Below are 42,034 nucleotides of genomic sequence, written 5' to 3' on the forward strand. Positions count from 1 at the left end.
TTTAATCTGTTGGTAAGAAAATATCAGCACAGATTAGCGAACTTAATTTCAAGGTACGTCTCTAATCATGGCGACGTGGCAGATGTAGCACAAGAAGCCTTTATTAAAGCTTATCGTGCGCTGCCAGGCTTTCGCGGAGACAGTGCGTTTTACACCTGGTTGTATCGTATTGCTGTAAACAGTGCAAAAAACTATCTGGTGGCCAACGGCCGCAAACCGCCGTCAACAGACGTTGATGCGGAAGAAGCTGACTCTTACGAGGGCAGTGATGCGTTAAAAGTGCAGGATTCGCCGGAAAAGCTGTTGCTGACCGAGGAAATCCGCCATGTAGTGTTCGAAACTATTGAAAAATTGCCGGAAGAATTGCGCATTGCCATTACTTTGCGTGAGATGGATGGTCTGAGTTACGAAGAAATTGCCGAAGTGATGGGCTGTCCTATAGGCACAGTCCGTAGCCGGATCTTCCGGGCACGCGAAGCAATTGACATCCAGCTGAAGCCATTAATCAGCTGACCTATGAACAAAGACAGGATTATGTATGTCGTCTGAAAAACAAGATTGGCTATCTGCCGCCAGTGATAACCAAGGCATCAGTGCGCAACAGCTCGACTCTTTGTTACAAGATCCCGACCTGCAACAGCAGTGGCTGCGTTATCAGATGATAGGCAATGTGATCCGCAACGAATTACCAGCTCAGGTTGATCTTCAGTTTGCTGATAACTTTGCGTTATTACTTGAGAATGAAGAAATTCACCAGTTGCAGCCGGAGCCTGAGTTGCAGCTGGCTGCTGTGGCTGCGACGTCCCGTTTTGGCAAATTTAAATCAGCTGCCAATATGCCTTGGATAAAAACCATGTTGCAGGGAGCTATTGCTGCCAGTGTAGCCATAGTGGCTGTAGTGGGCGTGCAACAAAGCCAGCAATCGCCTGATGAAGCTTTAACTTCACCTTTGCCGGTGTTGCAAACCAGACCTATCGGCGGTGTAGCCACTCCTGTCAGTTTAAGTCAGAGTTCAGTGGATTCGCGTTTTGCCGCTCAGCAGCAACAATTACAGCTGGAGCAACAACGCCGGTTGCAGGAGCTCATGCAGGCTCGGCAACAGCAAATCCGTTTACTTGAACAAACTGCACAGCAGCAACAAAAAAATCAGCAAAACCAGCCTGTTGTTGAGCAGCCTCCACGCGGACAATAAAAATGCCTGTGTTGTTGTGGTTAAGCTGTCTGTTGCTGAGTTTGTCAGCAGCAGCCAGCAATGATGGCTGGCTGCAGTTTGAGCGCAGCCAGCAAGCGGTTAAAAAATTCAACTTTGACGTCACCTTTGTGCAGATGCGCAGCAATCAGCTGAATACTTTCCGCTGGTTACATGGGGTGCATCAGGCCTCAGGCAGCCTGCCTGTGCAAACCGAACTTGAGCAGCTCATTCCACAAGACCTTGCCGGCACTGACACCTTCAGACGCAATGACAGGGTGTATTATTCGTCCCCAGGTAATTCGTTGCTGGTCACTGTCAATCAGTCGATTAAAGAGTTGCCAGCAATATTGTTCCAGTCACCAAGCGACATTATGAAATTGTATGACGCAGTGCTCGGCAGCAGCACTTCGTTGTCAGGCCGCACCGCCCAATTGCTCAGACTAACCGCTTTTAACAACGGCCGCTTTAGTTACTGGCTGTGGTTGGATGGCGAAACCGGCTTTCCTCTTCGGGTAGATACTGTTGATCAAAACAATGAAGTGCTGGAACGCTGGATGGTAGTACATATGCAGCTTAAACCCAGCCTGCCACAAGAATTAATGGGTTTACTCAGCGCTGATTTACCGACCGACCCCTTGCAGTTACCGCAGAGTGAATCCCGGCAGCAAGTTGATTTTCAGCTGGGCTGGTTGCCTGACGGTTACCAGCTGGTGTTACAGCAACAGACACCAATGGCACCCAATAATACGGTGCTGGCTTCCTGGTTATTAACCGATGGTTTGCATCAGGTTTCGGTCTTTGTGCAGCCATCGGCCGGTTTACCCGCCCAGGCTTTTCGTGATGGAGCTACCACTTTATTGGTGCTGCCCAAGCAGAATATTGACGTCACTGTTATAGGCCCGCTTGATGTGGCCGTTGCGAACAAACTGGCAGATTCCGTTCATTAAGCGGTGCAGCTATAATGCCCGATTTATCGTTACAGGCACAGCAGCATGGTTGAAGAGATAGCCACAGTAGTTCAGACAGAGGCACAGGGTGTCTGGTTAGAAACCAGGGTGCAAAGCAGTTGTCAGGCCTGCAGTGCCAACGATAGCTGCACCAGTGGTGTGGTGGCCAAACATCTGACCAACCGCCAGTACCGTTTTTTTCTGCCTTATCCTTCTTCGCAGTATGCTGAATTATTGCCTGGCCAACAGGTGCGCATTGGCATTCATGAAGGCGTACTACTGAAATCTGCCCTTGTGGTGTATCTGTTACCGTTGTTGTTATTTATTGCCGCAGTGCTTTTGATGTACTGGGCAGAGGCAAGCGAAGGCTGGCAATTGTTTGCTGGTATTGTGGCCGCTTTGCCCGGTTATTATTTGGCACGTCGTTTTGGTTTACAGCAAGGTGGTGCTGAACAACAGGTTGAGTTATTGGCCGTGTTGCCGACGCTGGCAGTGCAGCAGCAATAATACTGCACTTATCATCAGAGCTGCAGCGAAAACCCCCACTGGCGTGAAAGCCTAAGAACACATAGCAACCTCGCAGCAAATCAAGTACAATTCGCGGCAATTTTAATCTGTGGTCTGTCAGCACCTGATGTTTTAACGTCGGTGTCTAGCGGCCAATCAGCTCAGCTTTATATTGGAAAAAATGGCAAAAATATCTCATATCCGCAATTTCTCCGTCATTGCTCACATTGACCATGGCAAATCAACCTTGTCTGACCGGCTGATCCAATTTTGTGGTGGTTTGTCTGATCGGGAAATGCAGGAACAAGTGCTGGATTCGATGGATCTGGAGCGTGAACGTGGTATCACCATCAAAGCGCAAAGTGTAACGCTGAACTACAAAGCCAAAGACGGTGAAACTTATCAGCTGAACTTTATCGACACCCCGGGTCACGTTGACTTTACCTATGAAGTCAGCCGCTCATTGGCCGCCTGTGAAGGTGCCTTATTGGTCGTGGACGCCGGCCAGGGTGTAGAAGCACAAACTGTTGCCAACTGTTATACAGCGCTGGAAATGAACCTGGAAGTATTGCCGGTTCTGAACAAAATTGACCTGCCACAGGCTGAACCTGAGCGTGTTGCTGAAGAAATTGAAGACATCATTGGTATCGAAGCCGTGGGTGCTGTGCAGTGTTCTGCCAAAACCGGTTTAGGTATTGAAGATGTGCTGGAAACAATCGTCAAGGGTATCCCTTGCCCTGAAGGTGATGTGGACGCGCCAACCCAGGCACTGATCATCGACTCCTGGTTCGACCCCTACCAGGGCGTTGTGTCACTGGTACGCGTTAAACACGGTAAAATTCAGGCCAAAGACAAAATTAAAATTATGTCGAGCGGCGCCGTCTACGAAGTGGACAAAGTGGGTATTTTTACGCCAAAAGCAAAAAATACCGGCATTTTAAGCACTGGCGAAGTAGGTTTTGTCATTGCCGGTATTAAGGAAATTAAAGGCGCACCTGTTGGCGATACCTTAACATTGGCAAAAAATTCAGCCACTGAACCTTTACCAGGCTTTAAACGCATTAAACCTCAGGTGTATGCCGGTGTATATCCGGTGTCGTCAGACGACTATGAAGATTTCCGTGATGCGCTGGAAAAACTCAGCTTAAACGACTCATCTTTGTTTTATGAACCAGAAAGCTCCAGCGCTTTAGGTTTTGGTTTCCGTATTGGTTTCCTGGGTATGTTACATATGGAAATCATTCAGGAACGGTTAGAGCGTGAATACGATCTGGACCTCATCACCACGGCACCAACAGTAGTGTATGAAGTTGTGACCAAAGCTGGTGAAACCGTGATGGTTGATAACCCAAGCGACTTACCGCCAGTTGGGAATATTGACGAAATCCGCGAGCCTATTGTTGAAGCCCATATTCTGGTACCACAGGAATACTTAGGTAACGTGATTAACCTTTGTATTGAAAAACGTGGTGTACAAATCAATATGACGTACCACGGTCGTCAGGTGGCAGTGGTATATGAACTGCCAATGGCGGAAGTAGTCATGGACTTCTTCGACCGGTTAAAATCAACCAGCCGTGGTTATGCCTCTTTGGATTACGCTTTTAAACGTTTCCAAACCTCGGACATGTCACGGGTGGATATTCTGATCAACGGTGAAAGAGTGGATGCGCTGGCTATTATCAGCCACCGTGATTTTGCGCAGAGCCGTGGCCGCGATCTGGCCGAAAAACTCAAAGAGCTGATCCCTCGTCAGATGTTTGATATCGCCATTCAGGCCGCTATTGGCAGTCATATTATTGCCCGTACTACGGTGAAACAATTACGTAAAAACGTATTGGCCAAGTGTTATGGCGGTGATGTCAGCCGGAAGAAAAAGCTGTTACAAAAACAAAAGGAAGGTAAAAAGCGCATGAAGCAAGTGGGCAATGTTGAAGTGCCACAAGAAGCGTTTTTAGCCATTCTGAAAGTAGGCAAATAGCCTGCATTTCCGTGATTGCGGCGCTGTTTTACCAGCGCCGCAGTTGTTACAGCTGGTAACAATATATAGTGCAACAGCAGCAGCAACTGCACATAGTTCAGCGGTAAGCTGAGATATCAGAGACAGCAACGAGGATTGGATTTTTCATGGCAGGTTATTTTGCAATATTTTTAGTGGCATTAACGGTCGGCAGCGGTTTAATTTGGTTGTTTGATGCTTTAGTGCTGGCGCCTAAACGCAAAATGAAACTGGCGCAGGCGGAAGCCGCAGCCGGCACCGCCTTGTCTGAAGAAGTGAAACAACAAATTGCGCCTCAGTCTTATATCGCGGAAACAGCGCAGTCGATTTTCCCGTTAATTGCCGTGATCACCATTTTCCGGTCTTTTTTATACGAACCTTTCCAGATTCCATCCGGCTCTATGATGCCAACCCTGCTGGTTGGTGATTTTATTCTGGTGGAAAAATATTCTTACGATGTCAAAGACCCGATTTGGCGCACTACCTTAATTCAAACCGGTAAACCTGAACATGGTGATGTGGCGGTGTTTAAATATCCGGAGCAGCCGAATGTGGATTACATCAAACGTATTATTGGTTTACCTGGCGATCGTATTGTTTATAAAAACAAACAGTTATATATCCAGAAAGCCTGTGATAAAAACCTGAATCAGCCATGCCCTGTGCTGGAACCCATGCATCAGGAATTGCAGTCGGAAGGTGAATTTTTCTTAGGCCCTTATCCACTGAAACGTTTTACTGAACAAGGCCCAACCAAACAATATGACATTCTGCAAAATGCCATGCTGCCTGAGCCTATTCATAACTATTACCGCCAGCCTGGTACTGAAACTACAGAATTTGTGGTGCCAGCCGGCCATTATTTTGCCATGGGCGATAACCGCGATAACAGCCGCGACAGCCGGTTCTGGGGTTTTGTACCAGAGCAGAATCTGGTGGGCAAAGCGGTGTTTAAGTGGATGAGTTTTGAATTTAATGAGGATCCGAACAGTGCCATTCCAGGCTGGGTGCCAGTTGGCATTCGCTTTGAACGTTTAGGCCGGATTGAATAAGGGTAGGCATGCAAGTTTCTTTAGCGCCATTACAACGACGTCTGGGTTATCAGTTTGTGCAGCCTGAGCTGCTGGAACAGGCGCTGACCCACCGCAGCTGTAAAGGCAAACATAACGAACGGCTGGAGTTTTTAGGGGATGCCATTTTAAGTTTTGTCATCGCCGAAGCGCTGTATCAGAATTTCCCGAAAACACGGGAAGGTGATTTAACCCGGATGCGGGCATCCCTGGTCAAAGGGGTCACCCTGGCTGAGATTGCCAAAGAGCTGCAGCTGTCTGAATTTTTACGCTTGGGGCCAGGTGAGTTAAAAAGTGGTGGTTTTCGCCGTGAGTCTATTCTGGCTGATGCGGTAGAAGCCATTTTAGGTGCCATTTATTTAGATGGTGGCGCCCAGCCCTGCAAAGAACGGATCCTGGCCTGGTTTGGTTCGCGCCTGACGGTCATTGAACCCGGCGTGCAAAAAGATTCCAAAACCAAACTGCAGGAATATCTGCAGGGCCGCAAAATGGCGTTACCCCAATACGAAGTGATTGAAGTAATGGGAGAAGCCCATGATCAAACCTTCACCGTAAAATGTACAGTGGCTGGCATGCAGCCTATTATTGCCAGTGGCAGCTCACGCCGTAAGGCCGAGCAGGACTGCGCGAACCTGGTGTTGGAACAGCTTACCCATGACAAATAATATTCCTGAAACCGCCGGCGAAACTTTTGCCGGTTTAGTGGCTATTGTTGGCCGGCCTAATGTGGGTAAATCCACTTTGCTCAATCAGCTGATTGGCCAGAAAGTCAGTATCACGTCAAAAAAACCACAAACCACCCGCCACCGTATTGTTGGCATCGACACTGTGGGTCAATACCAGACGGTCTATGTGGATACGCCAGGCCTGCACAGTGAAGAAAAACGTGCGATTAACCGACTGATGAACAAAGCAGCTGCCAGTTCAATTCTGGACGTGGAGCTGGTGATCTTTGTGGTGGAGGGCACCCGCTGGCTGGAAGACGATCAGATGGTGTTAAACCGGTTGATTGCCGCCAACAAACCGGTGATCCTGGTGGTGAACAAAGTGGATCTGTACAAAGACAAAGAAGAGTTATTGCCACATTTACAATGGCTTGGCACTCAGCTGTCTTTTGTGGAAATAGTGCCGCTTTCGGCAGAAAAAGGCACCAATGTGGCCGCGCTGCGTGACATAGTGCATAAACACCTGCCACCTTGTGAGTTTTTCTTCCCGGAAGATTACATCACTGACCGCTCACAACGTTTTATGGCATCCGAAATTGTGCGTGAAAAGCTGATGCGCTTTTTGGGTGACGAGCTGCCGTATTCGGTCACGGTAGAAATTGAGCGTTTTAAGTGGGAAGAAAAACACTACCACATTGCTGCGCTGATTCTGGTGGAGCGTGACACGCAAAAACGCATGGTGATAGGTAAAGCCGGTGAACGGATCAAAACTATCGCCTCTGAAGCCCGCAAAGATATGGAAGACCTGTTTGAACAACCGGTATTTCTGCAAATGTGGGTCAAGGTCAAATCTGGCTGGGCCGATGACGAGCGGGCACTGCGCAGCTTGGGTTATGGCGAAGATTAATGACCACAGGCTTTAGTCCCGCTTATCTGCTGCACAGCAGAGCCTTTCGCGACGACAAGCTGTTATTGGATTTATTGTTACCTGAACAAGGGCGTTTGCGTGCAGTGGCACGCCGGCCCGGCAAAAAACAAGGCGGGCGCAGCAATTGGCCCGCTTTTGCATTATTGGCCGTCCAACTTACCGGCCGCGGTGAATTAAAAACAGTGCGGGCACTGGAAGAACAGCAACCGGCGCTGCAATTTCAGGGTAACTTTTTATTTAGTGCTATGTATATCAACGAGCTGCTGTGCCGCATTTGGCCGCAGGATGTGGCAAGTGAGCATCTATTTGCCCTGTATCAGCAAAGTTTGCTGGATTTAGCCGCTGCCCAGCCGCATCCGGGGTTATTGCAGCCGGTGCTGCGCCGGTTTGAATTCATGCTGCTCAGCGAACTGGGTGTGCCGGTGGATTTGACCTTTGATGCGCAGCAACAACCGCTGGCTGTTGATGGCCTGTATCAGTGGCAGGTTGAAGCCGGGTTAGTGCGCACAGGTTTTATCGATGCCAACGGCAGGCAGCATGGTGTGGGCTGGCCGGGGGAGGCTTTAATGGCAATAGCCCGCGGCCAATGGCATGACGAATCACTGCGTGTTGCCAAACAACTGTGCCGTTATTTATTACAACCGCTACTTGGCAATCAACCGCTTGCCAGTCGGGCCCTGTTTAACCGATAGTTTTAAAAGTGAGATGCAGTAGCTGAAACCTGCTGCAACCCGGAGACTTATGATGCAACCCATTTATTTAGGCGTAAATATCGACCATGTTGCCACTGTGCGTCAGGCCCGCGGCAGCCAGTATCCTGAACCTGTACATGCGGCTTTATTGGCCGAGCAGGCCGGTGCCGACGGTATCACAGTGCATTTACGTGAAGATCGCCGCCATATTCAGGACAGGGACGTGTTTTTATTAAAAGACACTATTCAGACCCGACTGAATTTTGAAATGGGTGTCACTGACGAAATGCTGGCGATTGCCCGCAAACTCAAACCACATTTTTGCTGTTTGGTGCCGGAAAAACGCCAGGAACTGACCACAGAAGGTGGCCTCGATGTGGCAGGGCATTTTAGCCATATTGAAAGTGCAGTAAAAACTCTGACTGACGACGGCATTCTGGTGTCGTTATTTATTGACGCTGATTTCACACAAATTGCTGCTGCTGCCAAAGCAGGTGCACCTTATATTGAAATTCACACCGGTGCTTATGCCGACGCCACTTGCCCTAAACAGCAGTTGGCTGAGCTTGAGCGGATCCGCTCTGCCGCAGAATATGCCGCATCGCTTGGCATAGTGGTGAACGCCGGCCATGGTTTACATTTTCACAATGTGCAGGCCATTGCTGCCATTCCGCAGATGTATGAGCTGAATATTGGTCATGCGCTGATCGCCCGGGCTATTTTTACCGGTTTAGGCCCGGCCGTTGCTGAAATGAAAAGGTTAATGGTGGAGGCGCGCCGCTAATGGCCATCCTCGGGCTTGGCACTGACATTGTGGAAATTTGCCGTATTGAGCAAAGTTTACAGCGCTCCCCACGGCTGGTTGAGCGGGTGCTGACCGAGGCCGAAAGGGCGATTTATCAGCAGCATAAACAGCCGGTGCGTTATTTTGCCAAAAGGTTTGCCGCCAAAGAGGCGGCGGCCAAAGCATTGGGTACAGGCATAGGGCGGGGGATTTCCTTTCAGCATTTTGCTATCAGCAATGACGAATTTGGCCGGCCGCAGTTGCAGTTAACAGATGCAGCCTTAGTGCTAGCAGAAAAACTCGGGGTGAAACACTGCTGGTTGTCGATCAGCGACGAGCAGGCTTTTGCCTGTGCCACTGTCATTTTTGAATCCTGATATTGTTGTCTGACAAAGCCCGGTTTTGACAGACAACAAGGTGATTAAAAAAGCCCTGTGCATTCAAGCTGCACAGGGCTTTTTTATCTATAGGATGACCGGTGATCTGGATGTTGCCATTGTTATGGCTGGGTCAGTGCCCATTCGGTCAGTAACTGCACGCCAAAACCTGTGGCGCCTGTGACCTGCACCCCTTTGTCGCTGCTGGCAAGGGCATTACCGGCAATGTCGATATGCGCCCAGGGGGTTTGACCAACAAACTGTTGCAGGAACCAGGCCGCTGTTGAAGCACCTGTGGTTTTGCCGGTGTTGCGTAAATCGGCCAGTTCACTTTTCATTTCGCTGGCAAACTGCGGCCCAAGCGGTAAACGCCACAGCGGCTCATTCACTTTGGCGCCTGCCGCTGTCAGTTGTTGCACCAGTTGTTCATCTTCTGAAAAAAGTCCGGCGTAATAACTACCCAGAGCCCCCACTTTAGAACCGGTCAGGGTGGCGATATCGACCATAGCCCTTGGTTTAAACTGCTGATTGGCATACCAGAGCGCGTCAGCCATCACTAACCTGCCTTCGGCGTCTGTGCTGGTAATTTGCACTGTTAAGCCGGCGCCTGTTTTAATAATGTCGCCCGGTAACATGGCTTTATCCGAAATCATATTTTCGGCCATCGCCATCACAGCAACCACGTTTACCGGTGCTTTTTGCAAAGCCAGGGTTTTAATGGTGCCAAGGGCGGCAGCAGCGCCCGCCATATCGCTGGTCATCCGTACTATCGACTCGCCATCGGTTTTTAAATGATAACCGCCGGTGTCAAAAGTAATACCTTTGCCGATAATAGCGAGCGGCGCTTTGTTGCTGTTTTGCCACTGGGCAATCACCAGCCTTGGTGGTCTGTTGCTGCCTTTGCCCACGGCATAAAGGGCACCTAAACCGGCTTTTTGCAGCGCTTTTTCATCCAGGACCTGCACCTTTACTCCCAGTTTTTCCAGCTGCAGTGCGGCGTCGGCAAAAGTTTGTGGCGTTAAAGCTTCGGCCGGCTCATTGGTCAGATCCCGTGCCAGAAACACACCGCTGTTAAGCGCCTGTGCTTTGTCGAGTGCAACCTTGCTCTGTGTTGGATGTTCGGCCAGCAGATGCACCTGACTCAGTGCTGTTTTGCTGTTTTTGCTTTTGTATTTATCAAAACGGTAAGAGCGCAGCTCCAGTCCCTGGGCAAAAGTGGCGACTTTCGTGGCATCGACGCTGCTGTGGGTCAGGGCGCTGGTGTCGATGCTAACGGCGGTGCTGTCGTTTTTGGCAAGCACAGCAGCGGCGTCGGCGCCAAGTGTAAGAATGTCACTGTGGCTGAGTTTGCTGCTGTCGCCAAGGCCAAGTAATACCAGGCGCTGTGTGGGCGCATTGCCAAGACGCAGCTCCAGCTGAGTGCCTTTTTTGCCGGTAAATTTTTCGCTGCTAAGCCAGGCTTTGGCCAGAGCATCCTGCAGCTGTGGGTGTTCGTTCTGGCTAAGGCTTTGTTCGGACACTAACAGCAACTGGCTTTGCACTTCTGCTGCTGTGTTGTCACTGAAGTTAAATTGCAGCGACGCCAGGGCGGAAGAAGACAATAAAGCGCAGCCAACGGCAAGCGCACTGGCAGATAAGCGGGTGAATTTCATAAATTTACCTGTACTCAGTTCATGGATAAATAGGGTTGTTGATTGATAAGTTTGCTGATCAGTGATGCTTTGATGTGGTGAATAATGCAGATCCGCTGCGGGTATTGCCGCATATTTTCGGCAAATGGCGGCTGAGGGCTGATAAAGTGCGCTGCTTTACCAGACCCAGCCTGCAGCTTCGGTAAGCAAAGATTGTAATCTGTCCTGCAGTTCAAATAACTCCGGCTCCAGTTGTTCCATGGTTTTGCCGTGTTTCAGTTCAGTTTCAATCAACTCGGTCAGCTGTTTGATATGCGGCACCCCGGTGTAACAGCTGGCACCGTGCAGTTTATGCACCAGCTGAATAAAAGGTTCCACCTGTTTGCTGCGCATCAGGCTTTCCATTTCGGTCAGAGTGGCAGGCAGGCTGGCGAGAAAAATCTGCAGCAGCTCTTTGGCGAGATCCACTTTACCGGCGGCGCAGCGCAGTGCCAGTTCCCAGTCCAGATGCCGGCTATAAGGCAATTCCTGCACCAACTGCTGTGGATCCCGTTCCGGCGCCGGGCCGGTATGAGCACAACATTCTTTCAGCGCAAAATGCAGCATCTGCTCATCCAGAGGTTTGGTTAAAAACTCGCTAAAACCAAGCAACATCAGGCGTTCACGTTCGCCTTCCAGTGCATGGGCTGTCACGGCAATAATAGGGGTGGCTTCGTTAATTGAGCTTTGCTGAATACGCTGGCAGGCGGTAATACCATCCATCACCGGCATATTAATATCCATAAAAATCACGTCGTAATGAAATTGTGAGGCTTTTTGCAGCGCTTCAGCACCGTTGGTGGCGGAGTCGATACTTTCCACCAGTTCGCCAAGCAAAGCGTTAATCAGTTTCAGATTGGCTTCGTTGTCATCCACCGTCAGCACCCGCAGTTTGCTTTTTGGGGGGGCTGGCAGTTTGCTCGGGAGTTCATGCAACTGCTGATAAGGCCGCGCCAGCGCAGCAGCCAGTTTGCGCTGATGGGCGGGTTTGGATAAACAGGCTTCGGCGCCGGTTTGCAGCAGCGCTTCACGTAAGGTTGGTGACAGGGTATTAACCAGCAGATAAATATAAGAGCAGGACTGATTGAGCTGACGGATTAGCTCCACAATTTGATTCACCTGATCCAGCGACACAGCCCGGCCAATAATGGCCATATCATAATGTGGCTGACTGGCCAGCGCCTGTTGCACCTGGCTTGGCGTGGCGCAGGACGACACCTGCATGCCCCAGCTGTTCAACAGCGACAAAGTGGCCTCACGGGAAAACTGCTGAGGTTCAATATACAGCACTGTTTTACCGGCCAGCAGCTGCACCGGCAGCCCTTCAGACACCGGCAGCGGATGGCGCCGGCACGACACGGTAAACCAGAAGGTCGACCCCTGATCCGGCTGGCTGTCAAAGCCGATACTGCCGCCCATAGCCTCCACCAGTCGCTGGGAAATAAACAAACCTAAACCAGTACCGCCATAACGCCGGCCTATGCTGCCGTCGGCCTGGGAAAAACCATAAAACAGCTGCTCCTGCTGCTCCTGCGGAATACCAATACCGGTATCCTGCACCGAAAAATGCAGCAGGGTTTTGTCGTCGTTATACTCGCTGCCGCTGACCCGAATCACAATGCTGCCATGTTCGGTAAATTTCACTGCATTACCGGCAATATTCATCAGCACCTGATTAATGCGCAGCGGGTCGCCGATAATGTCATCCGGGCAATCCGGATCAATCAGCAGCGCCAGTTCCAGCTGTTTTTCAAAAGCATTGGCGGCCAGCAGTTCAATCGAATCATTGACTAAATCACGCAGTGAAAAAGGCTCAGGGTTAATTGGCATCCGGCCTTCTTCCAGCTTGGCGTAATCCAATACGTCGTTTACTAAGGTCAGCAGGCTGTTGGCCGATTTCTGAATAGTATTGAGATAATCCTGCTGATGGTGCGACAGCTGGGTTTTTAACAGCTGACGGGTAAAACCGATGACGCCGTTTAGTGGTGTACGTAGCTCGTGACTCATTTTGGCGAGGAATTCAGATTTAAGTTTATTGTCTTCCTGCGCTTTACGTCTGGCCATATCCAGCGCCACGTTCTGCATTTCCAGCTGTTCCATGGTGTGGGTTAAGTCGCTGGTGGACTGCTCTATGGTGTGCTGCATTTCATCCTGCAGCTCTTTAAGTTGAGTGGCCAGCTGATTAATGCCGAGGCGCATCTGATCCAGCTCACCAAAATAAGGTTGTTCCAGCTTGCTGGCATAACGACCTTCAGCCAGTTTTTCGGTCAGGCTAATCAGCTGTTGCATCGGTGTAGTCAGACGGCCAACCAGCTTTAAACTGAGCGCCAGCCCTACCATCATGCCAAGCAGAATAATCAGCAGCGACACCAGCAAAGAACTTTGTTGCGCCAGCAAAACTTTGTCTTTTTGCAGCTCCAGCAGTACCAGGCCCAGAGCCGGAGACTGCGCCGCCGGGGATTGCTCTGCCGGGTTATCGCTGTCGGTTTGCTCCGGCAACACAGGCACCAGAATAATCAGCGCTTTGCCATCATCGAGAATTTCGCTGTGATCGGGCCAGGGTTGGCTGGCAATATGGTTGAGTCTGGCAAAGTCTTTGTGATAGTTGGAGGTCACCACCAGATTGTGCTGGCGGTCAAAAATGGCAATACTTTTAACCAGCGGTGAGTTTTTCCGATGGCTCAGATTGAGCAGCCGTTGCAGTAAGGCTTTGTTGTTGTTTAGCAGCGCTTCTTCACTGGCAATCGCCAGCGGTTCGGCAATATTACTGGCCTGTTCTTCCAGATAATGTTGCACATCCTGGTAACGGGCAAAACTAAAATAACCACCCAACCCCAGACTGATTAATAAAGTGGGTACTAAAGTGATCAGCAGAATCCAATCGCGTAAACCAATCTTCGTCATCTTCAGCGCTGCTTGCTACAATGGTCCTTCGAACAGCCATCATGACACATGCCCGTTAAAAAACCTACCCAAGCCCGGCGGGCAAAAGGCAGGAAATAAGGCAGCCAAAGGCCAATATTTTTTATGGTAACTATTTATAAATCAAAAGCTAAAACCCCAAAAGGCCCACAACATCTGGATCTGACTATTGAGCGTTGGGACGCTGAAGGTCAGAGCATCGCTTTTTATCAGGGGAAAATCTGTTTTGTTGACGGCGCCTTGCCAGGCGAATCCGTCAAAGTCAAAGTAACAGAACAAAAGCCACAATACCTCAAAGCCGAAGTACAAAAAGTACTCAAAGCATCTGAACAGCGTATTGCACCTTTATGCCGTTTTGCCAGTGAATGTGGTGGTTGTCAGTTGCACCATGTCAGTGCAGAAAACGCCCGCATCCTGAAGCAACAAGCGCTTGATGAGCATCTGAAACATCAGTTTAAGCTTGATGTATTGCCATGGCAGCCGATGTTAACAGGCACCGCAACAGGCTATCGGCGTAAAGCCAGAATTGGTGTCTGGTTTGAGAAAAAAACCAACGAATTTGTGGTGGGTTTTCGCCGTAAGGGCGGTAAAGAAATTACCCCTGTCAGTGACTGTATGGTGCTTAGTCCGGCGATTGTGCCGGTATTTAAGGTGCTCAGTGAAACCCTGCCCAGACTGAAAGCCGGCACTGCCATTACCCATGTTGAGGTGCTGGACGCCGCAGGCAAGGCTTTTGTCGTGGTGCGGCACATCAAAGCGCTGAGTGCTGAAGATAAAAGTTTGCTGCAACAAGCCTGGCCTGAAGCTTGCTGGATAGGCGAAGCACAAAGTGATGAATTCTGTTTCTGGGGCGAGCCACAACAACCCCAGTACCAATTAGCCCAGGGTTTAACCTTAGCCTTTGCGCCGACTGATTTTATTCAGGTGAATGAAGCGGTAAATCAACAAATGGTAACGCAGGCGCTGGATTGGCTGCAGCTGAAAAACACCGACAAAGTGCTGGACTTATATTGTGGTATAGGTAATTTCAGTTTGGCATTAGCAAAGCAGGCGGCACAGGTGGTAGGCTTGGAGGGTGTTGCAACAATGGTGACAACCGCCACAGACAACGCGCAGCTTAACGGGCTTGCCAATGCCAGCTTTGCCCAGGCCGATTTGCATTTAGCCTGGCCCAAAGCACCGTGGAATAAGAATATTTACCAGAAAGTGTTGCTGGATCCAGCCAGAGCCGGCGCGCTCGGGGCTATTGACGAAGTGGCGCGGTTAAAACCAGAGACTGTGCTTTATGTGTCCTGTAATCCGGTGACTTTTGCCCGGGATGCAAAAGTATTGCTTGGCAAAGGATATAGTTTAAGCAAAATTGGTCTGATGGACATGTTTCCCTACACCAGCCATCTGGAGTTGATGGCGTTATTTTCGCATACGAGGCAGTAAGTTATGGTCACTATCCGGCATTCCCACAGCACCGAATATAACCCGGGTGAAACCACCGCCTGGCTCAGTTCGCTTGGTTTGCCGGACAGTAAAATCAGCAGCCTGCTTGAGACCGAACACTGGTTGCAGCAACATGGTTTTACCGAAGCCACTTGCCCGCAGGTGCGCACCGGCTGGGAGATGGTGGAAATTCTGGCCGATTTGCGGATGGACAAAGACGCACTGACCTCGGCATTATTATTCCCGCTGATTGAAGCCGGCATTTTAAGTTGTGAAGAGCTCGACAATTTATTTCCGCCAGCTGTGCTGACCATGTTGGCGGCAGTGAAACAAATGGAAGCAATCCGCACCATTCCGGTGGGGCCTGGGCAAACGCCAAACCCGCAGCAGGCCGATAACCTGCGCAAAATGCTGCTGACCATGGTGGAAGATGTGCGCGCTGTGGTGATTAAACTGGCGGCACAAATTTGTTATCTGCGTGATGTAAAAAACGCGGATGAAGAAACCCGGGTACTGGCCGCCAAACAAACCAATGCTATTTTTGCGCCGCTGGCCAACAGGCTAGGGATAGGTCAGCTGAAATGGGAGCTGGAAGATTTAGCTTTTCGTTATCTGCATCCGCAAACCTATAAACAGATTGCCAGTTTACTGGAAGAAAAACGCCTTGGGCGTGAGCAATATATGCAGGAATTTGTCGATGCTGTGCGCCAGCGCATGAAAGACGAAAACCTGAATGTGGAAGTGTACGGCCGGCCTAAACATATTTTCAGTATCTGGAAAAAGATGCAGAAAAAACATCTGGCGTTTGACCAGCTGTATGACATCCGTGCTGTGCGTATTGTCACCGAAAAAGTGCAGGACTGTTATGCCGTGCTTGGCATAGTGCATACCTCCTGGCAGCACTTGCCCAAAGAATTTGACGATTATATTGCCACCCCCAAACAAAACGGTTACCAGTCGATTCATACCGTGGTGCTGGGGCCGCAGGGCCGGCCTGTGGAAATTCAGATCCGCACCCGTCAGATGCACGATGATGCCGAATTAGGGGTTGCTGCACACTGGCGTTACAAAGAAGGCGGGCATGCTGGCCGTGAAGGCGCGCTGGATGAAAAAATTGGCTGGCTGCGCAAAATTCTGGCCTGGCAGGAAGAAGTGGTGGATTCGTCGCTGGCCGAAGAGCTGCGTAATCAGGTCACCGAAGACAGAGTTTATGTGTTTACGCCTAAAGGCGATATTGTGGACTTACCGCTTGGCTCAACGCCGCTCGACTTTGCCTATTATGTGCACTCCAATGTCGGTCATCGTTGTATTGGCGCGAAAATTTCCGGCCGTATTGTGCCTTTTACCTATCAGCTGAAAACCGGCGATCAGGTAGAAATTTTAACCGGCCGTGAGCCCAACCCAAGCCGCGACTGGCTCAATCCACATCTGGGTTATTTAAAGTCCAGCCGTGCCCGCTCTAAAGTGCAATATTGGTTCCGTCTGCAGGACAGGGATAAAAACTACGCTGCCGGCAAAGAGTTGCTGGAAACCGAATTATCCAGACTCAACCTGAAAATGGACCAGCCGGTCAAAGTGATCCAGCATTTTAATGTGAACTCGCTGGAAGAGCTGCTGGTTGGTATTGGTGGCGGCGAGATTAAAGTCACCCAGGTGGTGCATTATATTCAGAGTCAATATGCCAAGGCGTCACCGCCTGACATTGACCCCAGACTTAAAACCAAACCGATGACCACAGCCCCGGCAAAAAGCCATGTGGTGGTGCAGGGGGTTGGGAATCTGATGACCCATATGGCCGGTTGTTGTCAGCCGTTGCCGGGTGATGCCATTATTGGTTATATCACCCAGGGCCGTGGTATTGCCGTGCACCGTGACGATTGTGAGCAGTTTAAAACCCTGCTGGAACAACATCCGGAGCGGGTGGTGGAAGCGACCTGGGGCGATCAATATGCGTCGGGTTACGAAGTGAATATCCGTATTGTAGCGCATGATCGCAACGGTTTATTACGCGATATCACCAGTATTCTGGCCAATGAAAAAGCCAATGTACTGAAAATGAGCAGTAATTCGGATGTAGCGCGGCAAACCGCCACTATCAACATGACGCTTGAGCTGTACAACCTGGATTCACTGAATAAATTGCTGACCAAAGTCAGTTTGATTGACGATGTGATTGAAGCCAAAAGGTCACAATAAATTTTTGAGCTGACCCAGGCCCGCCCGCTGGCGGGCCTGCTTATTTGTGGAATTTGTATGTCTAAACCTATTGATGATTTGCTGGCCATTATGGCAACACTGCGCCACCCGGAGCAGGGGTGCGCCTGGGATAAAGCGCAGACATTTCAAAGCATTAAGCCTTATACCATTGAAGAAGCCTACGAAGTGGCTGACGCCATCGAGCGCGGCGACTTTGCCGATTTAAAAGATGAACTCGGCGATTTGTTGTTTCAGGTGGTGTTTTACAGCCAGATGGCAAGCGAGCAGGGCCTGTTTGCCTTTCACGATTGTGTTGCCGCCATTTGCGACAAACTGACCCGCCGCCATCCGCATATTTTTGCATCTGCTGCACACTCAGCCTCAGGTGCCGCAGACGCCGGCGCCGCTTTGCAAAACTGGGAAAACCTGAAAAGCAACGAACGTAAAAAAGCCGGTCTTCACAGTATTCTCGACAATGTGCCCAATACCATGCCGGCATTAAGCCGTGCTTATAAACTGCAAAAACGCTGCGCCACGGTGGGTTTTGACTGGCCTTCGGTGGACGGCTGCTGGGACAAAGTGAAAGAAGAAATTCTGGAAGTGGAACAAACGGAGTCGGGCAGCCCTGAACTTGTGGATGAGCTTGGCGATTTAATGTTTGCCATGGTGAACGTTGTGCGCAAACACGGCCTGGATCCCGAAGCTGTGCTGCGCCAGGCCAATCAAAAATTTGAACAACGTTTTCGTGCTGTGGAAGCAAAGCTTGCTGATACCGCCACGCCAGTGGGGCAAGCCAGCCTGGAGCAAATGGAAGCTGCCTGGCAGCAGGTAAAACAAGCTGTCAGGCCAACCTGAGCAAGCAGCAGACAGCGCCGGCCCAGCGTCTCTTTGCCAATGCAGCAGCGCAGCCAATGATGCACCCGGGTGGGGGCTGGGCTGATAACCCGGGCATCCGGGCGCAATTTACCGCTACTGCGGCAGGTGGTTTTTTTTGCTGCGCAAAAAATATGCTAATGTCAGTTTCACTTTAAACGACAAAGGAGTGACGTTGATGAAGTTGACTTACCTGTTTGTGCCTGTAGCCGCCAGCCTGCTGCTGGGTTGTAATAATGACGACACCAGCCCGCCACCACCACAGCCCAGCCCGGCGGAAAAAGTCAGCATTGTGTACACAGCCCATGGCGTGCCGCATATTCAGGCCGCGAGCTACCGGGCGCTTGGTTATGGCGTCGGTGTGGCCCAGGCCAGCGAAAATTTATGTACCCTCTCGGAACAATTATTAAAACTCAAAGGTGAAAAATCCCGTTATTTTGGCGCAGGTGCAGCGCAGAAAAACCTGTTATCGGATTTAGCTTACCGGGCGCTTGATTATCGCACCCAGGCGCGGCAGTTGTATGGTGCTGTGCCTTTGGACAGCAAAATGCTGATGCAGGGTTATGCCGAAGGTTTTAATTATCAGCTGCGCCAGTTTGGCAATAGCAGTAACTATCCAACGCCCTGTCGCGGGGTGAGCTGGGTCACCCAAATCCAACCGGAAGATTTATTGGCTTATTATCTTGATTTGGCCAGTTTAGCCAGTACCCGTAACTTTTTAGCCGCGATGGCGGTGGCGGCGCCGCCAGGTCAGCCCACCGCTGTAGCGCCTTCGGTGGCCGCTTCACAGGTACATGCCACAGTAGAGGGTATTGGCAGTAATGGCTGGGCCCTCGGTAAAGACAAAACCGATGGCGCCCAAAGTGCCTTGTTAGCAAATCCGCATTTTCCCTGGGACGGTGAACTCAGGTTTTTTGAGCAGCACTTAACCATACCGGGTGAGCTTGATGTGACTGGCGTTAGTATGATTGGCATGCCGGCCGTGCTGATTGGTTTTAACCAGCATCTGGGTTGGACACATACAGTATCGCAGTCCAAACGTTTTACCTTGTATCAGCTCAGTCTTGATGAAAACAATCCGCTGCGTTACCGCTACGGCACTTCATATCGTGACATCAGCGCCCAAAAGGTCAGTATTGAAGTGTTGCAGCCGGATCAAAGTATCAAAACGGTCGAAAGCACCTTATACCGCAGCCATTATGGCCCTATGCTGGATTTAACGGCGTTATCGCCGGCTTTGGGCTGGAATCAAAAAACTGCTATCACCATGCGTGATGCCAATGCCGGTAATAGCCGGATGTTGCAGCATTGGCTGGCTATGGGCAAAGCACGCAATAAAACTGAGTTTTTTCAGGCGTTTAGTCAGAATAACGGCATTCCGTGGGTCAATACTATGATGGCCGACAGCAGCGGCAACGCCGTTTATCTGGATGGTAGCCAGGTGCCACAGCTAAGTCCGGCGGCAGAAGTTTATTGGGCCAATGCCAGTAAAAGCCCGCAGCTGGCGCCCATCTGGCAAGACGGTGCCGGCAATATTTTATTGCCAGGCTCAGATCCGGCCTTTGAATGGCAAGACAGTGTTGACGCTGCTGGGCCAGGCCTGATGCCTTTTGCCAAGGCGCCAAAACAGGAAAGAACGGATTATGTGTTTAATGCGAACAGCAGTCATTGGCTGAGTAACCTCAATGCGCCGCTGGAAGGTTTTAGCCTGGTGTATGGCCCAGAGCGCACCGAACGCAGCCCACGCACCCGCTATAACGCACAGCTTATCAGCAATCAGGGGGCAGTGAAGCTGGCGGGCGAGGATGGCAAATTTAATTTTGCTGAGCTCAAATCCGTGTTTAGCCATAATGGCTCTTTGTTTGGCACTGAACTCAAAACTGCTTTGGCACAACGTTGTGCCATGTTCCCGCAATTACAGTTGCCCACTGGGGCAGTTGATCTCAGCGCTGCCTGTCAGGTGCTGGCCAACTGGGACGGCCGTTATCAGCTTGACAGCCGTGGCGCCCATCTGCTGCGGGAGTTTTTGCTGGCCTATCGTATTGCCGGTGAGCGCAATTTAGATAAATCCTTATATCAAACTGCTTTTGATGCAGACAATGCCGCGCTGACCCCGGCGGGCCTGGCGCCTTATACCGCCGCAGCGCCAGAGCAGGACAAAGTGCTGCTGGCTCTTGCCAGTGCAGTGCAGCGTTTAACTCAGGCCGGTATTGCGCTGGATGCGCCGCTTGGCACTATTCAGTTTGTGCAAAAAGCCCAAGGGCAGGACAAACTGCCAATAGCCGGCGGATACTCATATGAAGGTTTGTTTAATATGAGTGAAAGGGCCATTCCGTCGCGCAGCACCGCTGATTTAGCCAATGTGGTGTCGGGCACGGGCCGGCCTGATTCGTTGTTGTCGACGCTCAGCAGCAATGGCAATAGCGACACTGCGTACCGGGTGAATTACGGCAGCAGTTTTGTCATGGCGCTGCAGTTTACTGCGGAGGGGCCGAAAGCCGATATGATGCTTGCTTATAGCCAGTCGCACGACCCGGCATCTCCATTTTTTGCCGACCAAACCAGGCTTTTTAGCCAGGGGCTGTGGCGGCCTATGTTGTTTCGGGCTGATGAAGTGAAAAACGCCACCGTCAAAACCATCACCTTAACGCTGGAGCCTTAACGGCAATTGCATAAAACTTTGGGTTAAAGCGCGGTTGCAGGGCTTTAACCCTGTTGCAACCCCAGGCTCTGTTGGGGCGGCAAGATTAAGCCAAGCTTTCGATTGAGCCTGTCTTTGCTCTTTGCTATACTTTCCGCCCGTCCTGATACCAATTCTGATTTCCTTAATTGTTCACCCTGTGCAAACAGGTAACAGCTATTGAAGACAGTTTGGTGTGATATCCAAAATTCAACGTGCCTCAGGGGTCTCATGACTACAAGATACATCTTCGTGACGGGTGGGGTTGTCTCATCTTTAGGTAAAGGTATTGCCGCTGCTTCTTTGGCTGCAATTTTAGAAGCGCGTGGCCTGAAGGTAACAATCCTGAAACTGGATCCTTATATCAACGTGGATCCGGGTACCATGAGCCCAATTCAGCACGGTGAAGTGTTTGTCACCGAAGACGGCGCTGAAACCGATCTCGACTTAGGTCATTACGAGCGTTTTATCCGCACCAAAATGACCAAACTGAATAACTTTACCCAGGGCAGAATTTACGCCGACGTGTTACGTCGCGAGCGCCGCGGTGATTATTTAGGTGCCACTATTCAGGTTATTCCGCATATCACCAACGAAATCAAAGCCCGTGTTGTGGCCGGTGCTGAAGGTTATGATATTGCCATTGTTGAAATTGGTGGCACTGTGGGTGATATCGAGTCGTTACCATTTTTGGAAGCCATCCGTCAGCTGGGTACCGAAATTGGCCGCGAACGTGCACTCTTTATGCATTTAACCCTGGTGCCCTATTTAGGCACTGCCGGCGAAATCAAAACCAAACCAACCCAGCATTCAGTCAAAGAGCTGCGTTCTATTGGTATTCAGCCGGATATTCTGGTGTGCCGTTCAGACCGTTCTATTCCGAGCAATGAAAAAGCCAAAATTGCGCTTTTTACCAATGTGGAAGAACGTGCCGTTATTTCGTTAAAAGACGTGTCCAGCATTTACCAAATTCCGGCTTTGTTAAAATCACAAGGCCTGGATGACTTAGTAGTGCGCCGTTTTTACTTAAACTGCCCTGAAGCTGACTTAAGCGAATGGGAACAGGTGCTGTACCAGGAAAGTAACCCAACGGGTGAAGTGACCATTGGTATGGTGGGTAAATACGTTGAACTCAAAGACGCTTATAAGTCGGTAAACGAAGCCCTGAACCATGCTGGTTTAAAAAACCGTTTAACTGTCACTATCAAATACATTGACTCACAAGATGTTGAAACCAAAGGCAGTGCTATTTTAGCTGGCCTGGATGGTATTCTGGTGCCAGGTGGTTTTGGCGAACGTGGGGTGGAAGGCAAGGTGCTGGCCGCTCAATATGCCCGCGAAAACAAAGTGCCTTACCTCGGTATTTGTTTAGGGATGCAGGTGGCGCTGATTGAATTTGCCCGCAATGTGGCAGGTATGAAAGGCGCCCATTCGACCGAATTTAACAAAGATACAGCTTACCCTGTGGTGGGTCTCATCACTGAATGGCTGGATAGCGCAGGCCAGGTGGAGCAAAGAACCGATGATTCGGATCTGGGCGGTACCATGCGTCTGGGCAGTCAGAACTGTAACCTCAAGGCCAATACCAAAGCCCGTGAAATTTATGGCGCCGACGTCATTAGTGAACGTCACCGCCATCGTTATGAAGTGAACAATCACTTTATTCCAAAACTTGAAGAGGCTGGCCTGATTATTTCCGGTTTGTCGGCTGACAATCAGCTGGTTGAAATGATCGAATTACCAAACCACCCATGGTTCGTGGCGGGTCAGTTCCATCCGGAATTTAACTCAACGCCACGCGATGGCCATCCGTTGTTCCAGGGTTTTGTTGCAGCAGCAGCTAAATATCAGAAACAACAAACGACGAAATAATGAAAAAGCCGCGCCTTGGAGTGCGGCTTTTTTGCTTTAGCCTACAGGGGATATACATGTCAGAAATTATCAATATCGTTGCCCGTGAAATTCTGGACTCGCGTGGCAATCCAACAGTTGAAGCCGATGTATTTTTAAAAAGCGGCGTGATGGGCCGTGGTTGTGCACCATCAGGCGCTTCAACAGGTACCCGCGAAGCTTTAGAACTGCGTGACGGTGATAAAAGCCGTTATTTAGGCAAAGGTGTTCGCACTGCTGTTGCCAATATTGAAGGCCCGATTAAAGCGGCTTTAGTGGGCAAATGTGCTTATGAACAAGCCAAAATCGACCAGCTGATGATCGACTTAGACGGCACTGAGTCTAAGTCTAAATTAGGCGCCAACGCTATTCTGGCGGTTTCTTTAGCAGTGGCCCGTGCTGCAGCTGCTGATAAAAAAATTCCTTTATACCAGCACATTGCTGATTTAAACGGCACACCAGGTGTGTATTCAATGCCAGTGCCTATGATGAACATCATCAATGGTGGTGAGCATGCCGACAACAACGTCGACATTCAGGAGTTTATGGTACAGCCGGTTGGCGCCAAAACTTTTGCTGAAGCACTGCGGATGGGCGCTGAAATTTTCCACCAGCTGAAAAAAGAACTGCACAGCCAGGGCTTAAATACTGCTGTGGGTGACGAAGGTGGTTTTGCACCTGATTTAAAATCAAACGAAGAAGCCTTAACAGTGATTTCTAAAGCTGTGGCCGCTGCCGGTTATGAGCTCAATAAAGACATCACTTTAGCTTTAGACTGTGCTGCCTCTGAGTTTTACCATGAAGGTAAATACAAACTGACCGGCGAAGGCAAAGAATTCACTTCGTATGAATTTAACGACTTCCTGGCCGGCCTGACACAAAAGTTCCCTATTGTGTCGATTGAAGACGGTCTGGACGAATCAGACTGGGACGGCTGGAAAGATTTAACCAATAAAATTGGTAACAAAGTACAGCTGGTTGGCGACGATTTGTTTGTCACCAACACCAAAATTTTAACCCGTGGTATTGAGCAGGGCATTGGTAACTCTATCCTGATCAAATTTAACCAGATTGGTTCTTTAACTGAAACTTTAGCAGCCATTAAAATGGCCAAAGACGCTGGTTTTACGGCGGTTATTTCGCACCGCTCAGGTGAAACTGAAGATGCCTTTATTGCCGATTTAGCGGTAGGCACTGCAGCGGGTCAAATCAAAACCGGTTCTTTATGCCGTTCTGACCGTGTATCTAAGTACAACCAGTTATTGCGTATTGAGCAAGAGCTGGGCGCCAAGGCACCGTACAAAGGCCGTTCTGAAATCAAAGGCCAATAAGCTTTTGACTCCGACAAAAAAAGCGCTTTATGCGCTTTTTTTGTCAAACGGATTTGCGGTTGTGCACTGTTGTTTTCTTTTCGTAAAAAGCAGTGACTGGATAAAAACGCAGCCTTTTTGAGCCTTATGAAACAAGCTACCATCGTCAGATGAAGTCACAAAACGAACTCTGGTTTTTACCTGAGCAAAATCAGACCTATATCGAGCTGTGCAACACTTTGTACGAGCGCGAATTGTTGCGTCTGGCACAAACGCCTGCTGATAAACTGCCCTGGTTGCCCAAACGACTGGCGAGTTTGCCTTTTTATGTGCGTGAAGCCGCTTCGTTAATTTTAAAACACCCGTCCCCTTTAACTTTGGATAGTCAGAATGCCTGTTGGTTACATAGCCAGAGCAAAATGTGTCCTGTGCCCCATGTTGATGAATCAGAAAGTATTTTTGCCTTTTATCATAAAAACGCCAAACTGGGTTTGTTAGTGCCTGTGTATTGCAAAGAGCTGGATATGGAGCAGATCCGGCTTGATTCAGTGGACGAAATTGACCATGAAGGCCAGCGTATTCATTGTAATGAACATGGTTGGTTTGCAATGGCAGGCTGGCCACAGGAGCCGGACAATCAGCAAAAACTGCTGCTCAAACCCAGCAAAACTGTGCTGGTCGCTGTGTGTTGTGGCCATCAGTGGCGTAATCAGGAGCGCAAAACCCCACGTTTACTCAGCCTGCGTGAGTTGCTATTAGCCAGCCGGCTGAACTGGCAAAACTTTGCCAAACCGCATCAGGCAAAAAAAGAACTTCGTTAGCTGATAAAAAGCCATCAAATCGGTCAAATCCGCCAGAAATAGCAAATGTCAGGGCTTTTCAGCGCGCAGGGAAGCCTTCATAATAAAGCCAATCCTGAACTGACTGGTGTGTTATGCGTTTATTGCTTGTGATCCTGCTGACATTATGTGCCGCTTTGCAATACCGGCTTTGGTTCGGTCAGCACAGCGTCAAAGAATATCTGCAGCATAAAGAAGAATTACGCACCCATCAGCAAAGTAACCTGGAACTGAAAAAACGCAATAAAATGCTGCAGGCAGACGTTGCCGATTTGCAACAAGGTCTGGATTCGATTGAAGAACGCGCCCGAAACGAATTAGGCCTCATCAAACAAGACGAAGTATTTTTCCGCTTATTGACCCCCCAGGGTAAAAAATGACCATTGCTGTAGTGATCCCAGCCGCAGGTTCCGGTCAGCGGATGCAGGCAGACAGACCCAAACAATATTTAGAACTATTCGGTAAAACTATTCTCGAGCATACAGTACAGCGTTTGCGTCAGGTGCCAGAGCTGGGCCCGGTTTGGCTGGCGCTGGCCGCTGATGATGCTTATTTTGCTGCCACAAGTTTGGCCGTTCAGCCTGGTATTCATCGGGTAACAGGCGGTCGTGAACGTGCTGACTCAGTGCTGGCCGGCTTAATGGCAATTGATGAAAAACAGTATCCCTGGGTGCTGGTGCATGATGCCGCCAGACCTCTGGTGCAGGTTGCCGATATTCAAAACTTGATAAAACGTTGCCTCGGCTCAGGCTGTGGTGGCATTTTGGCCACACCAGTGCGTGATACGATGAAACGTGCAATGGGCACGCAGGAACATACTCAGGTGCTGCAGACGGTAGAACGTCAAGATCTCTGGCATGCGCTGACCCCACAACTTTTCCCCACAGCACAGCTCAGGCAAAGCCTGCAACAAGCCTTACAACAAGGTGTTGCCATTACCGACGAAGCTTCGGCTCTGGAATGGGCTGGTTTGCCCGTGCTGTTGGTCAGCGGTCGTGCCGACAATATCAAAATTACCCAGAGTGAAGATTTACAGCTGGCTCGTTTTTATCTGGAGCAACAATGACCCCTTTTCGAATTGGACATGGTTTTGATGTACACGCCTTTGGCGGTGAAGGCCCAATCACCCTGGGTGGGGTAAAAATTGATTACCCAAATGGCCTATTGGCACATTCCGATGGTGACGTGGTACTGCACGCCGTGTCTGATGCTTTGCTGGGCGCCGTGGCGCTGGGTGATATCGGCCATCATTTCCCCGACACTGATGCGGCTTTTAAAGGCATCGACAGCCGAATTTTGCTGCGTAAAGTGTTTTCTGATGTGCAAAAGCTCGGTTATCAGATCGGTAATCTGGATGTGACTATTATGGCGCAGGCACCCAAAATGGCGCCTCACATTGCCGCCATGCGCGAAGTACTGGCCGCCGATTTAGCCTGCAGCCTGTCACAGGTGAATGTCAAAGCCACCACCACTGAAAAACTCGGTTTTGTTGGCCGCAAAGAAGGTATTGCCGTGGAAGCCGTGGTGCTGTTGGTGCAAGCCTGATGTCGCAGCTGAATAACACCACAGATATCGGCGCTGAGACAGCGGCTGCCACCACAGAGGTTGCTGCAGCTGTGATAGTGCCGGAGTTTTCTCCTTTGGCTTATTTATATGGTGAACCTTCAGCCACGGCCTTGTTACGCAGTGAACCCAGTGATTTTGTGGTGGATGAAGAGCTGAGCTTTACGCCAACAGGCGCTGGTGAGCACATGCTGTTGCTAGTGGAAAAAATTGGCCAGAACACCCAGTATGTGGCCAAACAAATTGCCGCTGCTGCAGGTTTAAAAGCACGGCTGGTCAGTTACGCCGGTTTGAAAGACCGGCATGCGGTGACCCGGCAATGGTTTTGTTTACCTGTGCCTATTAAACAGCAACTCGATTATCAGCACTGGAATATTGAAGGTGTGCGTATTCTTCACACAGTTCGCCATCAGCGCCGGCTGAAAATAGGCTCGATTAAACAAAACCACTTTAAGTTAAGGTTGCGTAATGTCAGCGACAAAGCCGAAGTTGAACAGCGACTAGCGCTTATCAGCCAAGGTGTGCCGAATTATTATGGTGAACAAAGGTTTGGTCATGATGGCGGTAATTTAAAGCTGGCTGCAAAACTTTTTGCCGGCCACAGTATTCCGGACCGGCAATTGCGCGGTCTGGCTTTGTCGGCCAGCCGTTCTATGTTATTTAATCAGCAGGTATCGGCCAGAGTGCAGCAGGGCATATTCGACCAGTTGTTGCCGGGTTCTGTGGTACAGCTGGATGGTTCGGGTTCAGTGTTTTCGGTTGAGGTTGCTGACCAGGCCATTTTACAACGCCTGCAGGAAGCTGATATTCACCCGACTGCTGTATTGCCTGGCATTGGTAAGGTGCTGGAAAGTGGCGAAGCACTGGAGTGGCAACAAGCGCAGCTGGCACCTTTTGCTCATTGGGTGCAGGCGCTTTGTGATTTAAACGTCAACACAGAAAGGCGTGCTGCGCGCTTAAAACCAAAAGCCCTGAGTTATCAATGGCAAGCTGATACACTCGAACTGCAATTTGCGTTGCCAACAGGTTGTTTTGCCACTTCGGTGCTCAGAGAATTGGTGAAATATCAGGATGTCAGCCGCGACTTTTCCAGTCTGGAGTTATAGATGCGGATTTTATTAAGTAATGATGATGGGGTCTATGCCAAAGGTATTTTGGTGTTGCAGCAGGCGTTATCACAAATTGCCGAAGTGACTACAGTGGGGCCGGATCGCAACTGTAGTGGCGCCAGCAATTCGTTAACTTTGCTAAATCCGCTGCGTACCCAACGTCTTGATAACGGTTTTATTGCCGTCAATGGCACCCCCACCGACTGTGTGCATCTGGCCATTAGCCAGCTTTTTGATAAAGCCCCGGATCTGGTGGTGGCTGGCATTAATCACGGTGCCAATTTAGGCGACGACGTATTGTATTCAGGCACGGTGGCGGCCGCCACTGAAGGCCGGCATCTTGGGTTACCTGCTATTGCGGTGTCGCTGGCAGGGCATGATGACGAGCATTTTGCCACAGCTGCCTATGTTACGGTGCAGGTGATTAAAAAGCTGAAATCACACCCGCTGCCTGCCGATCAGATTTTGAATATTAATGTACCTGCTGTGCCCTTAACCGAACTCAAAGGCATTGCCGTTACGCGGCTTGGCCGGCGCCATAAAGCTGAAACCATGACCAGTACCACAGATCCATGGGGCCGATCGATTTATTGGTATGGATCACTTGGGCCTGAGCTTGATGCCGGCGAAGGCACAGATTTTCATGCCATTGCCAATGGTTATGCTTCGGTCACGCCGCTGCAGATTGATATGACAGCGTACCGCAGCCTGCAGCCGCTGCACGATTGGTTAGCAGGAATAGAGATCTGATCATGGCGGTGGCAACTCAGCGCAGCGCCGCTTTGCTGGCGCAAAAATTACAACAGGACGGCATTAAAGACCCAAAGGTTTTGGCGGCACTTGCCAATACGCCTCGGCATCTGTTTGTTGAAATGGTATTAGCGCATAAAGCATATGAGAATACGGCTTTGCCCATAGGTCAGGGCCAGACCATCTCCCAGCCTTATATAGTGGCGCGGATGACCGAGCTGTTGCTTGCACAAAATGACACAAATAGCTGGCATCCTGCCAATGTATTGGAAATTGGCACAGGCTCAGGTTATCAAACCGCGATTCTGGCGCAGTTATTTCCCAAGGTCTGTACCGTCGAGCGTATTAAAGCACTGCAATTCCAGGCCAAACGCCGCTTGCAGCAGCTGGATTTACACAATGTGTCGATGAAACACGGTGATGGCTGGCTTGGCTGGGCCAGCAAAGCGCCTTTTGATTGTATTATTGTGACCGCTGCACCAACCCAGGTGCCGGCAGATTTGCTGGCGCAGCTTAAAGAGGGCGGCCGGCTGGTGATCCCGGTGGGGGCACAGGAGCAGGTGCTCAGGGTTTATACCCGCAGTGGTGACGAGTTTAGCCAGCAAGATGTGGAAGCTGTCCGGTTTGTACCTTTGGTACCGGGCGAATTGGCCTGATTACAGGTGTACAGGAGCGGTCGTTGAAAATTTTCCAATGGATGTATGACAAAGCGTTATTGTGGGCAAAACACCGTCATGCTGAACGTTATTTATTTGGTTTGAGTTTTACGGAGTCTGTTATTTTTCCAATCCCGCCTGATGTGATGCTGGCCCCAATGGCGCTGGCTCATCCGGAAAAAGCCTGGCGTTATGCCTTTTTAACCACCTTAGCGTCAGTGTTGGGTGGTGTTTTGGGTTATCTGCTCGGCTGGTTGTTGTATGAACCCGTGGTGCTGCCTTTTATTGCGTACATGGGTTATCAGGACACTTTTGCGGTAGTAGAACGTTGGTTTAGCCAATATGGCGTCTGGGTAGTATTTATTGCCGGGTTTTCGCCTATTCCGTACAAACTTTTTACCGTAGGCGCTGGTTTAATGCAGATGGCGTTTTTGCCTTTTGTGATTGCATCTGCTATTGGCCGTGCCAGCCGGTTTTTCCTGGTGGCGGGTCTGATGTATTGGGGTGGCGCCAAAATGCAGCAAAAATTGCGGGAAATTGTTGATGTACTTGGCTGGGGCACTGTCGGACTTGGCGCAGTGTTGTACTTTATTTATGGTTAAGCGGATGTTCCGGCAGCTGGTGGTTTTTGTTGTTGCCTGTTCTGTGGTGGCCTGTTCCGGCTCTCATAGTCCGGCGCCGGTCGATACATGGCAAAGTAAAAACAGGCCTAAACCCGCTTTAAGAGCAGAAACTTATCAGGTGAAAAAAGGCGATACGCTGTTTTCGATTGCCTTTCGCTCTGGTATGGACTACCGCGCTCTGGCCAAACTCAACCGGATCCCGGAGCCCTACACTATTTATGTTGGTCAGGTGTTGGTGACAGGACAGGATACCGGCTATCAAACAGCACTGCGCGGACCACAATCTGCAGACAAATCAGCAAATAAGAATTATTCAAAGCCTGGGGTTTCAAACAGTTCATCAAATAACGCTAAAGTAGTTGCACGGCAAAATCAAAAGCGCTATGGTCAGAATCAACAGGTCGAAGAACCTGAAAAAACCGGCAAGATTACCAGTAATGGAAACGTATCGCAATGGTTATGGCCAGTGAAAGGTCCGATCCTCGCGAAATTTTCCTACCAGGAGCATGGCAACAAAGGCCTGGATATTGGTGGAACAGTCGGAACACCGATCAAAGCTGCAGCAGCAGGCCAGGTGGTATATGCCGGCAATGCACTGCGTGGTTATGGCAATCTGGTCATTATCAAACATAACGATGATTTCCTCAGTGCCTACGCTCACAATCACCGTTTATTGGTGAAGGAGCGGGATTCGGTGGTTGCTGGTCAATTGATTGCAGAAATGGGCAACACTGATGCAGAGCGTGTACAGCTGCATTTTGAAATTCGTTTTCGTGGCCAATCTGTTGATCCGCTCAAATACCTAAAATAAAAAAACCACAAGCTCAAACGAAAAGAAAGGATTTCTGGCAGTTAAGCGTCACTACCCTGGTAGAGTTGGGAGAAGGATATGGGACACAAAGATGAAGACGAAGTAGTTGATTTTAAAGACAGCGAATTAACTGAAGAAGCCGTATTGCTGGAAGATGAAGGTGCGGAGCCCGACATGGCCGCACTTGCCGCCGAAGAAGACAACACACCAGACGATGTATTCACCCGTGACGATAGCGCCAGAGCCATGGACGCTACCCAGATTTATCTGGGAGAAATTGGCTTTTCACCGTTATTGTCTGCCGAAGAAGAAGTTTATTTTTCCCGTTTATCACTCAAAGGTGATCAAGCCGCCCGCAAACGTATGATTGAAAGTAATTTACGGTTGGTGGTGAAAATTGCCCGTCGTTATATCAATCGTGGCCTGGCACTGCTGGATCTAATTGAAGAAGGCAATTTGGGCCTGATTCGCGCCGTGGAAAAGTTTGACCCTGAACGCGGTTTCCGTTTTTCCACTTATGCGACCTGGTGGATCCGCCAAACCATTGAACGCGCCATTATGAATCAGACCAGAACCATCCGGTTGCCAATTCATGTGGTCAAAGAGCTGAATATTTACCTGCGCGCCGCCCGCGAACTGTCACAACGGCTGGACCACGAGCCAACCCCGGAAGAAATTGCCGCAGCCTTAGACCGTCCGGTAGAAGAAGTGCGCAAGATGCTAAAATTAAACGAAAAAATCACTTCGGTGGATACCCCTGTTGCCGGTTCTTCGGAAAAACAACTGCTGGATATTCTGGCGGATGAAAAAGAGTTGGGACCGGAAACTGAACTTCAGGACGCAGATATCCGTCACCATCTGGTGTTATGGCTGGAAGAGCTGAACCCAAAACAACGTGAAGTACTGGCCCGTCGTTTTGGCCTGTTAGGTTTTGAACCTTCAACGCTGGAAGATGTAGGCCGGGAAATTGGTTTAACCCGCGAGCGGGTGCGGCAAATTCAGGTGGAGGCGCTGCGTCGTCTGCGCGAAATTGTCACCCATCAGGGGCTGAATATCGAAACTTTGTTTCAGGAATAACTCACTGATTCAGAAGATAAAAAAAAGGAGCCTTGGCTCCTTTTTTGTTGTTCAGAATGTGCTTTTTACAGTTGATTTTTCAGCTGATACAACAAATCCAGCGCCTGACGTGGGCTTAAATCATCCAGTTGCTGAGCTTTTAAGATCTCCAGCACCGGATGGGGGATGTCATCAGGCAGCAGGCTTTGTTGCAGCGGCAGTTGAACGGCCACTTTGCCATTGCTGTTTTGGATGCTGTTGCCGCCGTTGTTCAGTTTCGGCTGATGTTTTCCAGGCTGAGGTTTGTTGTCAGGCTGTGCAGGCAACTGGATGTGTTGCTGCTCCAGCTGTTGCAGTTTTTGTTTAGCCTGCAGAATCACCGCTTTTGGCACACCGGCCAGCTGGGCTACCTGTAAACCATAACTTTTACTGGCAGCACCATCCTGCACCTGATGCATAAACACAATATGCTCATCATGTTCCACCGCATCCAGGTGAATATTCACCACGCCTGGTAATAAAGACGCCAGTTCGGTTAATTCAAAATAGTGGGTGGCAAATAAGGTCAGCGCCTGAATTTTGCAAGCCAGATAATCGGCGCAAGCCCATGCCAGTGACAAACCATCATAAGTACTGGTGCCGCGGCCAATTTCATCCATCAACACCAGACTTTGTGCTGTGGCATGATGCAAAATTGTGGCAGTTTCAGTCATTTCCACCATAAAAGTAGAACGGCCTGAGGCCAGATCGTCTGAGGCGCCGATACGGGTGAAAATTCTATCCACTGGGCCAAGTTCAGCGCTGTCCGCCGGCACAAAACAGCCTATATATGCCATCAATACAATGAGCGCAGCCTGACGCATATAAGTTGATTTACCGCCCATATTTGGACCTGTCACCAGCAGCATGCGCCGATTTGTGTTCATCCGCAGCGGGTTGGCTATAAAAGGTTCAGTGCTGACGGTTTCCACCACAGGGTGGCGGCCCCCCTGAATATTGATACCAATATCGCTGACTAATGCAGGCTGTTGATAATTCAGCGTAACGGCACGTTCAGCAAAGTTGATCAGTACATCGAGCTCCGATAAGCGCGCTGCCAGTTGTTGCAGCTCAGCGAGATAAGGCGCCGTTAAATCAAACAGGGCATCGTATAGCTGTTTCTCAAGCGCTAAGGCCTTACTTTGACTACCCAGGACCTTGTCTTCGTATTCTTTCAGCTCAGGAATAATATATCTTTCGTTGTTTTTCAGCGTCTGGCGGCGAATATAATCGGCTGGTACCGCATCTGCGGCGGCGCGGCCGGTTTCAATAAAATAACCTGCGACTTTATTAAAACCCACTTTTAATGAGGCGATGCCGGTACGCTCTTTTTCGCGTTGTTCCAGCTGTTCCAGATAGTCGGTTGCACCAGTTGCCAGCGCCCGCCATTGGTCAAGTTCAGCCGAATAACCCGGTGCTATGACCCCGCCATCCCGAATAAGCACTGGCGGGCTGTCAATAATGGCGCGCTCCAGTAAATCACAGAGCTCTGGCAGTGGCTGACAGGCGTTTTTTATCTGCTGCAACAGCGGGCTTTGCAGCGGTTGTAAACACAACGCCAGTTCCGGCAGCTGTTGTAAGGCCTGGCGTAACCGGGCAAAGTCACGGGGTCTGGCACTACGTAGCGCTAACCTTGCAATAATACGTTCAATATCGCCAATTTGCTTAAGCTGAGGCGCCAGTTCAGTGTGATAAGACTGTAACTCAGCCACCGCCTGGTGGCGGCTGGTCACCAGTTGTTGATCCCGCAGCGGCGCGTGGATCCAACGTTTTAACAACCGGCTGCCCATGGCGGTCTGGCATTGATCCAGCACAGCGGCCAGCGTCTGGTCAAACTGGCCATTCAGCCTTTGGGTCAGTTCCAGATTGCGCCTGGTAGCCGCATCCAGCACTATATGATCTTGTGCTTTTTCCAGTGCAACAGCGCGGATATGGGGTAAAGCAGCGCGCTGGGTATCTTTGACATATTGCATCAAACAGCCGGCGGCCATCAGCGCCACCGGCGCTTCGGTCACACCAAAACTTTGTAAATCACGGGTGCCAAATTGCTGACATAAAGCACGTTCCGCACTTTTGGCTTCAAATTCCCACACCGGACGGCGACGTACGCCTTTGCGGTTTAAAATGGCATCCGGCAGTTGTAACTCTTCACTGTACAGCAGCTCTGCCGGATTGAGTCTTTGCAGCACGCCATATAAATCATCCAGCTGAGAGACTTCGGTCAGTAAAAAACGACCTGAGGTGAGGTCAAGATAGGCCAAACCATATTGCTGTTTCACCTGATAAAGTGCGGCCAGCAGGTTGTCCTGCCTTTCGTTCAGTAAGGCTTCGTCTGTGACAGTGCCGGGCGTGACAATCCGCACTACTTTGCGTTCCACCGGCCCTTTGCTGAGCGCAGGATCGCCGACCTGCTCACAAATGGCCACGGATTCACCGAGTTGCACCAGCCGCGCCAGGTAGTTTTCAATGGCATGATGTGGAATACCGGCCATTGGAATAGGGGCGCCGGCCGACTGGCCTCTTTTGGTCAGAGAAATATCTAACAGCGCCGCGGCTTTTTTTGCATCGTCATAAAACAGCTCATAAAAGTCACCCATCCGGTAAAACAATAAAATATCCGGATTTTCGGCTTTCAGGCCCAGGTATTGTTGCATCATTGGGGTATGGGCTGTGGAGACTTGCTCGGCTTTCTTCTCTGACGGCATAATGGCGTTCTGACTTCCTGTATTGGACTAAAGATGACGGTTCCTGCGCAAACCCAACAATTGGCGGCTGAACTCGGGCAGCTATTATTACGGAAAAACTGCACTATCACCACTGCAGAATCCTGCACCGGCGGCGGTATTGCTTATAGCCTGACCGCCATTGCCGGCAGCTCAGCTTATCTGGACCGCGGTTTTATCACTTACAGCAATAAAGCCAAACAACAGCTACTGGCGGTCAAAAGTGCCACTTTGTTGCAATTTGGGGCTGTCAGTGAAGAAACAGTGCTGGAAATGGCGCAAGGTGCTGCAGCAGCTGCCAATGCCGAAGTGGCGGTGGCGGTTTCCGGTATTGCCGGGCCGGATGGCGGTTCTGCGTTAAAGCCGGTAGGCACTGTCTGTTTTGGTTTTTATCTGTTTGGTCATACAGTGACGACCCGCATGGTGTTTCATGGTGACAGAGCGGCAGTACGTTTGCAGGCCATTGATTTTGCGCTGCAGCAGCTGATTTTATTGTTGACAGAGCAAACGCATTCAACTACTGTATGAGCATACAGCATTTAATGCCTTTTCAGATTTTATCCGGAGATTCAAATGGACGATAACAAGCAAAAAGCACTGGCCGCCGCCTTAGGTCAAATTGAACGTCAGTTCGGTAAAGGTTCAATTATGCGTTTGGGCGACAGTACCGCACTTGATATCGACTATATCCCGACAGGTTCTTTAGGCCTTGATATTGCCCTTGGCATTGGCGGTTTACCTTGTGGCCGTATTGTAGAAATTTATGGTCCTGAATCTTCAGGTAAAACGACCTTAACTCTGCAGGTGGTGGCTGAAGCACAAAAGATGGGTAAAACCTGTGCTTTTATCGACGCCGAACACGCATTAGATCCGGTGTACGCTGCTAAATTAGGCGTGAATGTGGCCGATTTATTAGTGTCACAACCTGATACCGGTGAACAGGCACTGGAAATTTGTGACATGTTGGTCCGTTCAGCTGCAGTAGACGTCATCATTGTCGACTCAGTAGCCGCCTTAACACCAAAAGCGGAAATTGAAGGCGACATGGGCGACAGCCACGTCGGTTTACAAGCCCGTCTGATGTCACAGGCGCTGCGTAAGCTGACTGGTAATATCAAACGTTCGAATACTTTATGTATTTTCATCAACCAAATCCGGATGAAAATTGGTGTGATGTTTGGTTCTCCTGAAACCACTACTGGTGGTAACGCGCTGAAATTCTATGCATCAGTGCGTTTAGACATCCGCCGTATCGGCTCTGTCAAAGAAGGTGATGAAGTGGTGGGCAACGAAACCCGCGTCAAAGTAGTGAAAAACAAAGTCGCGCCTCCGTTTAAACAAGCCGAATTTATTATTCAGTATGGTGCCGGTATCAGCAAAAACGGTGAGTTGATAGATTTGGGTGTCAACGAAAAACTGATTGATAAAGCAGGTGCCTGGTACGCTTATAAAGGCAATAAAATTGGCCAGGGTAAAGCAAACGCAATGAAATTCCTGCAAGATAACCCTGCTGTTGCTTTAGAGATTGAAACAGAGCTGCGCAATCGTTTGTTGTTACAGGCAACCCACAAACCAACAGCGGCAGTGGACGATCTGATGCCAGAAGCATTAGAAATGGAAGATGATCTGTAAGTTGTAGCAAAGGCTGCAGTCGAACTCGATACATCAAGTTTGAGCAGTACTTTTCCAGACAAAAAAACCGGTCATGACCGGTTTTTTCGTTTTTAGCTTTGCTGTATGAAGGGGCTCTTTTATAAACCGCCAACCGCCCGATAAGCTTTTGGTTTTGGTTTTGGTTTTGGTTTTGGTTTTGGTTTTGGTTTTGGTTTAGCGACTGCTGCTTGTTTGTTGATTCAACACTTTGTAACGACCTGGCTCGACCAGAAAACCGGCCAGCCGGTACAGTTGCTGGATCCTGCCGTTTTTTTCAAGGGCAGCAAGACCAAGCTGCAAAGCCGCATAAGCTTCAGCACCGGCCGGATGATTTTTACTGACAACAAAATGCCGGCTGTCATCGAGTAATACTGCAACTTCGGGCACCAGCTTTAACTGAATTTGCTCAAGCTGATACAGGCCATCTTTGCTGTTCACAAAAGGCATCAGCATAAAATCAACCCACTGCATATGCACCATACGGGCCTGACTCAACCATTCGTCTTCTCTGACCAATTTTTTCAGCGGTAGCGCTGACATGGTTAGCCAATCGGTGCGCCACTTGGGGGTGGAAACGGCGGTCAGTTCACTAAAATCGGCCAGTTCATTTAATTGCAATACTTTTTGGTTGTTTGGACTGGTGTAAATACCGGCCAGATATTGGCCTTTTTTGATCACGGGCTGACTGATCAGCACTTTATCTGCTAAAGCTTGAGCGTCACTAAGCCAATAGGTGTCAAAACTTAGCAATAACTCGCCGCTTTCCAGCATTTTGGTATTACGAAAATTCACCTTGCCTGGCAGATAAACAAAACTACGCTGAAAACCACCAAGTGCCAGAGCCTGTTGCAGCAACACCATATCCGCCACATCGCGGCGCATAAAAGGGCTGCGAAACTCAGTGATGGTCAGTACATCACGGCCTGCAACAAACTTCTGATAATCTTCATACACATCGTCGCGGATAAAAATCTCAATAGCCGTTGCCTGCATGTTTCCGGCATCAAGCGGCGGGCTGAAGCAGATAGTGGTGAAGATCAGGCAACTGAAAAAACGCTGCAGCATAACAATACAAATCCAAAAGCAGATACTGCAAGCATAGGCGGATTTATCCCCGCTTTGTTATTTTTATTTGGCCATCTAAACGTGTAGATGTTGACAATTCTGGCGGTTTTCGCCAAAGTAGCCGCACTTTGAATTTTTATCCGGAGCAGGCATGCCTATTAAAGTGGTGGATCAATTACCCGCAGTGGAAGCGTTATCCGCGGAAAACGTTTTTGTCATGACTGAAAGTCGGGCTTTAAAGCAGGATATCCGGCCACTGAAAATTGCCATTCTGAATCTGATGCCAAATAAGGTCACCACTGAAATCCAGCTGTTGCGCTTACTGGCCAATAGCCCGTTGCAGGTGGACGTGGATCTGATCAGGCTCGACAACCATGTCAGCAAACACACGGCAGAAAGCCACTTAAACTGTTTTTATAAATTTTTCTCTGACGTGCAGCAGCAAAACTATGATGGTTTGATCATCACAGGTGCACCTCTGGGACTGGTGGATTATGAAGAGGTCAGTTATTGGCCGCAGTTATCGGAAATTCTGGCCTGGGCTGATCGCCACGTCACGTCCACCTTGTTTTTATGTTGGGCTGCGCATGCGGCGCTTTATTATTATTACGGTTTGCAGCGTGAGATCCGCGGTGAAAAACTCTCAGGTGTGTACTGGCAGGATGTAGTACAACCTTTAAGTCCATTGGTTCGCGGTTTTGATGATAAATTTCTGGTGCCACATTCCCGTTATGCCCAGGTGCCCCAACAAAAATACCAGCAACATCCGGATATTCATGTGTTGGCGCAGGCTGATGTCACAGGTGCTTATCTGCTGCAAAACAGCAGTGGCAGCCGCGTTTTTGTCACAGGTCATCCGGAATATGACTTAACCACGCTCAATGATGAATATCAGCGCGACCTGACGGCGGGTTTACAGCCAAAAGTGCCGGAAAATTATTTTAAAGACAACGACCCGGCCAAGGGGCCACAAAAGTTATGGCAAAGCCATGCCTTTTTATTATTCAGTAACTGGCTGAACTACTATGTGTACCAGGCTACACCTTTTGATATTCAGCAAATTGGTCAGGAGCAATTGTTATGACAGTGTTCAGTGCAGCAGTTCGGTCCGGAGCACGGTTAACACCACAAGCGCTGGCACAATTGTTATCAGAACGGATTTTGGTGCTTGATGGTGCCATGGGCACCATGATCCAGGCTTATCAGTTACAGGAAGCCGATTACCGTGGTGCAGAGTTTGCCGATTGGCCTTCAGATCTGAAAGGCAATAATGATCTGCTAGTACTGACCCAACCTCAGATCATCAGTGACATTCACCACAAATATTTAGCCGCCGGCGCAGATATTCTGGAAACCAACAGTTTTAACGCCACTACCATTGCCATGGCGGACTATGACATGTCGCATCTGTCGGCACGTATTAACCGTGAAGCTGCGTCGCTTGCGCGCAAAGCCTGTGATGAATTTACCGCATTAACACCGGATAAGCCGCGTTATGTGGCAGGTGTGCTTGGCCCAACCAACAGAACAGCTTCTATTTCACCGGACGTGAATGACCCTGGTTATCGCAATATCGATTTTGATACTTTAGTGGCGGCTTATCACGAATCAACTTTGGCGCTGATTGAAGGTGGTGCAGACATTATTATGCTGGAAACCATTTTTGATACCTTAAACGCCAAAGCCGCTGCTTTTGCCGTGCTGCAGGTATTTGATGAAATTGGTTATAAATTGCCGGTGATGATTTCAGGCACCATTACCGACGCCTCAGGCCGCACTTTATCTGGTCAAACGACCGAAGCCTTTTATAACTCGCTGGCCCATGTAGAGCCTGTCACTTTTGGCTTAAATTGTGCCTTAGGGCCAGATTTGCTGCGGCCTTATGTCGAGACCTTATCCGGTATTTCAGAATGTTATGTGTCGGTGCATCCAAATGCCGGTTTACCCAATGAGTTTGGTGAATATGACTTAGGCGCGGTTGAGATGGCGGCTGAAATTAAAGATTGGGCGGCGCAAGGTTTTTTAAATATTGTTGGTGGTTGTTGTGGCACCACCCCAGAGCATATTAAAGCCATCAGTGAAGTAGTGGCAGGTGTTAAACCACGCCAGCCCAAAACAAAGTCCCATCAGTTTCATCTGGCTGGCCTTGAAGCCTTTTCGTTGGAGTGGTAATGCAACAAGTCAGATTTATCAATATAGGTGAGCGCACCAACGTCACAGGCTCTGCCCGTTTTAAAAAACTGATTCTGGACGGCAAATTTGAAGCTGCGTTGCAGGTGGCGCGGCAGCAGGTAGAGAATGGTGCGCAAATAATTGATATCAACATGGACGAAGCCATGCTCGACAGCAAAGCGGCCATGGTGCGTTATCTGAATCTGCTGGCATCCGAACCTGACATTTCCCGTGTGCCTATTATGGTCGACTCGTCGAAGTGGGAAGTGATTGAAGCTGCGCTCAAATGTATCCAGGGCAAAGCTGTGGTGAATTCTATTTCGCTAAAAGAAGGCGAAGCTCAGTTTGTGCATCAGGCAAAATTATTACGCCGTTATGGTGCAGCTGTGGTGGTGATGGCTTTTGATGAAGTGGGGCAGGCAGATACCAAAGCGCGGAAAGTCGAAATTTGTCAGCGCGCTTACAAAATTCTGGTGGAGCAAGTTGGCTTTCCGCCACAAGACATCATTTTTGACCCCAATATTTTTGCCGTTGCTACAGGTATTGAAGAACACAACAACTACGCTGTGGATTTTATTGAAGCCACCCGTGAAATTAAAAAATTGTGCCCTTATGCCAAAGTGTCCGGTGGCGTGTCGAACGTGTCATTTTCGTTTCGTGGTAACGATCCGGTGCGTGAGGCCATTCACTCGGTGTTTTTATATCACGCCATCAAAGCTGGCATGGATATGGGCATCGTCAATGCTGGCCAGCTGGCTGTGTATGACGACATTCCTGAGTTACTGCGCGAGCGGGTGGAAGATGTCATTCTGAACCGCCGCGACGATGCCACCGAACGATTGCTGGATATCGCCGCTCAGTTTAAAGGGGATGGCACAGTTGCAGTCAAAGAAGACGAAGCCTGGCGCAGCTGGCCTGTTAACAAGCGGCTGGAACATGCGTTGGTGAAGGGCATTACCGATTTTATTGAAGTGGACACTGAAGAAGCCCGTTTACAGGTGGAGAGGCCCCTTCATGTGATTGAAGGTCCGCTGATGGACGGCATGAACGTGGTGGGCGACTTATTTGGTGAAGGCAAAATGTTTCTGCCTCAGGTGGTTAAGTCGGCGCGGGTGATGAAAAAGGCTGTAGCCTATCTGCAGCCCTATATAGAAGCAGAAAAAGCCGGTACAGGAGCCAAAGCACAGGGCAAGGTGCTGATGGCCACTGTCAAAGGGGATGTGCATGACATCGGCAAAAATATTGTTGGTGTAGTGCTGCAGTGTAATAACTATGAAGTGATTGATCTGGGTGTGATGGTGCCCTGTGCCACTTTATTGCAAAAAGCCAAAGAGCTGGATGTGGATATTATTGGTTTGTCCGGCCTTATTACACCTTCTTTAGATGAAATGGTGCATGTCGCCAAAGAGATGACGCGGCTTGGTTTTACTATTCCTCTATTAATAGGTGGCGCGACGACCTCTAAAGCCCATACCGCAATAAAAATTGCGCCCAATTATCAGCATGGTGTGGTGTATGTCCCTAATGCATCGCGCAGTGTGTCTGTGGTGCAATCACTGATAAGCCCAACGCAAAAACCGGATTATCTGGCGCGGGTCAATGATGAATACCGCCGAGCTGTAGAGCAGCATCAACGTGCCCGCCCGGGTGAAAAAATGCTGACGCTCGAGGAAGCACGTGACAATAAGTTTCAGCTTGATTTAACCAAAGTGGCACCGGCCCCGAAAAAACCAGGCATTCATATCTGGCAGGATGTCGATTTACAAAGCTTGCGCGATTTTATCGACTGGACGCCCTTCTTTTTAACCTGGCAGTTGTCGGGCAAATTCCCGGCTATTTTGAACCATCCTGAAGTGGGGATGGAAGCCCGTAAGCTTTATCAGGATGCCAATCATATGTTGGATCTGATGATAGGCTCGCGCAAGGTTACAGGTCGTGCCATTTTTGGGTTGTTCCCTGCCAATAGCGAAGGGGATGACATTATTGTGTATACAGACGAAAGCAGAACCACAGAAAAACACCGCTTATATAACCTGCGTCAGCAATTGCAGCTGCGTAACAATGTACCGAATTGCTGTTTAGGTGATTTTGTTGCGCCAGCCTCTTCAGGTGTTGCCGACTATATAGGTGCATTTGCGGTGAGCACGGGTTTTGGCGCCGACGAGTTTGCTGCTGAGTTTGCCGCTGCCCATGATGACTACAACAGTATTATGGTGAAAGCGCTGGCCGATCGTCTGGCTGAAGCGCTGGCGGAGTACCTGCATCAACAAGTCCGTAAAGATTATTGGGGTTATGCTGCTGATGAAAATCTCGATAACGAAGCGTTGATCCGTGAGGCCTATCAAGGCATTCGTCCGGCACCGGGTTATCCGGCTTGTCCTGAGCACACTGAAAAAGGCACTTTATTTAACATGCTCAATGTCACCCCGGAGATTGGCCTGGAGCTTACCGAAAGTTTTGCCATGTGGCCGGGTGCTGCCGTGTCAGGTTGGTACTTTGCCCATCCGGACAGTAAATACTTTGCTGTAAGTAAAATTGGTGAAGATCAGCTTGCGGATTACGCCCAGCGAAAAGGTTTTAGCCAGGAAGAAGCACAAAGCTGGCTGGCGCCAAATTTACGCTGAGGTTTTGTTGTCCTTGCATACAGGCAGCAAATAGCTTGAATTCACTGACCGTACTTTCTTATTTATAAAGAGCTGAAAAAAGGATTTTTCAGCGCAACCTGAGTTTTGTGCCGGTTTTCTCGGCATAAATGCTGTTAAAATGCTCACTTTGGCCATTTACTGCGCGGTTGAATGCAAAAAGGCATATTTCTTTAAATTCACGCTTGCGCCATTTC

34 protein-coding genes and 1 pseudogene (1 of these 35 running past the window's edge) are annotated in these 42,034 nt (G+C 49.6%); 31 read left to right on the plus strand and 4 right to left on the minus strand.

The window, feature by feature from the left end; genetic code table 11:
- The 11 genes from rpoE to acpS form a co-directional block, all read left to right on the plus strand.
- Positions 1 to 513 carry the 3' portion of an RNA polymerase sigma factor RpoE gene (gene rpoE, locus V7P87_RS03875; RefSeq protein WP_075806986.1) on the plus strand. 63 nt of this gene lie to the left of the window's left edge, so only the last 513 of its 576 coding nucleotides appear in the window; its start codon lies beyond the left edge, outside the window; it ends in the stop codon at positions 511 to 513.
- A 25-nt stretch (positions 514 to 538) separates the two neighbouring features.
- Entirely contained in the window at positions 539 to 1,192 is a 654-nt protein-coding gene (locus V7P87_RS03880) for a sigma-E factor negative regulatory protein (RefSeq protein ID WP_333796251.1), read from the plus strand.
- A gap of 2 nt (positions 1,193 to 1,194) precedes the next feature.
- A complete protein-coding gene (locus tag V7P87_RS03885) occupies positions 1,195 to 2,139 on the plus strand; it encodes a MucB/RseB C-terminal domain-containing protein (RefSeq protein WP_333796252.1) in 945 nt (314 codons plus the stop codon).
- Positions 2,140 to 2,184: 45 nt separating this feature from the next.
- Positions 2,185 to 2,646 (plus strand): SoxR reducing system RseC family protein, encoded by a 462-nt coding sequence (locus V7P87_RS03890; RefSeq protein WP_333796253.1) that lies wholly within the window; start codon positions 2,185 to 2,187, stop codon positions 2,644 to 2,646.
- A gap of 181 nt (positions 2,647 to 2,827) precedes the next feature.
- Entirely contained in the window at positions 2,828 to 4,627 is a 1,800-nt protein-coding gene (lepA, locus tag V7P87_RS03895) for a translation elongation factor 4 (protein WP_409566851.1), read from the plus strand.
- 146 nt (positions 4,628 to 4,773) lie between these two features.
- The gene (gene lepB / locus V7P87_RS03900; protein ID WP_296295822.1) at positions 4,774 to 5,697 is read left to right on the plus strand and encodes a signal peptidase I; all 924 of its coding nucleotides are present in this window, start codon (positions 4,774 to 4,776) and stop codon (positions 5,695 to 5,697) included.
- Between the two features lie 8 nt (positions 5,698 to 5,705).
- Positions 5,706 to 6,380, plus strand: coding sequence for a ribonuclease III (rnc, locus tag V7P87_RS03905; RefSeq protein WP_296295823.1), 675 nt, complete (start codon positions 5,706 to 5,708; stop codon positions 6,378 to 6,380).
- The gene (gene era, locus V7P87_RS03910) at positions 6,370 to 7,287 is read left to right on the plus strand and encodes a GTPase Era (protein WP_296295825.1); all 918 of its coding nucleotides are present in this window, start codon (positions 6,370 to 6,372) and stop codon (positions 7,285 to 7,287) included. Before rnc ends, era begins: the two co-directional genes overlap by 11 nt.
- Complete coding sequence (gene recO, locus V7P87_RS03915) at positions 7,287 to 8,000, plus strand: DNA repair protein RecO (RefSeq protein WP_333796254.1); 714 nt, start codon at positions 7,287 to 7,289, stop codon at positions 7,998 to 8,000. Before era ends, recO begins: the two co-directional genes overlap by 1 nt.
- A 52-nt stretch (positions 8,001 to 8,052) precedes the next feature.
- Complete coding sequence (gene pdxJ / locus V7P87_RS03920; protein WP_333796255.1) at positions 8,053 to 8,784, plus strand: pyridoxine 5'-phosphate synthase; 732 nt, start codon at positions 8,053 to 8,055, stop codon at positions 8,782 to 8,784.
- Positions 8,784 to 9,161, plus strand: a complete 378-nt coding sequence (gene acpS / locus V7P87_RS03925) for a holo-ACP synthase (RefSeq protein ID WP_296295829.1) — start codon at positions 8,784 to 8,786, stop codon at positions 9,159 to 9,161. The genes pdxJ and acpS overlap by 1 nt, the downstream gene beginning before the upstream one ends.
- A 122-nt stretch (positions 9,162 to 9,283) precedes the next feature.
- On the opposite strand, the gene V7P87_RS03930 is transcribed toward acpS, so the two are convergent.
- Complete coding sequence (locus V7P87_RS03930) at positions 9,284 to 10,813, minus strand: leucyl aminopeptidase (protein WP_333796256.1); 1,530 nt, start codon at positions 10,811 to 10,813, stop codon at positions 9,284 to 9,286.
- A gap of 156 nt (positions 10,814 to 10,969) precedes the next feature.
- Complete coding sequence (gene barA / locus V7P87_RS03935; protein ID WP_333796257.1) at positions 10,970 to 13,735, minus strand: two-component sensor histidine kinase BarA; 2,766 nt, start codon at positions 13,733 to 13,735, stop codon at positions 10,970 to 10,972.
- Positions 13,736 to 13,858: 123 nt separating this feature from the next.
- Between barA and rlmD the strand changes: the two genes are divergently transcribed.
- From rlmD to rpoS, 16 genes are all read left to right on the plus strand, one after another.
- Complete coding sequence (rlmD, locus tag V7P87_RS03940; RefSeq protein WP_333796258.1) at positions 13,859 to 15,187, plus strand: 23S rRNA (uracil(1939)-C(5))-methyltransferase RlmD; 1,329 nt, start codon at positions 13,859 to 13,861, stop codon at positions 15,185 to 15,187.
- A gap of 3 nt (positions 15,188 to 15,190) precedes the next feature.
- Positions 15,191 to 17,383: a GTP diphosphokinase gene (gene relA, locus V7P87_RS03945; RefSeq protein ID WP_333796259.1), complete on the plus strand. Its 2,193-nt coding sequence runs from the start codon at positions 15,191 to 15,193 to the stop codon at positions 17,381 to 17,383.
- Between the two features lie 57 nt (positions 17,384 to 17,440).
- Entirely contained in the window at positions 17,441 to 18,238 is a 798-nt protein-coding gene (mazG, locus tag V7P87_RS03950; RefSeq protein ID WP_333796260.1) for a nucleoside triphosphate pyrophosphohydrolase, read from the plus strand.
- A gap of 196 nt (positions 18,239 to 18,434) precedes the next feature.
- Entirely contained in the window at positions 18,435 to 20,918 is a 2,484-nt protein-coding gene (locus V7P87_RS03955) for a penicillin acylase family protein (protein ID WP_333796261.1), read from the plus strand.
- A 249-nt stretch (positions 20,919 to 21,167) separates the two neighbouring features.
- Positions 21,168 to 22,808, plus strand: a complete 1,641-nt coding sequence (locus V7P87_RS03960; protein ID WP_296295842.1) for a CTP synthase — start codon at positions 21,168 to 21,170, stop codon at positions 22,806 to 22,808.
- Between the two features lie 56 nt (positions 22,809 to 22,864).
- Entirely contained in the window at positions 22,865 to 24,157 is a 1,293-nt protein-coding gene (gene eno / locus V7P87_RS03965) for a phosphopyruvate hydratase (RefSeq protein WP_333796262.1), read from the plus strand.
- A gap of 149 nt (positions 24,158 to 24,306) precedes the next feature.
- On the plus strand, positions 24,307 to 24,957 hold the full coding sequence (locus V7P87_RS03970; protein ID WP_333796263.1) for a hypothetical protein: 651 nt from the start codon (positions 24,307 to 24,309) through the stop codon (positions 24,955 to 24,957).
- Positions 24,958 to 25,070: 113 nt separating this feature from the next.
- The gene (gene ftsB / locus V7P87_RS03975; RefSeq protein WP_333796264.1) at positions 25,071 to 25,355 is read left to right on the plus strand and encodes a cell division protein FtsB; all 285 of its coding nucleotides are present in this window, start codon (positions 25,071 to 25,073) and stop codon (positions 25,353 to 25,355) included.
- Positions 25,352 to 26,041, plus strand: coding sequence for a 2-C-methyl-D-erythritol 4-phosphate cytidylyltransferase (gene ispD, locus V7P87_RS03980; RefSeq protein WP_333796265.1), 690 nt, complete (start codon positions 25,352 to 25,354; stop codon positions 26,039 to 26,041). The genes ftsB and ispD overlap by 4 nt, the downstream gene beginning before the upstream one ends.
- Positions 26,038 to 26,520, plus strand: coding sequence for a 2-C-methyl-D-erythritol 2,4-cyclodiphosphate synthase (ispF, locus tag V7P87_RS03985; RefSeq protein WP_333796266.1), 483 nt, complete (start codon positions 26,038 to 26,040; stop codon positions 26,518 to 26,520). The genes ispD and ispF overlap by 4 nt, the downstream gene beginning before the upstream one ends.
- Positions 26,520 to 27,644, plus strand: a complete 1,125-nt coding sequence (truD, locus tag V7P87_RS03990; protein WP_333796267.1) for a tRNA pseudouridine(13) synthase TruD — start codon at positions 26,520 to 26,522, stop codon at positions 27,642 to 27,644. Before ispF ends, truD begins: the two co-directional genes overlap by 1 nt.
- Positions 27,645 to 28,397: a 5'/3'-nucleotidase SurE gene (gene surE / locus V7P87_RS03995; RefSeq protein WP_333796268.1), complete on the plus strand. Its 753-nt coding sequence runs from the start codon at positions 27,645 to 27,647 to the stop codon at positions 28,395 to 28,397. It begins immediately after the preceding gene.
- 2 nt (positions 28,398 to 28,399) lie between these two features.
- Positions 28,400 to 29,053, plus strand: coding sequence for a protein-L-isoaspartate(D-aspartate) O-methyltransferase (locus V7P87_RS04000; protein ID WP_296295858.1), 654 nt, complete (start codon positions 28,400 to 28,402; stop codon positions 29,051 to 29,053).
- Positions 29,054 to 29,076: 23 nt separating this feature from the next.
- On the plus strand, positions 29,077 to 29,655 hold the full coding sequence (locus tag V7P87_RS04005; protein ID WP_333796269.1) for a YqaA family protein: 579 nt from the start codon (positions 29,077 to 29,079) through the stop codon (positions 29,653 to 29,655).
- 4 nt (positions 29,656 to 29,659) lie between these two features.
- A complete protein-coding gene (locus V7P87_RS04010; RefSeq protein WP_333796270.1) occupies positions 29,660 to 30,487 on the plus strand; it encodes a peptidoglycan DD-metalloendopeptidase family protein in 828 nt (275 codons plus the stop codon).
- A 78-nt stretch (positions 30,488 to 30,565) separates the two neighbouring features.
- Complete coding sequence (gene rpoS / locus V7P87_RS04015; RefSeq protein WP_333796271.1) at positions 30,566 to 31,564, plus strand: RNA polymerase sigma factor RpoS; 999 nt, start codon at positions 30,566 to 30,568, stop codon at positions 31,562 to 31,564.
- A 65-nt stretch (positions 31,565 to 31,629) separates the two neighbouring features.
- Here the strand turns inward: rpoS and mutS are convergent, their stop codons facing one another.
- A complete protein-coding gene (gene mutS, locus V7P87_RS04020) occupies positions 31,630 to 34,287 on the minus strand; it encodes a DNA mismatch repair protein MutS (RefSeq protein ID WP_333796272.1) in 2,658 nt (885 codons plus the stop codon).
- Positions 34,288 to 34,320: 33 nt separating this feature from the next.
- On the opposite strand from mutS, the gene V7P87_RS04025 reads away from it, so the two are divergent.
- A complete protein-coding gene (locus V7P87_RS04025) occupies positions 34,321 to 34,833 on the plus strand; it encodes a nicotinamide-nucleotide amidohydrolase family protein (protein ID WP_260656120.1) in 513 nt (170 codons plus the stop codon).
- A gap of 45 nt (positions 34,834 to 34,878) precedes the next feature.
- Complete coding sequence (gene recA, locus V7P87_RS04030; protein WP_260656121.1) at positions 34,879 to 35,937, plus strand: recombinase RecA; 1,059 nt, start codon at positions 34,879 to 34,881, stop codon at positions 35,935 to 35,937.
- 195 nt (positions 35,938 to 36,132) lie between these two features.
- On the opposite strand, the gene V7P87_RS04035 is transcribed toward recA, so the two are convergent.
- Positions 36,133 to 37,023 carry a hypothetical protein gene (locus V7P87_RS04035; RefSeq protein ID WP_333796273.1) on the minus strand — a complete coding sequence of 297 codons (891 nt, stop codon included), beginning with the start codon at positions 37,021 to 37,023 and terminating at the stop codon, positions 36,133 to 36,135.
- Positions 37,024 to 37,174: 151 nt separating this feature from the next.
- Between V7P87_RS04035 and V7P87_RS04040 the strand changes: the two genes are divergently transcribed.
- Together V7P87_RS04040 and metH are read left to right on the plus strand one after the other, a co-directional pair.
- Positions 37,175 to 38,107, plus strand: a complete 933-nt coding sequence (locus tag V7P87_RS04040) for a homoserine O-succinyltransferase (protein WP_296295869.1) — start codon at positions 37,175 to 37,177, stop codon at positions 38,105 to 38,107.
- Positions 38,104 to 41,819 (plus strand): annotated as a pseudogene (metH, locus tag V7P87_RS04050) (methionine synthase). Before V7P87_RS04040 ends, metH begins: the two are co-directional and overlap by 4 nt.
- Positions 41,820 to 42,034: the final 215 nt, after the last annotated feature.

Origin of the sequence: Rheinheimera sp., from assembly GCF_036782235.1 — a bacterium.
Lineage (GTDB): Bacteria > Pseudomonadota > Gammaproteobacteria > Enterobacterales > Alteromonadaceae > Pararheinheimera.

Coding starts and splice junctions, on each gene's coding strand:
- V7P87_RS03880 (WP_333796251.1), top strand. CDS start 539: ATGTCGTCTGAAAAACAAGATTGGCTATCTGCCGCCAGTGATAACCAA.
- V7P87_RS03885 (WP_333796252.1), top strand. CDS start 1,195: ATGCCTGTGTTGTTGTGGTTAAGCTGTCTGTTGCTGAGTTTGTCAGCA.
- V7P87_RS03890 (WP_333796253.1), top strand. CDS start 2,185: ATGGTTGAAGAGATAGCCACAGTAGTTCAGACAGAGGCACAGGGTGTC.
- lepA (WP_409566851.1), top strand. CDS start 2,828: ATGGCAAAAATATCTCATATCCGCAATTTCTCCGTCATTGCTCACATT.
- lepB (WP_296295822.1), top strand. CDS start 4,774: ATGGCAGGTTATTTTGCAATATTTTTAGTGGCATTAACGGTCGGCAGC.
- rnc (WP_296295823.1), top strand. CDS start 5,706: ATGCAAGTTTCTTTAGCGCCATTACAACGACGTCTGGGTTATCAGTTT.
- era (WP_296295825.1), top strand. CDS start 6,370: ATGACAAATAATATTCCTGAAACCGCCGGCGAAACTTTTGCCGGTTTA.
- recO (WP_333796254.1), top strand. CDS start 7,287: ATGACCACAGGCTTTAGTCCCGCTTATCTGCTGCACAGCAGAGCCTTT.
- pdxJ (WP_333796255.1), top strand. CDS start 8,053: ATGCAACCCATTTATTTAGGCGTAAATATCGACCATGTTGCCACTGTG.
- acpS (WP_296295829.1), top strand. CDS start 8,784: ATGGCCATCCTCGGGCTTGGCACTGACATTGTGGAAATTTGCCGTATT.
- V7P87_RS03930 (WP_333796256.1), bottom strand. CDS start 10,813: ATGAAATTCACCCGCTTATCTGCCAGTGCGCTTGCCGTTGGCTGCGCT.
- barA (WP_333796257.1), bottom strand. CDS start 13,735: ATGACGAAGATTGGTTTACGCGATTGGATTCTGCTGATCACTTTAGTA.
- rlmD (WP_333796258.1), top strand. CDS start 13,859: ATGGTAACTATTTATAAATCAAAAGCTAAAACCCCAAAAGGCCCACAA.
- relA (WP_333796259.1), top strand. CDS start 15,191: ATGGTCACTATCCGGCATTCCCACAGCACCGAATATAACCCGGGTGAA.
- mazG (WP_333796260.1), top strand. CDS start 17,441: ATGTCTAAACCTATTGATGATTTGCTGGCCATTATGGCAACACTGCGC.
- V7P87_RS03955 (WP_333796261.1), top strand. CDS start 18,435: ATGAAGTTGACTTACCTGTTTGTGCCTGTAGCCGCCAGCCTGCTGCTG.
- V7P87_RS03960 (WP_296295842.1), top strand. CDS start 21,168: ATGACTACAAGATACATCTTCGTGACGGGTGGGGTTGTCTCATCTTTA.
- eno (WP_333796262.1), top strand. CDS start 22,865: ATGTCAGAAATTATCAATATCGTTGCCCGTGAAATTCTGGACTCGCGT.
- V7P87_RS03970 (WP_333796263.1), top strand. CDS start 24,307: ATGAAGTCACAAAACGAACTCTGGTTTTTACCTGAGCAAAATCAGACC.
- ftsB (WP_333796264.1), top strand. CDS start 25,071: ATGCGTTTATTGCTTGTGATCCTGCTGACATTATGTGCCGCTTTGCAA.
- ispD (WP_333796265.1), top strand. CDS start 25,352: ATGACCATTGCTGTAGTGATCCCAGCCGCAGGTTCCGGTCAGCGGATG.
- ispF (WP_333796266.1), top strand. CDS start 26,038: ATGACCCCTTTTCGAATTGGACATGGTTTTGATGTACACGCCTTTGGC.
- truD (WP_333796267.1), top strand. CDS start 26,520: ATGTCGCAGCTGAATAACACCACAGATATCGGCGCTGAGACAGCGGCT.
- surE (WP_333796268.1), top strand. CDS start 27,645: ATGCGGATTTTATTAAGTAATGATGATGGGGTCTATGCCAAAGGTATT.
- V7P87_RS04000 (WP_296295858.1), top strand. CDS start 28,400: ATGGCGGTGGCAACTCAGCGCAGCGCCGCTTTGCTGGCGCAAAAATTA.
- V7P87_RS04010 (WP_333796270.1), top strand. CDS start 29,660: ATGTTCCGGCAGCTGGTGGTTTTTGTTGTTGCCTGTTCTGTGGTGGCC.
- rpoS (WP_333796271.1), top strand. CDS start 30,566: ATGGGACACAAAGATGAAGACGAAGTAGTTGATTTTAAAGACAGCGAA.
- mutS (WP_333796272.1), bottom strand. CDS start 34,287: ATGCCGTCAGAGAAGAAAGCCGAGCAAGTCTCCACAGCCCATACCCCA.
- V7P87_RS04025 (WP_260656120.1), top strand. CDS start 34,321: ATGACGGTTCCTGCGCAAACCCAACAATTGGCGGCTGAACTCGGGCAG.
- recA (WP_260656121.1), top strand. CDS start 34,879: ATGGACGATAACAAGCAAAAAGCACTGGCCGCCGCCTTAGGTCAAATT.
- V7P87_RS04035 (WP_333796273.1), bottom strand. CDS start 37,023: ATGCTGCAGCGTTTTTTCAGTTGCCTGATCTTCACCACTATCTGCTTC.
- V7P87_RS04040 (WP_296295869.1), top strand. CDS start 37,175: ATGCCTATTAAAGTGGTGGATCAATTACCCGCAGTGGAAGCGTTATCC.